Source organism: Lysinibacillus sp., from assembly GCF_032093475.1.
Taxonomy (GTDB): domain Bacteria; phylum Bacillota; class Bacilli; order Bacillales_A; family Planococcaceae; genus Lysinibacillus; species Lysinibacillus irui.
On the sequence record NZ_DAMDAY010000011.1, the window covers coordinates 1 to 50049 of the forward strand.

At 37.0% G+C, this 50049-nt stretch carries 47 protein-coding genes and 2 riboswitches; of the genes, 15 read left to right on the top strand and 32 right to left on the bottom strand.

Features of this window, described 5'->3' with window-relative positions:
• The 4 genes from RT445_RS04550 to RT445_RS04565 form a co-directional block, all read right to left on the bottom strand.
• A partial coding sequence (locus RT445_RS04550) for an AAA family ATPase (RefSeq protein WP_313469904.1) occupies nucleotides 1-453 on the bottom strand: 453 nt, incomplete at its 3' end.
• A 275-nt stretch (nucleotides 454-728) separates the two neighbouring features.
• Nucleotides 729-1049, bottom strand: a complete 321-nt coding sequence (locus tag RT445_RS04555) for an NAD synthetase (RefSeq protein WP_274794609.1) — start codon at nucleotides 1047-1049, stop codon at nucleotides 729-731.
• Between the two features lie 159 nt (nucleotides 1050-1208).
• On the bottom strand, nucleotides 1209-2033 hold the full coding sequence (nadE, locus tag RT445_RS04560) for an ammonia-dependent NAD(+) synthetase (protein WP_274794610.1): 825 nt from the start codon (nucleotides 2031-2033) through the stop codon (nucleotides 1209-1211).
• A gap of 20 nt (nucleotides 2034-2053) precedes the next feature.
• The gene (locus tag RT445_RS04565; protein WP_274794611.1) at nucleotides 2054-3514 is read right to left on the bottom strand and encodes a nicotinate phosphoribosyltransferase; all 1461 of its coding nucleotides are present in this window, start codon (nucleotides 3512-3514) and stop codon (nucleotides 2054-2056) included.
• Between the two features lie 311 nt (nucleotides 3515-3825).
• Between RT445_RS04565 and RT445_RS04570 the strand changes: the two genes are divergently transcribed.
• The gene (locus RT445_RS04570; protein ID WP_274794612.1) at nucleotides 3826-4167 is read left to right on the top strand and encodes a P-II family nitrogen regulator; all 342 of its coding nucleotides are present in this window, start codon (nucleotides 3826-3828) and stop codon (nucleotides 4165-4167) included.
• Nucleotides 4168-4181: 14 nt separating this feature from the next.
• Nucleotides 4182-5483: an ammonium transporter gene (locus RT445_RS04575; RefSeq protein WP_274794613.1), complete on the top strand. Its 1302-nt coding sequence runs from the start codon at nucleotides 4182-4184 to the stop codon at nucleotides 5481-5483.
• 209 nt (nucleotides 5484-5692) lie between these two features.
• On the opposite strand, the gene RT445_RS04580 is transcribed toward RT445_RS04575, so the two are convergent.
• Complete coding sequence (locus RT445_RS04580; protein ID WP_312507155.1) at nucleotides 5693-6193, bottom strand: methylated-DNA--[protein]-cysteine S-methyltransferase; 501 nt, start codon at nucleotides 6191-6193, stop codon at nucleotides 5693-5695.
• 93 nt (nucleotides 6194-6286) lie between these two features.
• Between RT445_RS04580 and RT445_RS04585 the strand changes: the two genes are divergently transcribed.
• The 3 genes from RT445_RS04585 to RT445_RS04595 all read left to right on the top strand — a co-directional run bounded on the left by RT445_RS04585 (nucleotide 6287) and on the right by RT445_RS04595 (nucleotide 8816).
• Entirely contained in the window at nucleotides 6287-7018 is a 732-nt protein-coding gene (locus RT445_RS04585; RefSeq protein WP_312507154.1) for an ABC transporter ATP-binding protein, read from the top strand.
• A complete protein-coding gene (locus RT445_RS04590) occupies nucleotides 7015-7767 on the top strand; it encodes an ABC transporter permease (protein WP_274794616.1) in 753 nt (250 codons plus the stop codon). Before RT445_RS04585 ends, RT445_RS04590 begins: the two co-directional genes overlap by 4 nt.
• Nucleotides 7768-7841: 74 nt before the next feature.
• Nucleotides 7842-8816, top strand: coding sequence for a proline dehydrogenase family protein (locus RT445_RS04595; protein ID WP_274794617.1), 975 nt, complete (start codon nucleotides 7842-7844; stop codon nucleotides 8814-8816).
• 44 nt (nucleotides 8817-8860) lie between these two features.
• On the opposite strand, the gene RT445_RS04600 is transcribed toward RT445_RS04595, so the two are convergent.
• The 10 genes from RT445_RS04600 to RT445_RS04645 form a co-directional block, all read right to left on the bottom strand.
• On the bottom strand, nucleotides 8861-9472 hold the full coding sequence (locus RT445_RS04600; RefSeq protein WP_274794618.1) for a response regulator transcription factor: 612 nt from the start codon (nucleotides 9470-9472) through the stop codon (nucleotides 8861-8863).
• Between the two features lie 16 nt (nucleotides 9473-9488).
• Nucleotides 9489-10637, bottom strand: coding sequence for a sensor histidine kinase (locus RT445_RS04605; RefSeq protein WP_429978485.1), 1149 nt, complete (start codon nucleotides 10635-10637; stop codon nucleotides 9489-9491).
• A 126-nt stretch (nucleotides 10638-10763) separates the two neighbouring features.
• Nucleotides 10764-11795, bottom strand: a complete 1032-nt coding sequence (desA, locus tag RT445_RS04610) for a Delta(5) desaturase DesA (protein WP_274794619.1) — start codon at nucleotides 11793-11795, stop codon at nucleotides 10764-10766.
• Between the two features lie 109 nt (nucleotides 11796-11904).
• Nucleotides 11905-12402 carry a GNAT family N-acetyltransferase gene (locus RT445_RS04615; RefSeq protein ID WP_312507153.1) on the bottom strand — a complete coding sequence of 166 codons (498 nt, stop codon included), beginning with the start codon at nucleotides 12400-12402 and terminating at the stop codon, nucleotides 11905-11907.
• Between the two features lie 81 nt (nucleotides 12403-12483).
• Complete coding sequence (gene metH / locus RT445_RS04620) at nucleotides 12484-15915, bottom strand: methionine synthase (protein ID WP_312507152.1); 3432 nt, start codon at nucleotides 15913-15915, stop codon at nucleotides 12484-12486.
• A complete protein-coding gene (locus RT445_RS04625) occupies nucleotides 15908-17755 on the bottom strand; it encodes a bifunctional homocysteine S-methyltransferase/methylenetetrahydrofolate reductase (protein ID WP_312507151.1) in 1848 nt (615 codons plus the stop codon). Before RT445_RS04625 ends, metH begins: the two co-directional genes overlap by 8 nt.
• 88 nt (nucleotides 17756-17843) lie before the next feature.
• Nucleotides 17844-17943, bottom strand: a riboswitch (SAM riboswitch).
• A gap of 99 nt (nucleotides 17944-18042) precedes the next feature.
• Nucleotides 18043-19437: a protoporphyrinogen oxidase gene (locus RT445_RS04630; RefSeq protein WP_312507150.1), complete on the bottom strand. Its 1395-nt coding sequence runs from the start codon at nucleotides 19435-19437 to the stop codon at nucleotides 18043-18045.
• Between the two features lie 285 nt (nucleotides 19438-19722).
• Nucleotides 19723-20916 (bottom strand): protoglobin domain-containing protein, encoded by a 1194-nt coding sequence (locus RT445_RS04635; RefSeq protein WP_313469909.1) that lies wholly within the window; start codon nucleotides 20914-20916, stop codon nucleotides 19723-19725.
• A 548-nt stretch (nucleotides 20917-21464) separates the two neighbouring features.
• A complete protein-coding gene (locus tag RT445_RS04640; protein ID WP_274794625.1) occupies nucleotides 21465-22754 on the bottom strand; it encodes an SEL1-like repeat protein in 1290 nt (429 codons plus the stop codon).
• A 162-nt stretch (nucleotides 22755-22916) separates the two neighbouring features.
• Complete coding sequence (locus tag RT445_RS04645) at nucleotides 22917-23843, bottom strand: YdcF family protein (protein ID WP_313469911.1); 927 nt, start codon at nucleotides 23841-23843, stop codon at nucleotides 22917-22919.
• Nucleotides 23844-24117: 274 nt separating this feature from the next.
• On the opposite strand from RT445_RS04645, the gene RT445_RS04650 reads away from it, so the two are divergent.
• A complete protein-coding gene (locus RT445_RS04650; protein ID WP_274794627.1) occupies nucleotides 24118-24582 on the top strand; it encodes a hypothetical protein in 465 nt (154 codons plus the stop codon).
• Nucleotides 24570-24857, top strand: coding sequence for a DUF2653 family protein (locus tag RT445_RS04655; protein ID WP_274794628.1), 288 nt, complete (start codon nucleotides 24570-24572; stop codon nucleotides 24855-24857). Before RT445_RS04650 ends, RT445_RS04655 begins: the two co-directional genes overlap by 13 nt.
• A gap of 50 nt (nucleotides 24858-24907) precedes the next feature.
• Here RT445_RS04655 and RT445_RS04660 read toward each other — a convergent pair whose 3' ends face one another.
• The 4 genes from RT445_RS04660 to RT445_RS04675 all read right to left on the bottom strand — a co-directional run bounded on the left by RT445_RS04660 (nucleotide 24908) and on the right by RT445_RS04675 (nucleotide 28517).
• Entirely contained in the window at nucleotides 24908-25276 is a 369-nt protein-coding gene (locus RT445_RS04660) for an ion channel (RefSeq protein WP_274794629.1), read from the bottom strand.
• A gap of 105 nt (nucleotides 25277-25381) precedes the next feature.
• The gene (locus RT445_RS04665; RefSeq protein WP_312507148.1) at nucleotides 25382-27004 is read right to left on the bottom strand and encodes an S-layer homology domain-containing protein; all 1623 of its coding nucleotides are present in this window, start codon (nucleotides 27002-27004) and stop codon (nucleotides 25382-25384) included.
• Nucleotides 27005-27113: 109 nt separating this feature from the next.
• Nucleotides 27114-28280 carry an endonuclease Q family protein gene (locus tag RT445_RS04670; RefSeq protein ID WP_274794631.1) on the bottom strand — a complete coding sequence of 389 codons (1167 nt, stop codon included), beginning with the start codon at nucleotides 28278-28280 and terminating at the stop codon, nucleotides 27114-27116.
• A 66-nt stretch (nucleotides 28281-28346) separates the two neighbouring features.
• Nucleotides 28347-28517 (bottom strand): hypothetical protein, encoded by a 171-nt coding sequence (locus tag RT445_RS04675; protein ID WP_274797398.1) that lies wholly within the window; start codon nucleotides 28515-28517, stop codon nucleotides 28347-28349.
• A gap of 298 nt (nucleotides 28518-28815) precedes the next feature.
• Here RT445_RS04675 and RT445_RS04680 point away from each other — a divergent pair, with 298 nt between their 5' ends.
• The 3 genes from RT445_RS04680 to RT445_RS04690 all read left to right on the top strand — a co-directional run bounded on the left by RT445_RS04680 (nucleotide 28816) and on the right by RT445_RS04690 (nucleotide 30133).
• The gene (locus tag RT445_RS04680) at nucleotides 28816-29394 is read left to right on the top strand and encodes a TetR/AcrR family transcriptional regulator (RefSeq protein ID WP_274794632.1); all 579 of its coding nucleotides are present in this window, start codon (nucleotides 28816-28818) and stop codon (nucleotides 29392-29394) included.
• 71 nt (nucleotides 29395-29465) lie between these two features.
• A complete protein-coding gene (locus RT445_RS04685; RefSeq protein WP_313469915.1) occupies nucleotides 29466-29819 on the top strand; it encodes a DMT family transporter in 354 nt (117 codons plus the stop codon).
• On the top strand, nucleotides 29819-30133 hold the full coding sequence (locus RT445_RS04690; RefSeq protein WP_274794634.1) for a DMT family transporter: 315 nt from the start codon (nucleotides 29819-29821) through the stop codon (nucleotides 30131-30133). The genes RT445_RS04685 and RT445_RS04690 overlap by 1 nt, the downstream gene beginning before the upstream one ends.
• 39 nt (nucleotides 30134-30172) lie before the next feature.
• On the opposite strand, the gene RT445_RS04695 is transcribed toward RT445_RS04690, so the two are convergent.
• The 4 genes from RT445_RS04695 to RT445_RS04710 all read right to left on the bottom strand — a co-directional run bounded on the left by RT445_RS04695 (nucleotide 30173) and on the right by RT445_RS04710 (nucleotide 34235).
• Nucleotides 30173-31396, bottom strand: a complete 1224-nt coding sequence (locus tag RT445_RS04695) for a dicarboxylate/amino acid:cation symporter (protein ID WP_274794635.1) — start codon at nucleotides 31394-31396, stop codon at nucleotides 30173-30175.
• 92 nt (nucleotides 31397-31488) lie between these two features.
• Nucleotides 31489-32343: a diaminopimelate epimerase gene (dapF, locus tag RT445_RS04700; RefSeq protein ID WP_274794636.1), complete on the bottom strand. Its 855-nt coding sequence runs from the start codon at nucleotides 32341-32343 to the stop codon at nucleotides 31489-31491.
• A gap of 48 nt (nucleotides 32344-32391) precedes the next feature.
• Complete coding sequence (locus RT445_RS04705; protein ID WP_312507146.1) at nucleotides 32392-33183, bottom strand: heme ABC transporter ATP-binding protein; 792 nt, start codon at nucleotides 33181-33183, stop codon at nucleotides 32392-32394.
• A gap of 5 nt (nucleotides 33184-33188) precedes the next feature.
• Nucleotides 33189-34235: a FecCD family ABC transporter permease gene (locus RT445_RS04710; RefSeq protein WP_312507145.1), complete on the bottom strand. Its 1047-nt coding sequence runs from the start codon at nucleotides 34233-34235 to the stop codon at nucleotides 33189-33191.
• Nucleotides 34236-34380: 145 nt separating this feature from the next.
• Nucleotides 34381-34569, bottom strand: a riboswitch (cobalamin riboswitch).
• A gap of 143 nt (nucleotides 34570-34712) precedes the next feature.
• Here RT445_RS04710 and RT445_RS04715 point away from each other — a divergent pair.
• On the top strand, nucleotides 34713-35309 hold the full coding sequence (locus RT445_RS04715; RefSeq protein WP_312507144.1) for a biotin transporter BioY: 597 nt from the start codon (nucleotides 34713-34715) through the stop codon (nucleotides 35307-35309).
• A gap of 122 nt (nucleotides 35310-35431) precedes the next feature.
• Nucleotides 35432-36001 carry a YdhK family protein gene (locus tag RT445_RS04720; RefSeq protein ID WP_312507143.1) on the top strand — a complete coding sequence of 190 codons (570 nt, stop codon included), beginning with the start codon at nucleotides 35432-35434 and terminating at the stop codon, nucleotides 35999-36001.
• A 41-nt stretch (nucleotides 36002-36042) separates the two neighbouring features.
• Here the strand turns inward: RT445_RS04720 and RT445_RS04725 are convergent, their stop codons facing one another.
• The 6 genes from RT445_RS04725 to RT445_RS04750 all read right to left on the bottom strand — a co-directional run bounded on the left by RT445_RS04725 (nucleotide 36043) and on the right by RT445_RS04750 (nucleotide 40981).
• Complete coding sequence (locus RT445_RS04725; RefSeq protein ID WP_313469920.1) at nucleotides 36043-36735, bottom strand: response regulator transcription factor; 693 nt, start codon at nucleotides 36733-36735, stop codon at nucleotides 36043-36045.
• On the bottom strand, nucleotides 36707-38107 hold the full coding sequence (locus RT445_RS04730; protein WP_274794642.1) for a HAMP domain-containing sensor histidine kinase: 1401 nt from the start codon (nucleotides 38105-38107) through the stop codon (nucleotides 36707-36709). Before RT445_RS04730 ends, RT445_RS04725 begins: the two co-directional genes overlap by 29 nt.
• A gap of 111 nt (nucleotides 38108-38218) precedes the next feature.
• Entirely contained in the window at nucleotides 38219-38761 is a 543-nt protein-coding gene (locus tag RT445_RS04735) for an NADPH-dependent FMN reductase (protein ID WP_274794643.1), read from the bottom strand.
• A gap of 63 nt (nucleotides 38762-38824) precedes the next feature.
• Nucleotides 38825-39442 carry a nitroreductase family protein gene (locus RT445_RS04740; protein ID WP_274794644.1) on the bottom strand — a complete coding sequence of 206 codons (618 nt, stop codon included), beginning with the start codon at nucleotides 39440-39442 and terminating at the stop codon, nucleotides 38825-38827.
• A gap of 68 nt (nucleotides 39443-39510) precedes the next feature.
• The gene (locus RT445_RS04745; RefSeq protein ID WP_274794645.1) at nucleotides 39511-40494 is read right to left on the bottom strand and encodes a ring-cleaving dioxygenase; all 984 of its coding nucleotides are present in this window, start codon (nucleotides 40492-40494) and stop codon (nucleotides 39511-39513) included.
• A 52-nt stretch (nucleotides 40495-40546) separates the two neighbouring features.
• A complete protein-coding gene (locus RT445_RS04750; protein ID WP_312507141.1) occupies nucleotides 40547-40981 on the bottom strand; it encodes a MarR family winged helix-turn-helix transcriptional regulator in 435 nt (144 codons plus the stop codon).
• A 151-nt stretch (nucleotides 40982-41132) separates the two neighbouring features.
• On the opposite strand from RT445_RS04750, the gene RT445_RS04755 reads away from it, so the two are divergent.
• Nucleotides 41133-43118: a catalase gene (locus RT445_RS04755; RefSeq protein ID WP_274794647.1), complete on the top strand. Its 1986-nt coding sequence runs from the start codon at nucleotides 41133-41135 to the stop codon at nucleotides 43116-43118.
• Between the two features lie 36 nt (nucleotides 43119-43154).
• Here RT445_RS04755 and RT445_RS04760 read toward each other — a convergent pair whose 3' ends face one another.
• The 3 genes from RT445_RS04760 to RT445_RS04770 form a co-directional block, all read right to left on the bottom strand.
• Nucleotides 43155-43619 carry a YusW family protein gene (locus RT445_RS04760; RefSeq protein ID WP_312507140.1) on the bottom strand — a complete coding sequence of 155 codons (465 nt, stop codon included), beginning with the start codon at nucleotides 43617-43619 and terminating at the stop codon, nucleotides 43155-43157.
• A 94-nt stretch (nucleotides 43620-43713) separates the two neighbouring features.
• Nucleotides 43714-45924, bottom strand: coding sequence for a YcdB/YcdC domain-containing protein (locus tag RT445_RS04765; RefSeq protein WP_313469921.1), 2211 nt, complete (start codon nucleotides 45922-45924; stop codon nucleotides 43714-43716).
• Nucleotides 45925-46041: 117 nt separating this feature from the next.
• Nucleotides 46042-47214 (bottom strand): glycosyl hydrolase family 18 protein, encoded by a 1173-nt coding sequence (locus tag RT445_RS04770; RefSeq protein ID WP_409264036.1) that lies wholly within the window; start codon nucleotides 47212-47214, stop codon nucleotides 46042-46044.
• A gap of 653 nt (nucleotides 47215-47867) precedes the next feature.
• Between RT445_RS04770 and RT445_RS04775 the strand changes: the two genes are divergently transcribed.
• Entirely contained in the window at nucleotides 47868-48287 is a 420-nt protein-coding gene (locus RT445_RS04775; RefSeq protein ID WP_274794651.1) for a hypothetical protein, read from the top strand.
• 13 nt (nucleotides 48288-48300) lie between these two features.
• Nucleotides 48301-50049: DUF5724 domain-containing protein (locus RT445_RS04780; RefSeq protein ID WP_483869410.1), on the top strand; the 1749-nt coding region annotated here is incomplete at its 3' end.

Below are 50049 nucleotides of genomic sequence, written 5' to 3' on the forward strand. Positions count from 1 at the left end.
ACCTTCATGTTCAATCGGATTTTGTGTGGCCATAACAAAAAACGGCTGATTTATCATCAATGTTGTTCCGTCAATTGTAACAGAGGCCTCCTCCATACCCTCTAACAAGGCGGACTGTGTTTTTGGCGACGTACGGTTTATTTCATCCGCTAAGACAACATCCCCCATAATTGGTCCAGGACGAAATTCAAACTCCATAGTCTTTGGATTATAAATAGAAACACCAACTACATCTGATGGCAATAAATCTGGCGTAAATTGAATTCGCTTAAATTGTGCATCAAAAGATTTTGCAAGTGCTCGCACCATCATTGTCTTTCCGACCCCAGGAACATCTTCCAATAATACATGGCCCCTCGCTAATAATGCGACAATACCGAGCTCAGCAACCTCTCTTTTACCAATCATTACTTTTTCTATATTTTCCAAAACATCTTGTATTTGAGAATTCATAAATCAAAAAACCTCCCATTCCGTCAGACAATTGCGAGAATTGTACGATAACTTATCTAAGCATATCGAAATTTGGCTAGTAAAACAATTATCTGAAACTTCTACCTATAGCTATTAAAGAAGGCTTGTTTGAATGTCATCAAACAAGCCTAGTTCTTATTATATAACGTTCTTCACAATTAGAATGTTACAATTTTAATCTTTTTAACCATATTTTTCACAATTAGATTACAAAAAAAAACTCCCCACATCAGAAAATGTAGGGAGAGCCATTTTTAAATAGATGAGCGGTAACTATTGAGTCTCTTCTTTTGCTTACTTAAACGACTTAGTTTTAAGGCTGTTTCATTTAATTCGTGACGTATTTGCAAATCACACGCACTATCCATATGAATAGGCGCAACATGTTGAAGTTGTCTCTGTTGAGTTGGTGTAGCCATTGTATTGTGCTTCTTCTCTTTATTTCTTTGCAAACTATGTCTAAATTGCTTTTGTGGATTCCCTCCAAAATTGTGGCTTAAATCACCAGCATGTAAATATTGAGTTTCCTGTCGAAAAACACTACTTGTCGTTGCACTTATTCTAGAAGTCCTCATAAAAAGTTACCCTCCTCTACATTTTATTATCCTTATAGGTAATTATATCGACATTATATGCTGTTAATGAACAGTATAGAACCAAATTAAATAAAAAAAGAGAGAAAAGAGCTATTTTTAAAAGTGATAAACACTTTTTCATAACCCTTTTCTCTCATCTTACTTCCAAAAATCATCAAATATCGTAATTGGCATATGACGTTTATGTTGAGAACGTAAATAATAGCCCTCTAATAGCTTGCGTGATTCTTCTGGAATTTCTTTACCCTCTAAATAATCATCAATTTGATCATACGTTACACCAAGCGCCACTTCATCTGGTAATGATGGTCGATTTTCCTCTAAATCTGCTGTTGGTACCTTTTTATAAAGATGCTCTGGACAATTTAGTTCTGCTAACAACTGTTTTCCTTGGCGTTTATTCAATCGAAAGATTGGCATTAAGTCTGCTCCGCCATCACCAAACTTTGTGTAAAAGCCTGTGATAGCTTCGGCAGCATGATCCGTCCCTAAGACAACTGCACCATTCATTGCAGCAATTGAATACTGCACCTTCATACGTTCACGAGCTTTTTCGTTCCCTTTTACAAAGTCATTTAGCTCAACACCTGCATTTGCTAGGGCGATCACACTTGCATCTACAGCCTCTTTTATATTCACTGTGTACGTTTTCGTTGGTTTTATATAATCAATGGCATCTTGGCAATCTTGTTCATCTGCTTGCACGCCATATGGTAAACGAACGGCAAAAAATGAATACTTCATTTCTCCTGCCTCTGCATTTAATTCATCAATCGCCAACTGCGCTAGCTTCCCAGTTAAAGTTGAGTCTTGACCGCCAGAAATACCAAGAACAAACCCTTTCACAAAGTTATAACGTTTTGCATATTCCTTTAAAAAATCAATGGATTTACGTATTTCCTCCTGAACATTAATAGTAGGTAATACACGCAGCTCCTCAATAATTTTTTGCTGTAAAGTCATCGTACCGTTCACTCCTTCTTTTACATTCGCTTTACCATATTGTGTACTTCTTCAATATTTCGCATCTTATTATCCCAACATTTTTGACTGAGATCGACTGGATATTCTTCAGGATTCATCGCACGTTTATATTCATCCCACAGCAATTCTAAATTTTCAGCAGCATAGTCACGCATTGCCTCTAAAGTAGGATTTTGATAGTGGATTGTCCCATTTTCAATGACATGCTGATGAAGATTTTTCGCTTCAAAATTTGTGACAAACTTTGATACAAATGTATGGATTGGATGGAACATTTTAATGCGTTCCTCTGCTTGAGGATTTTCATCTTGCATCGTGATGTAATCCCCTTCTGCCTTCCCATTCTTTTTATCAATAATTCGGTAAACATTTTTTAGTCCAGGCGTTGATACTTTTTCAGCATTGGCCGAGATTTTAATTGTATCCTCTAGCTGCCCTTCACTATTTTCAATAGCAACCATTTTATAAACCGCACCTAATGCAGGTTGATCGTAAGCTGTAATAAGTTTTGTACCTATTCCCCAAACATCTACTTTTGCACCTTGAGCTTTTAAATTTAAGATTGTATATTCATCTAAATCGTTTGAAACAATGATTTTAGCATCTTGGAAGCCAGCAGCATCCAACATCCGACGAGCTTCTTTTGATAAAAACGCAATATCTCCACTATCTAAACGTATGCCAATAAAATTAATTTTGTCTCCTAGTTCTTTCGCAACTTTTATAGCGGTTGGCACCCCAGATTTCAACGTATTGTAAGTATCTACCAAAAAGACACAATCTCGATGACGTTTAGCATACGCATGGAATGCATCATAGTCATTTTTATAAGCTTGTACTAATGCATGCGCATGTGTACCTGAGACAGGAATATTAAAAAGTTTACCCGCTCGAACATTACTAGTGGAAGCAAAACCTCCGATAAACGCTGCACGCGTTCCCCAAATGGCCGCATCCATTTCCTGTGCACGCCTTGTTCCAAATTCCATAGCCACTTCATTTTTGATAATTTGCTTAATTCGACTCGCCTTTGTTGCAATTAATGTTTGGTAGTTAACAATATTAAGCAATGCTGTTTCAATTAGTTGAGCTTCCACTAACGGAGCTTCAATTCGAACAATTGGTTCATTAGCAAAAACAAGCTCTCCTTCTACCATGGAATACATATCCCCTGTGAATCGAACATTCTTCAAATAGTCAATAAAGTCCTCTTTATAGCCTACTTCCTCACGTAAATACGCAATATCGGATTCACTAAAATGAAAATCACGAAGATAATCAAGCATTCGCTCTAATCCAGCAAATACGGCATAACCATTACCAAAAGGTAATTTCCTAAAATATAATTCAAAAACCGCTTTCTTATTATGTATGCCATCCGCCCAGTAGGATTCTGCCATATTTATTTGATATAAGTCTGTGTGTAGCGCTAAGCTATCATCTGCATAGTTTGATCTCACATAAACCCCTTCTTCCGCTTTGATAATTAGTCCTAGTATACACTATATACCCAAATTCTTGCGCCTTACATTTCTTCAACCCGATGTCAGCTTTCCTAACATAAATAGTCAGAAAATTTAGAACTGTACACATTTTAGACACAAATTTTAGTACCGCTTTCATTCCCTTTATAAAAACCTTTTTTGAAAAATAGTTCGATACCAGAAATATATCATGTTATATAACATTACATGTATTCTAAAAAAACAATTGCACTGTTTTTCATACCGTTTTAACATGTAAATTAAATTTACGCAAGGAGCTGGTAGACATGAAAAAAATTGAAGCAATCATTCGGCCTGAAGTTTTTGGGGCAGTTCGGGACGGACTTGCACAGGAAGGAATTGCTGGTTTAAGTGTTTCTGAAATCGCTGGCTGCGGTCGTCAGCTCGGTAGAACAGGGCTATTTCGCGGCAATACGTATGAAATAGAATTTTCACCTAAATTAAAGTTAGAAATGATTGTAGACGATGGAAAAGTTGATGCCATCGTAGAGATTTTGTTGCATGAGGCAGCAACTGGCAAGGTTGGTGATGGAAAAATATTCATTTATCCTGTAGAACAAGCAATTCGCATCCGAACAAAAGAAGTCGGTTCGGTTGCAGTAGAATAAAGGGGGCGATATAGATGGATGAAGTACTCTTATCTGTTAATTTAATTTGGGTGATGCTAGGCACAATTTTAGTATTCTTTATGCATGCAGGATTTGCCATGGTTGAGGCAGGATTTACTCGTTCTAAAAATGCAGTTAATATTATCATGAAGAATTTCCTTACTATTTCAATCGGCGGCATCGTCTATTTTTTATGTGGCTACGCCATAATGTTTGGCGACACATTAGGTGGTATTTTCGGCACTAGCGGCTTCGCCTTAAATGGGGTCGACGATCTTTCTTTCTTTATTTTCCAAACTATGTTTGCCGCAACAGGAGCAACTATATTATCTGGTGCTGTTGCAGAACGTACGAATATTTTCGCTTATATCGGAGTTATTATACTCATGTCTTTAGTTGTCTACCCTGTTGTAGGTCACTGGGTTTGGAGTGGTCAAGGCTGGTTAACAGATTTAGGCTTTATTGATTTTGCCGGATCTACGGTTGTTCACTTAACAGGGGCTGTCGCAGCATTTGTCGCAGCCGTTATGGTAGGACCACGACTTGGTAAATATGAAAATGGTCGGGTAAATGTTATTACAGGGCACAGTATTCCATTAGGCGCTTTAGGCGTATTTCTACTTTGGTTTGGTTGGTTTGGTTTTAATGGGGCATCTACTTTAGCCGCAGATCCTGAACTAGTTCCCAATGTCATTGCCAATACATTCTTTGCCGCAGCAGCTGGCGTAGCTGCTACCGCATTCTATACGAAATTTCGTTACGGACATATTGATGGTTCCCTTACATTAAACGGTGCATTAGCAGGTCTTGTAGGGATTACAGCTGGTGCTGCAAATGTTAGTATTATAGGTTCCCTTATTATTGGCCTTGTAGCAGCTCCATTCCTTGTTGAAGGTGTACGTTTCCTAGAGTGGAAGCTAAAAGTAGATGATCCCGTTGGAGCAATTGCTGTTCATGGGATATGTGGGATTTGGGGAACACTAGCCGTTGGATTATTTGACATCGGTGGTCAAGGCCTATTTTATGGTGGTGGATTTGGTCTGCTAGGTATCCAAGCAATCGGTATCATCGCAACCATTGCCTGGGTTAGCGTATCTGTGGCAGTTGGCCTTTTAATTATCAAAGCATTTATTCCATTACGCGTAACGGCTGAAGAAGAAATTGCTGGCTTAGATGTAATGGAACACGGTGCTCCAGCTTACGAATTCCAGGATATATTTAAAAGCTCCGCGGTTCGAGGGGAAACCTTCGCCCACCGTTTAACACACTTTGGTAAAACACAGCAAAACCATGTAAAAGAAGAACAACACGTATAACTAGGGAAATCTGCCGCCTTTTCTTAAAGTAATGGGGGCAGATTTATATATATATTTGTCTATCGAAAGTTATCTCTTTTTTTGCTCGAGGTAGAGAGATGTGATCATACTTTTGCCGAAAGTGCTCTTAACCACTGTTAAAGTGATCATTTCTTTGCCGAAAGCGCTCCTAACCTCGATCCAAGTGATCATTCCCACTATCGATTCACTTAAGCTTTCTCTAAATCAAGTAAAAACTTCTTCATCTCTAGGCCACTGCGAAAACCAGTTAATTGACCATTTTTGCCAATGACACGATGACACGGAATAATAGCTAGAATTGGATTTGCTCCAATTGCACTGCCTACAGCTCTCACCGCTTTCGGATTACCAATACGCTGTGCGATATTCCCATACGATGTCGTTGTTCCATAGGGTAATTCTTTAAGAGCATCCCAAACCGCTAATTGAAAAGGCGTTCCTTTTACATGAATGGGTAGGTCAAATTCAGTTAGTCCCTTGTTAAAAAAAGCTATTAGTTGTTCTTTATACGGTTGTAATTTTTCTTGGTTCTCTTCAAAATTGTATCCTTTAAATCGTTTTTTTGCCCACTCTTCAACCTCTTCAAATGAAGCATTGGGCGTTCCTATATAAACAATACCTATATCTGAAGCTACAATATACATTTCTCCTTGTGCATACGTCACTGTATCAAAATACAATATTCCCATTTCCTAATCTCCCCAACTTTCTTTATTTAAACTGCAACTTCAGTCATTTCATGCTACAGTTATTTTACTGACTATAGCAAAGGAGTTTAATTGATGAACACGCTATACGAGCCTGCCATTCATTTTCAACAAGTTCACTTTTCAGTAAATGACAAATTGATATTAAAGTCAATTACTGGGTCATTTCCTAAAGGCCAAATTACTACCCTTGTCGGTCCCTCTGGGGCGGGTAAAACAACTTTATTAAAATTATGTAATGGCCTTCTTTCTCCAACAAATGGACACATACTAATTGATAATCAGCACATCTCTACCTATGAGCCTACAACCTTAAGAAGACATGTAGGTATTGCTTTACAGGCAGCTCCTATGATAACGGGCACTGTACTAGAAAATCTTGCAATCCCACGAACATTGCAAGGACAAAAACTATCACAACAGGAGGCCATCCAATTTTTACAGGATGTCGGTTTAGATGAAAGCTTCCTCCACCAATCAGCCAGCGAATTATCGGGAGGCCAACGTCAAAAGGTCTCGATCGCAAGAACACTAATCAATCAGTCCTCTATTTTGTTATTAGATGAAATAACATCTGCACTGGATCGTCAATCAGTACAGGAAATTGAAAAGCTGATCGCTACAATAAATAAAAAATACAATGTTACGATGATTTGGATTACACATAATTTACAACAAGCATTAACAATTGGGCATTACACATGGGTCATGATGGATGGAGAATTAATCGAAACTGGTAAAAGCGCTTTACTCAAAGCCCCAACAAATCCACGCGTAGCAGAATTTGTACAGGGGGTAAGCAAATGACCTATACAGCTTTATTACTATCTTTGATTTTTGTATGTATCCCCCTTCTATTATCCAAAACATTAAAATTAGGACTTGAAAGAGATACACTTATCGCAACATTTCGCTCTATCGTTCAATTGCTTGCGGTCGGTTATATTTTAAAGTTTATCTTCGAGGCCAACAGCTATATCTATATTTTTCTCATGGTAGCTTTAATGATTATAGTCGCTACGTTAAATGCACGAAAAAAAGGAGCAGGCATTAAGGGGATCACCTGGAAAATAGCACTTACACTAGTGATGATCGAAATAGTGACACAAGGCGTTTTGCTTGGCTTTAAAATTGTTCCGGCAACTGCCCAATATATAATCCCTATTAGTGGCATGTTAATTGGTAATTCAATGGTGCTATCCATTTTATTTTTAAATCGATTCACTGCTGAAATTACTAGTCATAAGGATCAAATGGAATTGATTTTATCATTAGGAGGGTCACCAAAGCAGGCCATACATCGACAGCTGATCAATGCTATTAAGGCTAGTATGATTCCTACTATTGAAAGCCAAAAAACTATCGGTTTAGTACAGTTGCCAGGAATGATGAGCGGTCAAATTATAGGCGGAGCAGATCCAATCCAAGCCGTCCAATTTCAACTTTTAATTATTTTCGCTCTACTAACAACAGCTACATTATCCAGCATCATGATTGGCTTTTTAAGCTATCCTGCGTTATTTAATGAACGAATGCAATTACTTGAAATGAAATAATTGTTAGGCTGAATGTAATATAGTTTAAATAATTTATGTTATACTAAGAAGAAAATGCAGTTAGGAGAATGACCATGTTATTACGCGATTTTTTCATCCATTTATCTGAAAACCAACTATTAAATAGTGCTGCAAAGAAATATGGCCTAAAATTAGGAGCACAAAGTGTAGTAGCTGGTACAAATATTGAAGAAACCATTGCAAGCATCAAAGAACTAAATGCACATCATATTTCTTGTACAGTAGATAACCTAGGTGAATTTGTTGCAAATAAAGAAGAAGCTACTGCTGCAAAAGAAAAAATCCTTGCTGTAATCGAAGCTATTCACGAGAATGGTGTTGATGCACATATTTCATTAAAACCATCCCAATTAGGTTTAGATATTGATGTTGATTTTTGTTATGACAACCTGTATGAAATTGTAGAAAAAGCCGCTTCTTATGATATATTTGTTAACTTTGATATGGAAGACTATGGACGTCTGCAAACATCTTTTGATATGGTAGAAGAATTATCAAAAACATTTAATAATGTTGGAACAGTAATCCAGTCTTACTTTTACCGTGCAAAAGACGATATCGAAAAATTCAAAGACTACCGTTTACGCATTGTAAAAGGAGCTTATAAAGAGCCAGTAGAAGTAGCTTACCAAGATAAATTAGATATTGATTTAAACTTTATTGAGTTGATTGAATACCATTTACTTCATGGTAAATTTACATCTATTGCAACACATGATCATAATATCATTGCTCATGTTAAACGATTTGTTGCGGATCACAATATTCCGCTCGATAAATTTGAATTCCAAATGCTATACGGTTTCCGTACAGATATGCAAAAAGAGCTTGCAAAAGAAGGCTATAACTTCTGTGTATACGTTCCATTCGGCGAAGATTGGTACGGCTACTTTATGCGCCGTTTAGCTGAACGACCTCAAAACCTTAACCTTGTAACAAAGCAAGTGTTTACGAAAAAAACGAATACAGTTCTTGCTGTAGCAGCAGGTGCATTCGTTCTTGGTCGTTTAACAAAACGCAAAAAATAATATAGAAAAAGAACCTTGCCGCACCATGCGATAAGGTTCCTTTTTTATTTGTTCCATCCTTTTTCTTTAAAGCGTGCAATAGCCTCAATACGATTACCGACATTTAGTTTTTCTAGAATCGTTGAAATATAATTACGAACCGTACCAGCGGATAAAAACAGCTCTGCGGCAATTTCCTTAGTAGTCTTGCCCTCCGCCACAAGTGTCAGTACCTGGCTTTCCCGTTCTGTTAAAGGATTTTCACTATCATCCTCATAGACAAAATCAACAAGTTCTGGCGCATAAATGCGTTTGCCGTCCATGATGGTACGGATTGCAGTAACTAGTTCCTCAATAGGACTATCCTTTAATAAGTAGCCCCTTACGCCCGCCTTTCTAGCACGCTCAAAGTATCCTGGCCTTGCAAATGTAGTTAAAATAATGACTTTACAATTTGATCCAGTGCTATGCATTTCTTCTGCTGCGTCTAGTCCAGTTTTAACTGGCATTTCAATATCCATAATACAAATATCAGGCTGATGCTCTTCCACAAGCATCAATGCTTCCTCACCATTTTTTGCTAAGCCAACGACCTCCATATCCTCCTCCATACTAAGTAAAGAGCGAAGAGCGCCTAATAGCATCCCCTGATCTTCAGCAATTACAATTCGTATCATGTCACATGCCTCTTTTCTATATGTTCTTCAAATTTTCTTTGACATTTTGATGTGTAATCGTCACTGGAATCGTAACCGTTAATGTAGTACCTTCAACACTTTCAATTTTAAAGGACCCATTAATAAACTCTAAGCGTTCCCGCATCCCATTTAATCCATTACCAGTTTTCCATGCTTGTTTTTTCGTTATTCCTTGTCCATTATCTCGGACTACTAAGTAAACTTCCTTAAAGTTTTGATGAAAAGCAATTTCGCATTTGGTTGCTCCACTATGTTTGACAACATTATTGACTGCCTCTTTTAAGCACATAGATAAAACGTTTTCTACAAGCGGTGGAACTTGCAATGCATTTTTATCGCCCTCAAAGATAAACTCCATTTCTGCCGCCTTTAATATTTGGGAAATACGCATGAGCTCATCTTCAAATTTCGCCGTGCGCATGTCCGAAACCAATTCACGTACCTCTTTTAAGGCGATACTAGCCGTCTGGCGTATATCCTTAATCTCAACTAAAGCTTGCTGTGGGTCACGTTCTATCAGCCTAGAGGCAAGATCACTTTTTAAACCAATCATAGACAATTTTTGACCCAGCGTATCATGTAAATCACGAGCTATCCGTTGACGTTCTTCAAAAACAATTAACTCAGCAATACGTTCATTCGCAGTCTCTAATTGACCTTCCAAGTTTTCACGCTTATTTTTGGAATAAATCGTTAATGGCAATAAGACAACAGCTAAAATGGTCAACACTACAAAGGGTAGCTGTGATAAAAATAAGTGGAGCTCAACAAAAAAGCCTGCTCCTGTAGAAATAACTGTAAACCCTATATGTAGACCATACATAATATAAAAGCCGACCGGTCTTCTTATGTTACCAATAAAAAAGGCTGTGAAAATAGATAGATATACATAACCATATAGAATGGTCATGACTATATTAATGACCATCTCGAAGCTAATCCACATATAAACTAAGCCGCTTTTCGAATTCATGGAAAATCGATAGAAAATAAAATAGAGCATTAAAAATGTAATACCTATTGATATTTCAATGTATGATGATTTTCTAAAAATAAAGAAAAACGGTAGGAAACAAAAAATAATCCATAAATATACGCTGAGCATTGGACTATTCGGAATAATACTATGCCATTTCCTCAACATAATCTCACGCTCTTTCCTACTTTTCCCTTATTATAACAAGAAAATTAATTTTATGCCTGTGCTTTGGATAAGACTCTTCCCTTTACATAAAACAGCCATCTCCCTTGCAGAGATGGCTGTTATCAACTAAGCGGCAATGCTGCCTCTTTCTTTGCGTTTTATAATTTCATTTACTTCTTTAAACGTAACAAATTTACCTTGATCTTCATCATATAGCTTGTAACGTAATGATTCTAAGCTTGTAGCTAAAGTAATCGTTGTCGCCATATGTAATGGCGGTGTTTCATTATGTGCTTTTTCAAGATTATAGTTAGGTACACGAGGGGCTAAGTGATGGACATGATGGAATCCGATATTCCCTGTAACCCATTGTAAAATTTTCGGTAATTTATAATACGAGCTACCCTCAACTGCGGCTTTCACATAATCCCACTCTGAGTTATGTTCAAAGTATGAATCTTCATATGTGTGCTGGATATAAAATAACCAAATTCCTAATGATCCGGCAATAAATAATGTAACACCTTGGACTAATAGAAATGCTTGCCAGCCCATAAAGAAAATTAAAGAGGCACACAATCCGACAATGACAATATTCGTTAACACCGTGTTGAAACGTTCCTTTTTCTTTGCATCCTTACGATTAAAGCGATTTAAGACAAGTACCATATATAAAGGCCCTAACCCAAACATAACAAATGGGTTTCGATAAAAACGATACCATAATCGTTGACCTTTTGAAGCTTGTAAATATTCCTCCACTGTCATCATATCAATATCACCAATACCACGCTTGTCTAGATTCGAGCTTGTTGCATGGTGAATTGTATGTTCACGTTTCCACTTTTCATATGGGAATGATGTTAGTACTCCCGTAAAAAATCCAACCCAGTCGTTTGCCTTTTTACTTTTGAAAAATGAACCATGTGTGCAATCGTGAAAGATAATAAAAGTTCTTACGACGAACCCAGCTGAAATGACACTTAAACCGACAGTTAGCCAAGGTGAAACATCCACTAACAAGTAACCTGCTACCCACAATGCAATTAACGGTACAATTGTATTTATCATTTGAAAAACACTTTTACGCGTATCTGATTTAGCAAATGGCGCTACATCTTGGCGTAACTTTTTCGTTTTTTCTTTAATTGTTGCCATCTTTTACTCCCTCGTTTCCTTTTCCTTATGACCTCATCATAAAATAAGAGTACAAGTGAGAACAGATGCAATCATCATAAAAAGGATATGACATTTGTCATACCCTTTATCATTTCGGTCCAACCAAATGGAGTTGATAAAACACAAGGTCTAGCCATTGTTCAAACTTATAACCTGCATTTCTGATTGTTCCTGCATATTCAAAGCCTAATTTTTCATGTGCCTTTATACTACCAATATTTTCACCATCTATACCTGCTACAAGCGTTTTCACACCATTCTCTTGTGCAAATGCTATGAGCCTGTGCATAAGCTTTGTGGCAATCCCTTTTTGATAATGCTCTTTATGCACGTAAACAGAGTGCTCCATTGTATATTGGTAACCGGGATATGGACGGAATTGACTGTAGGTAGCAAAGCCAGCGATCATCCCATTTTCCTCGAAAACAAGCAAAGGATTTCCTAGTGCCTGCTGCTCCTTAAACCACTGTATTTTTTCATCCAAAGATTGTATTTCATATCGATAGACTGCCTTGCTTGTTAAAATAATATCATTATAGATGTCCAAAACTTCAGGTATATCTTGTTCTTCCATGAATCGAATCATGTTGCTCACTTCCTTAACGAAATTGGTCACACATTCAATGTTTAAAAATAATCATCAGCAGAATGTTATTATATTACACCCTTAAACATTAAAATAGCGAGCATCAGGATGAGCAAAAACAATCGCAGATACAGATGCTTCCGGCTCCATCATAAATCCTTCAGTTAAATGAACACCAATATCTTCAGGCTTTAATAAGCCAAACAGCTTCTCTTGATCTTCCAAGTTAGGGCAGGCAGGGTAACCGAAAGAAAAACGTTGCCCTTGATATTTTGCTGCAAACCGATCTCTCATCGTGAAATCTGTCGCGTCAGGGAAGCCCCATTGGTCACGAATTTCTTGATGCATACGTTCAGCAAAGCCCTCTGCTAATTCTAGTGCAGTCGATTGTAGTGCATGGCTTTCGAGGAATTTACCGTCCTCTTTTAACTGGCGTGCTGTAGCCATCACTCCTTTTCCTGCAGTTACTACCATGAGTGCAATATAGTCCATTTCACCGCTTTCTACTGTTTTTAAGAAGTCAGCAAGACATAAAAATGGTTCTACCTGCTGGCGCGGGAAAGTAAAACGTTCAATTTCTGTTTTACTATCAGCAGGATCATAAACAACGACATCATCCCCATCCGCTTGGGCAGGGAAAAATTGATACAAACCTGAAGGCTTTAATAAATCACCTTTCAAATAATTATCTACTAATTCTTTTAGCTCTGTAGCTCTAGAATCTCCCGCTTCAAGCAGTTGATGAACTTGACCTTTCAAGCCTAAATGATGTCCTAGCAATGTCCGCATATTAACATATGGATATAAATGTGATACAGCATATTCTTTTTTTACATGGCGACGTAAATCTGCTGGTAAATATACAGCTGCTTCTTTGACTGTTCGTGCAGGTTTTATCGTTACCTCTTTTACAGGACGAGCACCTCGTTTTTCATCTGCCTCTAAACGTTTTTGGCGAGATTCTGCGATTTCAGCTAAGAAATTGGCACGTGTCCCCTCTCCCATTAAAAGATTGGCCTGCTCTAGGCCTTGCATTGCATCTTTTGAATAAATTACAGGACCATCATATTCATCTGCTATTTTTGTTTCAGTAAAGCGTCGAGAAAGTGCCGCTCCACCCACTAAAATAGGTACATCAATACCTGCCTCTTTGAAATCTTGAGCAGTAATGACCATCTGTTGCGCTGATTTTACTAGCAAACCCGATAATCCGATAAAGTCTGGTTTTTCCTTGCGAATGGCTTCAATTAATTGGGCAGGGGTTACTTTAATGCCTAGATCTACAACCTTATAGCCATTATTACTTAATATAATATCCACAAGGTTCTTCCCAATATCGTGCACATCTCCTTTGACGGTAGCAAGTACCATTTTCCCTTTCCCAGCACTCTCTTCATTCTTCTCCATGAATTGCTCTAAATGGGCAACGGCAGCCTTCATCACACCCGCTGATTGTAAAACCTCTGCTACAATGAGTTGATTATCATTAAATAATCGACCTACCTCAGCCATACCTTCCATTAAAGGACCATTAATGATATCAAGAGGTGTCTCAAAGATTTCACGGGCTGCATCTAAATCCTCTATTAGTCCTTCCTTCGTACCCTCTAGAATATAGTAAGCTAAACGACCCTCAACCGTTTTTGGTATATCGGCTTCCGTTTTTTCCTTCTTTTTGTCACGATAGAAGTCTGTGAATACGGCTAAGGTTTCATCATTTGTATTAAACAGCAAGTCATTAGCTAGCTTTATTTCCTCTTCAGGAATGGAAGCATATCGCTCTAGCTTCTCTGTATTAACAATAGCGTAATCCAAACCAGCAATTGTACAATGATAGAGATACACAGCATTCAGTACTTCTCGGCCCACTGGCGGTAAGCCAAACGAGATATTACTTACACCTAGAACTGTTAATGTTTGCGGCATTTTTTCTTTGATTAGTCGAATCCCTTCAATGGTTTCGAGAGCAGATCCAATATACTGCTCATCTCCAGTTCCTACTGGGAACATCAATGGGTCAAAAATAATATCTTCTGGTGCAATACCCCATTTTTCAGTTAAAAGTTGATAGGAACGTTCAGCAATTTCAAGCTTACGATGACGATCAACCGCCATACCTTTTTCATCAATTGTACCAACAACTAATGACGCACCGTATTTTTTCACAAGTGGTAATACGGCATCAAATCGCTCCTCGCCATCTTCCAGATTAATAGAGTTAATGATGGCTTTCCCTTGCGAAAATTTTAGCGCCTCCTCGATGACTTTTTCATCTGTTGAGTCAATCACAAGAGGAACCTTCACTTTTTTCACAACCTCCTGCATAAAGCCACGCATATCTTCTAATTCATCACGATCTGGGTTTGCTAAACAAATATCAATAACATGGGCACCATTTTTAACTTGCGCACGTGCAATCTCTGCTGCTTCCTCAAACTTTCCATCAATGATTAAATTTTTAAATTTTCGGGAGCCGATAACATTCGTTCTTTCTCCAATAAATAATGGACGCATGGAATCGTCATACAATAATGGTTCGATACCAGATACCGCATGACCATGCGTTTTTTCTGGTAATTGTCGTGGTTTTTCACCTTTTAAAACTTCACGAATAGCTGCAATATGTGCTGGAGTTGTTCCACAGCAACCACCTACAATATTAAGCCAACCCTTTTCTGCAAAGCCTTTTAATTTTTGCGATAAAGATTCTGGCGATTCATGGTAACAGCCTTCTTCATCAGGTAAGCCAGCATTTGGATAACAACTTATATAGCCTGTTGAAAGCTCTGCTAATGAACGAATATGATCCGTCATAAACTCTGGTCCTGTCGCACAGTTTAAGCCAACTGATAATGGTTTAATATGCTCAATAGATATATAAAAGGCATCAATCGTTTGTCCTGCGAGTGTCGTACCCATCGGTTCAATTGTTCCTGAAATCATAACGGGAAGTTCCTTGCCAGTTGCCGCGAAAGCACGTGTTACCCCTAATGTGCCGGCTTTAACATTCAGCATATCCTGACTTGTTTCCAATAACAGCACATCTGCTCCTGCCTCAATTAAGGCCTTCGCTTGGATAAAGAAATTTTCCTCGAGCTCATCAAATGTAATACCGCCAGTTACGGATAATGTTTTTGTTGTTGGTCCCATAGCTCCAGCTACAAATCGCGGCCAATCCGATGTTGTAAATTTATCCACCGCTTGGCGAGCAATTTCAACTGCACGTTTATTAATCTCTTCCGCTTTTGCACCCAGATCGTATTCATTTAACACAAGAGGAGTTCCACCAAATGTATTCGTACAAATGATATCTGCGCCAGCCTCTAAATATTTAAGATGAATTTTCTCTATAACATCAGGTCTAGTAAGCACAAGATTTTCATTACACCCATCGAGCTCCTCTCCACCAAAATCATCTGCCGATAAGTTTTCATTTTGTAGCATTGTTCCCATTGCGCCATCAAGAATTAAAATACGTTTCTCTAATTGCTCTTCAATCAAGTGCTTAGCCATGTATACTTACTCCTTTTTTTTGTTCATCCAATTGCTCAATATATTTCATCAACTCTAGTGTCACATCATAGCGTAAAAAAGGTGTAATAAGGTAAATACCATTAAAATATTGCGCAGCCACCTCTACTAATTCCCTTGCAATGGCAATACCCTCAGCTGTTGCACGTTCTTTATCTTCACCACAAGCCTTCATTCTTGCTAAGGCATCTTCTGATAATTTGATGCCAGGCACCTCGTGGTGTAAAAACTCTGCACTTTTATAACTCGTAACGGGCATAATCCCAATATATATCGGTGCTTGTAGATGCTTTGTTGCCTCGTAAATTTCCACAATTTTTTCCTTCGTATACACGGGCTGTGAAATAAAATAATCTGCACCATGTTCGATTTTCTTTTCTAAACGTGCCACAGCACGGTCTAACACACGAACGTTTGGATTAAATGCAGCAGCCACTGAAAAATTTGCTTTTTTTCGAAGGGGTTTACCAGAGAAAGAGACCCCTTCATTTAACTGCTTAATTAATTGGATTAGCTCCATCGAGGATACATCATAAACGCTTGTCGCACCTGGGAAGTCCCCAACTTTTGTTGGATCACCCGTAACAGCTAAGACATCATGAATTCCTAAAGCATTTAATCCCATTAAATGTGATTGCAGACCGATTAAATTACGATCTCGACATGTAATATGTGTTAGAGGACGTACGCCATGTGTATTCTTCAACAATGCTCCCATTGCAATATTGCTAATACGAGGAGAGGCTAGAGAATTGTCTGCCATCATGACTACATCTGCGCCAGCATCATACAATTGTTTTGCTCCTACAAGGAATCCATCAATTTCTAAATGTCTAGGTGTATCCAGTTCTACAATGACAGATCGTTCACGTTTTACTTTTTCATGAAGAGGCTCATACTTAGGAGGCTCTGCTTCTCGAACGATCTCAATCTTTTCAGGTTTCGCATGCTTTTCATGAACGGGTGATAACTCCTCTAAATATTTTTTTGCTGCCGCTATATGCTTTGGTGTCGTACCACAGCAGCCCCCAATCAAGCGTACCCCTTGATCACGTAGTTCTACTGCTGCTCGACCAAAATAATCAGCCTCCGATTCATAAACGACACGCCCATCTTCTAAGTCAAGAAGTGAAGCGTTCGGATAAGCTGACATAAATGCCTTTTCAGGAAGTTCTACGCCTTCAAATGCTTGTATTGTATGATGTGGGCCTAGCCGGCAATTGACACCAACGATATCTGCACCAAGTGTTTCTAGCTCATGCAAAGCATTATTTAAAGACATTCCATTTTGTAAAACACCAGGCTCATGCATAGATACTTGTGCAATAAGTGGTAACATTGTTTTTGCACGTAACATTTTTAATGTTGCAGTTAATTCTTCAAAATCATAATAGGTTTCAAGTAAGAGGCCATCTGGATTTCCTGCAAGTAAAACACTTGCTTGTTCCTCTACAGTCGCTAATATTTCCTCTAGTGTTGCATCACTTTTTCGGATACCACGAATACCTCCTATTGTCCCTAAAACAAATTGACCTCCATCTGCAGCTGCTCGCTTAGCAATTGTAATAGCTGCTTCATTAAATTGTTGAACGCGTGATTCTAATCCATAGCGAGCTAATTTGATGGCATTTGCACCGTACGTATTCGTTTGAATGATGTCAGCACCAGCCGCAATATATTCTCTATGAATCTTTTCAATTAACTCTGGTCTCTGCACATTCATTTCCTCATGGCAATATTCCAATCCATAGCCATAAAGAACTGTGCCTATTGCACCATCCGCCGTCAATACATGCGTGTTTAACTTCTCAAGCAATCCCATAAAACTAGCCTCTCTTCCTATGTCTCTGTATAATAAAAAGCCTTCTTTCATAAAAAAGAAGGCTTTAACGATTCAGCATTGTTGTTCCTTCTCATCTTCGACTCAACGGTCTTCTGGATTTAGCACCTGACAATAAGTTGGTTGCTGAAGCTTCAATGGGCCAGTCCCTCTGCTTCTCTTGATAAGAATTAAGTATGAATTTTTTAAATAATTAAAAGAATCATATCGTTTACTGACGAATGAGTCAAGAGTATTTCACGTAACAAAGTAATTTTTAACTTAAAATCTTAGAAACTGGATAGTTCCTCTGCAAGCTCCTCACCAATTTTTTTCCCATTTTGAATGCAAGCTCCGATACCTACACCAAAATATGAACAGCCTGCTATAGCTAAATTTGGATAGTTTTTGTTCAGTTCCTGAAGCAACCCTTGTAACGCTTCTCTGTGAGCTAAGTCGTATTTAGGCATTTGATCAATCCATTTTGTTACATTTACTACGGTTGGATCCTCTTCTATTCCCAAGCTCTTTCGAACATCCTCTAAAGCAACGGTTACCAATTCTTCATCAGTCATGGTACGTAGTTGTTCATACGCTGGGTTAATACTCTTATAGAAGAGTCGTACAAGTAATTTATTGTCTCTCGATGTATGCTTCCATTTACGACTTGTCCAAGTTGCTGCATTACAAGTAACGTTAGAATTATGAGAGACAATATAGCCCGTTCCATCTGCTGGCAATTTCGCGTCTGGTACATCGAAGCCTAAGTATATGGTAATGGCTGACGCAGTAGTAAATTGATTAAAATAACGGTTTAATGATTCATCCTTCATGAGGCTTTGAACAGCTTCATTCGGTAGTGCAAGCACAACATAATCTGCTCCGATATTTTCACCATTTGCTAATGAAATTGTATAGCGGTCTTCCTGTTTTTGAACATGTAAAGTAGCGACACCCTTGATAATTTCAACATTGGTTAATGTTTGCTCAAGTCGATCGATTAAAGAAGTTAAACCATTTTTAAATGATATAAATTTTTTATTGGCAGCTTTAACAAATTGCTCACGGTTCGCATCAAAACCTTTAATGATACTTCCATAATCATTCTTATAATCAATTAAATACGGTAAAGTAGAAGCAATTGAAAGCTGATGTAAATCACCTGAATACACACCTGCTAGAACTGGTGCAATTTGGTTTTTTACTAGTTCCTCTCCTAAATAGTAGGTTAAGAACTCGCCAATTGAACTTTCCTTTGTAAAGCCTTTGTTTGGTAATGTCAAATCCTTTAATGCTTCCTGCTTTCCTTGCTCTGATATTAATGTGCTTTCCTCTAAGGATGCCAAGCTCATTGGAATACCAAATGTAGAATCAGCTGGAATAGCATGTAGTTCATTATTTGTGTAAATATAAGAAATGCCGGTTTCGTTATAAACTAGATTATCTTCAAAATCAAGCTCCTGCACTAGCTCCATAACACCTTTATGGCGAGCGACAATAGAATCAGCACCTGTTTCCATAATAAATCCTTCTTCATATGCCGAATGTAACTTACCACCTAGATATGTATTTTTCTCTACAAGTACTAGACGAACATCTAGATTATTCTCCTTCACTTGACGTTGTAAGTAATGCATTGTGCATAATCCTGTAATTCCGCCACCTAATACAACAACTGTTTTCATATAAACCGCCCCTATTATTAGTTCTTTCTACAGTATAAACCTATTTTCATTGAAAATTGCATTCAACCCTTTACAAATTTAGCAAAAATAGAACTATCCCTTTAGGAGATAGCTCTAGCCAACATATATATTAATAGGTACTATAGTGTTAATTACGCCTAATACATTGTAGTAAATACTAACCGTCTATACTTTTAAATTTTGCGCAAAGGTCGCTAATTTTTCTGCCGAATTCGTTACTTCTGTAAATGATGTCCCTAACTCACCTAATATACCTACGATTGCTTATATTTTTGTTGCCATGCAATCATTTTGTTCTTTTGCTTCAGTCATGGCATCTAGTATACTCGTAAACTGGCCTTCTGTTTGCAACATATTTTCCTCACCAGACGCTACTTCTCCTTGAATATTCGTCAAAGAATACTCTAATTTCTCAGTCCGTTCGCTTGTTTTTTTCAATAACAAAGCAACCGCTGTTACAGATTCTTTTGTTTGAATAGATAACTTTCGAACTTCGTCTGCTACTACACTAAATCCTTTTCCAGCCTCTCCAGCTCGAGCCGCTTCAATAGCTGCATTCAAAGCTAACAGATTAGTTTGATTCGCAATAGTAGTAACAACACTCATGATTGTCTCCATTTCTCTAGACATACCTGATAATTGTTCTATATTTTCTTCAATATCATGAAGTGAATGAATAATATTATGCATATTTTGTGATTGATTTTTTAAACGTTCCCGTCCTGCAAGTGCTTCATTTTCAGCTAAAGTCGATACATCAAGCGATTTTTTGGCCAATTTTTTAATCTCATCAGACTGCTTGCTGAGACAGCAAAAAGAATGATTGGTTTCCTGAGATATTGTGGCAAGCTCTTCAGAAGAACGTACAATTTGTTGTTCAATTGCGACTCTCTCATGCTCCATGCTTTCTTTCATTTCTTCAACAGTATTTTCAAAAGCTTCTAAGACGAGCTGTTGCTCAAAGTTACAAATTTTCGATATAGCTCTTATTGTATTGAACTGATCATAAGGATACTCTATATTTTTTTCAACTAAATCAATAAATGAAATAGATAAATCTTGGAATGCGCAAATATACCATTGTGTTCTTAGTCCAATGTGGACATGTACCTTCGCAATTTTTACACGCCTTAGATAGAACTCCTCATCAATTATTCCATTAAACATTTCGATAATATGCTTCCGTAACGTTACTTTAAGCTTTTCTACAGAACTATGTTGACTAATAATATCTACCAAATGATGCTCTGTTCCTATCATGTTATAAAAGCGGTTTACGATGTGATCTACATTGTCCATAACATATGGCTGGAAAGCCTTTAAATATTGTAAGTCTTGCTCCGTTAAGTTCAGCATTTCAATTTGCTTCGCCATTGATTGGCGATTAGACAAATCCATTTTCACTGTGTATTGCTGTAGATCCAATACCTTCGTCTTTCTCTGTTTTTGAAAAATCACACATCTTCCCTCTTTCATTCTGTTTACTTTCAGCAGGCCGAGAAACATCAAATACCTTTTAACATATTGATAGATTAATGAAAAAATACCTATCCATAACGTCTTGGCATAACCATATACATTTTTCCAAGTTTATTGAAAAAAACTTCCCTTTCAAACACTATGAATGACAAACAGTAGATTTTTGCATATGTACCTTTTCAAAATCACTCATATACCTTAATCATTTTATAATTTGCTGTCAATTTTTAACCACCCAATATTTTACATAAAATGTATAAAAAGTCCCTACAGTAAATTCACTTTAAAAAACAATTAAAAAGCTACCACACTATTAATTGGTAGCTTTTTTTACCCGATTTCTTGATTATTATGCTTATTTTTTTAAAATTTCTTCTGGCACCCTATAAATTTCACTATATTAATAATTTTTACCCTTATAACAACTAAAACTATATACTTACTAAAAGGTTTATTCATATACCAAAAGTTTCATGTTAATCAGATGTATAAATAATTCAAAGACACTATATTTTTTAACACAAAATTTACAAACTTTTAAGTTCCTGTAATATTTCCGAAGCTTCTTTAATGCCTGCATCTGCTGCAAGTCCATACCACTTGATGGCCTCTTTCAGATTTCTAGCTATCCCTTCACCTTTATTGTACATATGCCCTAGCTGTAACTTGGCCTCTGCATCCCCTTGAAGGGCAGCCTGTTTAAACCAATGAATGCCTTTTTCAATATTTCGTATACCTGCAAGCCCATTACTCCATATATACCCCAAATCATAAAAAGCATCTACATGATATTGTTCTGCAGCTCGTTCATACCAAAATAGTGCGCGGTTTACCTCCTTCGTTTGGCCTAGGCGTCCCTCTAAATAAATTCCACCAAGAAGATATTGTGCTTCTACATAACCGGCCTCTGCAGATTGTTTATAGGCATTGAATGCTGCCTCCATATCTACAGTCACGCCTAACCCCTGCTCATATATAATCCCTAGCGTAAACATGGCCTCTGGTACATTCTTTTTAGCAGCATAGTCAAACCATTTTTTTGCTAATGTATAATCCTTCGTTACTCCTTCACCATTAAAGTACATATCCGCTAAATTATTGGCAGCATCCGCATGTCCCTGCATTGACGCCTTTTCATAGTATAAAAAGGCCATCGAATGACTTTCTTCTACTCCAATTCCTTCAAAGTAAAAATTACCTAACATATATTGTGCATCGGCATTCCCTTGAGTCGCAGCTAACTCAAACCATTTCAATGATTTTTCGATCTGAAAATGATTACCTTCCCTAGCATTGTAATATTCACCTAGTTGATACTGTGCATCCGCGTCCTGTTCTTCAACCGCCTCTTTATATAGATCAATCATGACCTCATGATCCAAATCCTCTTCCTCTGAAATAGCAACTTGTTCATTATTTTGGTGGTGGAAGTACCATTCTATAATATCAAGCACGTCATCCACTACTTCTATACGATTTGCTAGCTTTTCTAGCGAGGAAATTTGCCAAACAAGTATATAGATTGACTGTGGTATGGCCTCACGCAACACATCGTCATACTCCGCTAACAATGTTAATACATTCTCCTGCACTGATTGGTATTGTTCTGATTGGACAATTTGTAAATGGCGTTGCTGCTGTTCTTTTAATAGCCTCCTCACTATTTGATACAATATTTTTTGCAAGGCTGCTAGGTTAACTTCAGCGAATGTAAGTAATTTTATATTTTGAGCAAACCATGAATTTTCTGTTTGTATCAGATTTTGTAGAGAATCAATTCGTTCTTTGTTTCGCTTAACTAACATTTGCTCGTACATTATTTTCCTCCCTTGCACGCTCTATCAATTACGTCCAAATTTTTTCGAACTTGCTCGAAAAGCTCACCTTCACAATTACCGCTTCACAATCAGAATAAAAATTGCTGAATCAAGCTAAAAAACTGCCTTACCACTATTATATGGAAGACAGTTGAATTTTGGTTACACATACGCTCTCAATAGCAAGCCTACGAATAGGGTGATGATTAAAAAGACTGTAATGTGTGCCCATTTATACATTTCTAATAAGCCAATAAATTCTCTTGTGAATGCGTTTGGAACATAGTAAAAGGCTGTCTTAGAACCAATTCCTTCCGCATCTAATTTTGCCTTTTTCGCATAAATACTTGCACGAAACACATGAAAATTATTCGTAACAAAAATAGAGCGATATTTTTCACCTTGTGCATGATGGTCCATTACCTTTTTCGAAAAGGACATATTTTGTTCTGTATTAGAGGATTGATCCTCTTTTAGAATCTTGTCAGGGGGAATTTGGTGAATATTAATTAAGTATTGTTTCATAGCAAATGCTTCCGATATCCTTTCATCATTCCCTTGCCCACCTGACACAATGATAAAAGGCCTTTCCCCATACTTTTTATATTGCTTCACCGCCTCATCTAAACGACTTGCTAAAAGAGGGGGCACTCTATCACCAATTAACCCTGAGCCCAGAGCAATTATATAGTTAGGTTCATAGCGTATCGGCGTATAATGATACAATATGGCATATGCTAGGACACTTGTGTATAAAAACATTGTATAGCCAAAAATCAAAAATGCATAGAAGAAAAGAATATGCCAAAGGACATTTTCAATTTCAATAAAAATGACGAAAACATACCATATCATCATCATAACAAAACTTAGCCCTAGAATGGCTAACATTAAATTACGTACTTTACGTCCTTCCTTTTCCAATAATACTTTACTATTGAAAAACATGGCGATTGATAAAATAAACATAATGCTAGGAAAGCTTGCTAATATAATAAATATCCCCATTTCTGAAATAATCCCCTGATCATTTGGCAGCAATAACGGATAATGGATCATAAGTAATCGAATAACATATACACCTATCAAACCAAGAGCTACCACATTGAGAAAGCGCCTTTTTTCTGTTAGGTACAACAGGAAAAATATTGAAATTAATATTATGAATGTTAGTAGCATCACTTCACCCCTTCCTATTACTTCATTTTTACAATCATTGTATCTGTCACTACTTGTTCAAATTTTTTGATAGAGCCCAATTATCTGAAGCGTTTGTTTTATTTTTTAATAAAGTTCATGTAATATTACTATATAAGAAATAGTTTATGACCAAACTCAAAATTATATTGGAGGAATGTAAGTAATGAAAAAAATTCTTGCCGCTCTTTTTGCAGCGACACTGATATTTTCAACGGTTGGTGCAACATTATTCATTTCAGATACACCAACGGCAGAAGCTAAATCCTATAAATCAGGTAAAAAAGGCTTCTCTAACAATAATAATAGCTCGAATATCCAGAAATCACAGGATACTTCTAAAGATCAAAACAATGCAACAACAAATAAATCTAATTCAACATCTACTAATAAAGTGGATACTACTAAAAAAGGTGGCTTTTTCTCAGGAGGTCTGATGAAAGGCTTAATGCTTGGGGGACTTGCTGGTTTATTATTCGGTAGTCTATTTAGTGGTATGGGGTTACTCGGAAATATTTTAGGTTTATTAATTAACGTAGCGGCAATTGTCGTTATTGTGATGCTTGTCATAAAAATTGTGAATATGTTTAAAGATAAAAAGCGTAAAGAGGAAGCACAATGGCACAAATAATTAATGAGCAAGATATTATTAATGCGATTTGTTTATCTCAGGCATATTATAAAAACATCCGCCCAGAAGATGTGCTAGTTGAATTAACATACGATGATGATACAGGCTTCGGTGCTGAGGTTGAAGTAAACGGTCAAATTGAGATGCTCAATACGGCAGCCATGATTGGCGCATTACGTGTTTGGATTAAAGACGTTCTACATGGTGACCCTTTCTCAACAGGAATTGAGCTAGTTTTAGACGATGAAGAAGGCATTATTGCCAAATTATCATAATAAAAATAGCAGTACAATGAATCCTTCATAAGATTCATCGTACTGCTATTTTACTTTTTCATCCGTTTCTTCACCTCTTCTTTTTCTTCTTCATTAAGAGAAAAATCGACTATTGAACGGCCAAGCATTAATAGCATGATAAACATGACTCCCGTACCAACAATTAAATAGATCATTGTGAAAACTTTAGAATATGCCGTAGTTGGATAGAGCCCTGTTTCTACGCCTGTTGGAATCAAACTGACAACTGCAAAATACATAGCGTCCAGCCAATACCATCCTTCAGTCCCCTTGTAAAACAATGTTCCTGAAAGAATGATTAAAAACAGTGTAGTAAATAATGAGATAAACTGTGGTCGCTTAAATGACCTCCACAATCCTTTCGCTAATCTTTTAGCAGATAATATAAATGAGAGCATCCCTAACCTCCTTTTTTCTAAACGTTCTATAACATAGTTAGACTATACGTTGTTTTTAACAAAAACGTCAAAAGGTAGAGGCAAATTACCTCTACCTTGTAAACTTTATTTAATCAATACATGACTAAGGTTTGTAAATATTTTCGCTGCTTGACCTCTCGTTGTGGCAGATTCCGGAGAGTATTTCCCCTGATTCCCTGTCACAATCCCTAATTCATATAACATAGAGACTGCACGTTTTGTTTCAGCATTATAGGAGGCTACATCTGAAAATGGCGATTCAGCTTTTGCAATATATGGCTGATTAAATTGTTGCTCATAGGCACGTTGAATCATTAATGCTAATTGGGCACGTGTAACAGACTGTCCAGGATTAAATTTCCCATCCGTTCCCTTTACGAGACCATGTACATATGCTGCTGCAATTTCAGACTGCATTGTAGCATCATAGTTTGCAATGTCCGTAAATGGTGCTTTTTCCGTTGTAGTTAAGCCCAAGCTTCTTACAAGAATAGCAGCAGCTTGAGCACGAGTTAGACTACTCTCAGGTCGAAATGTACCATCGGGATAACCATTCATAATACCGGTTTCTGCTACATTTTGAATATACTCTTTCGCCCAATGATTCTCTGTATCTGTGAAACTTATTGCTCCCCTTGTAGTAAACGTAACTGTAGGGTTTTGAACACTCTCATTTCCAGCTGCATCTATTGCTTTGATTGAAACACTGTAGGCAGTATTTTCTGTTAAATTTTCGAGCGTCATCTTAGTAGTATTCGCATTCAATGTACTGGCTAACTTACCATTCACATAAACATTGTAATTTGTCACACCTACATTATCCATTGCTTCTTGCCAGCTCACCTCTACCGTTGTCTTATCCTTCATATCTATTTGGATTGCCTTCGTTACATCCCATAGAGAACTTGTTTTAATGATTGGTAAAAATGCTTCATTGGCTACCGCAAAGTAACCCGCTTCGCTTAAATGAATGTTTTCTGGATTTGGTAGGTAGTTAGGAACATCCTTTGCCACAACATCATGTGTTGGTACAAAAATGGCCCCTGCTTTTTCAGCTGTTGTTTTGATTGTTGCATTTACTGTAGTCAATAACAGCTTAAATTGCTTTTGTAAGTTCTCACTATAGTAAGGGAAAGAATTATAATAGCCCATCACATATACTTCCGCATGTGGATTTAACTTTTTAATTTCAGCTAGAATCGAAGCTATATTAGATACAGCTTCTTTAGTTGCTTTTACGATAGCTACAGTATCAATCCCTGTAGTTTGCGACTCCTTTAAAAGAGGCAATAAATCATTTGCCCCAGCAGTTAATGTAATAATCTCTGCTTCTTTTATAGAAGCTCTTAATTTTACCTGCTCCTTTGTATAACCAAAACCTGTTACTGTCTTTTCTACATCGTTTTGTAGATCAGCTAAAACATTTTTGGTTGTGTAGCCAGACATAGCAAAGCCTTTATTATATGAAGCAAGAAAGCCATTTTGCTGTAGAGCCTGTGCAATAAAATCTGTGTAACCTAAACCTATTACACCTACCTCATTCATTCCATGTGCTAATGAGTCCCCCAGTGCTAAATAATCAGTCTGTATAACCCAACTCGGGGCTATGTAATCACTTTGTTCTTCTGCATTAGCTACTGCCGGTATGGTTAATTGCAAAGCTAGTATACTTGCGGCCACATAACGAAATTTTTTTGATAATCGCATATACGCTCTCCTCCATTTAGAAAATAGTCATTGTTTTCACTATTTTACTAGAGGAGGGTTAAAAAAAGGTTAAAATATAACAATCTTTTTAAATTTTTTCATCTTGTATCTAATCTGTCTGAATCTTTCCATAGACACCACCACCACCAACCTCTATTGCTAGTTGGCCTGTTCTTGCTAAATCAATTAAATGAGCAATTTTATGAGGTACTATTCGTTCAAGCTCTTCAATCGTTACATTATGCAGAATATCCATTTCTGTACCAAATGCTTCTATCAAACGTTCCATCATTTTCGGCCCAATACCTGGGATAAAATCAAGGGGAACCTGATGAATATAAGGTGGTCGATATCTTTCTTTCAAAAAATCCTCAGATAGCTCATGTATGCGTGTAGCGACCCCTTTTATGATTTGAGTACTTCCACAGACAGTACAAACCGTTACTTCGTTACTTAGCTGTTCACCACATTTGGCACAGACTGTCTGATGATATTTGCCAAGCAATGGGTTTAGGCCATAATTGGCAATTACTGCTCGACCTTGTTGTTCATGAAGGGCCATTTTTAGTTCTGTAAAATTAGCTTCCTCTAAGCGTAACTTTTGATACTCACGTGCCAATTTCCCAAGAGAATGAGCATCCGAATTACTAACAAACGTGTACGCCTGAAGTTCTTTAATGTGGCTCACCATGTCTGTATCTGAACTTAAGCCTAATTCAATCGCATCTATTAGTTGAGGATCAAAAACTTCCGTTAAACTGCGAAGAACCCCTTTGCCAAACAAACTTTTAAAAGGAGTAAATACATGTGCAGGTATAAAAAGCCCTCCCAATTCATGCACCCTTTGCTGCAAAGTTCGTCCATCACAATATATACGCTGTGAACTTAAGTGAATATTTTTCATATATTGGGACATCCATGTTGAAAAATGCTTCATGAGCTTAAGAGTAGGAAAGTAAGCAAGCACATGAATAGGACCATGGCAATATTGATCATAGATTTCTATTTCCGATCCCGGTATCAAAGTTGTGTCTTGAAAGCGTAATCCTCCTTCCTTCAGTTCCTTTAATTCACCTCGTTCGATCATGTCCATCATTTCTTCAATGACCTCAGGTGAATGACAATCAATAATACCAATCATATCTAATCCTTTTCTTGCACTCGCCATCTCTAAAATCCTAGCTAATGTTAGTGTTTTACTGCCAGTAATTTTCACAGCACGCCCCTTATAAGTACGCCCAATATGAATATGTAAATCTGCATAGAATTCTTTCATTTTCATGACTCCTTTAGCTTTTTTAAAACGAAAATACCTTACATCACTGCAAGGCATTTTCATTTATTATGATGGATGATTGTTGGTCGTGCTATTATTAGTCTCGTAAGCACCAGAACCAGGTGTTGGCATAGAAGAAGAATCATAAGCCACTAATGTCACACCAATCTTTTTTTCAAGTTCATTAATTTTTGCAAGTTGTTGTGGATCTAATTGAGCAAATTTTATATTATCCATTATCATCATCCTTTCAATCCTAAAGTTCCCTGAAATCATGATAACTATGCAAATAATAATACATCCACTTGATTGCCATAAATCTTCGCTTTCACGCTAATAAACAATCGTCCCAAACTAATCTTTTAAGCTGACGAGTAGGAATGTTAATCCAAAGACTCATGTCCTGCAACAACTGAAGTCGTATTGTCTTTTTTAAGGTCTAGAGGGAAATGACTGACTATCAGTCATTTTTTGTTGACATTCATTTTCTTCTCCTGTAACATACTAATCAAGTAAGGCAAAAGTGAGGGATTGCATGTCAAAGGAAGAAAAGATTATTCAAGCTGCTATTGAAGTTTTTCGTGAAAAAGGAATTGAAAAAACAAAGGTTTCGGATATCGTCAAAGCTGCAGGGATTGCCCAAGGAACTTTTTATCTCTATTTCCCGTCTCGCCTTTCTGTTATGCCTGCTATTGCAAAACATATGGTTGAAAGAATTATTGTAACCTTAGAAGAAGGTATTTCTATTGATAAACCTTTTGAGCAACAACTAGAAGAGGTTGTTGAGATGATTTTCTTAATTACGAAAGAATATGGCGATATCGTTGCACTCATTTATGCGGGTATTGCTCAAACAGAGCATTTAAAAGAATGGGAAAATATTTACGCCCCTTATTATGCTTGGATGGGTAATTTTTTATTATCTGCTCAGCAACAAGGAATGATTCGTGATTCTATCGATCCATCACGTTCAGCAAAGCTTATTATTGGTCTCATAGAATCTGCTGCAGAACAAATTTATTTGTTTGATGATAGCAAAGATGAAACGATGAAGCTACTAAAGCTTGAGCTTCTAGACTTTTTATATCATGCACTTGGCCTACGTCACACATAAGTGGCGTTCTTCTTTACCTCGAAAATGACTGAATGTCAGTCATTAATATACTATATGGAAGGAAATTTTTTATGCAAAAAGAATGGGTTTATGTTGGACTAACAAGTTTATTTGAGTTGTTTTGGATATTTGGTTTTAATGTAGCTAACTCTTGGTGGCATTGGGTTATTATTGTGTCTATGATTGCTCTTGATTTTCACTTTTTATCAAAAGCATGTGAAAACTTACCTACTGGCACAGTCTACGCTATTTTTGCTGGAGCAGGTGCAATCGGTACTACATTAATGGATATTTTTATTTTCGATGGAGAGTTTAATTCCATTAAAGGTATTTTTATGTTGATTTTAGTATCAGGCGTTATCGGGTTAAAACTTGCAGATAGCTCATCAGCAGAGCATGAAGAACAGAAAGAGGTGAATGCATAATGGGTTGGATATATATAGTATTAGCAGCAATGTCAGAAATTATAGGTGTTGTAGGTTTACGCTTTTATAGTCAAAATAAAACCGTACGAAATTTATTAATATATATCGGTGGCTTTGGATTATCATTCGCCCTTTTATATGCATCATTCAATTATTTACAGTTAAGCATTGCCTATGTTGTTTGGGTTGGTATTGGTACTGTTGGCGCTGTGCTTGTAAATATCATTTTCTTTGGAGAATCAAAAAACCTAACACGTATTATAAGTATTATTGCTATTATCATTGGTGTTGCAGGTTTAAAAGCAGTCTCTTAATCGGACAATATTACAGGACGCCCCTCAGAGGCGTCCTTTTTAATCCACTTCTTGCTGTATCCAATCTTTTCCTTCTATTGTTCTTGTTACAATCATACTTGCCACAGTATCACCTGTAGCATTTACCATTGTAGCAGGAGGGTCTACTACTACTCCTATAGCAGAGATCATCGGTAAAGCTTGAACTGGTAGACCGTACAATGTGACTATAAGCATTTCTCCAATGAAACCTCCACCTGGAATACCACTCATCACAATACCTGATAGTAAGGCGACGCCAATTGCGGTTACAAAAGTACTGAATCCTGTAAAATCCATATTAAACACACCGAAAACAAACGCTATTTTCAATATGGCGGACAAGCATGAGCCATCCATATGAATGGTGGCACCAAGCGGTAATACGGTTTCACGAATATCCTTTGGCACTCCAATCTGTTTGGCAGCTGTTAGATTAACAGGCAGTGTTGCAAAGCTACTTCCTGTACCTAATGCTGTCACAGCAGGCGTTAAAATATTTTGCCAGAACTTTATAACTCCTACTTTTCCACCTGCAATAAAAGCGTATAAAGTAAAGCCGATTAAAAAATAAAGGATAGCAACAGGATAGTAGAGAATGATGGCTTTAGCATAATCCCCAAGCAATGCCGCTCCAAAATCCCCTATTAATGTTGCAAAATAAGCCATTAATCCAATTGGTGCATAGTACATCACTAGCTTGATGACCTTCATAAATACTTCCGAACCACTTATTAAAAAACGCGCAAACGGCTTACCTGCTTCTCCTGTTAATCCTGTGCCAAGCCCGATTAAGACAGCAAATAAAATAAGTGCTAGCATATTACTTCTGGATAATAAATTCATAAAATCAGGCACAGTGAAGGTGTTAACTAATTGTTCAGCAAAGCTTAAATCCTCTGTTGTTTCAGGGGATACAATCTGAACGGATACCTCAGCCCCAGGGGGATAAATAGTAACAGCAATTAACATGATAATGGCGGCAATAATGCCTGTTGCTATAAATACGAGCATCATTGAGCCCATAATTTTACCTAAACGTTTGAGGCTTTCCATACTAGCAACGGAGGATGCAATGGAGAAAAACACTAATGGCACAACAATCATAAATAATAAATTAATAAAAATATCACCAAAAGGCTTTAACACCGTAGCCTTCTCACCAAAAAGCAAGCCAATAATAACACCTAGAAGAATGGCAATTAATAAAAACATAGAAAACCGATAAGCCCTCAGTTTTCCCATCTTCACATCCCTTCAAGGATCATTTACACTTCAGTGATATTGCTTGTAAATTTTTTAAGCATGCTCCGAAGAACAATGTGACTTGCTAGACGCTATAAAAATTCGTATATCCCCTCTGCAATAAACTCCGCTGGGCCTCGCATCCAAACATGGTCATCGTCAGCCCATCGTATGTTTAAGTCACCTCCACTCAGATGAACAGTTATCTCTTCTCCCCTCTGACAAAAACCATTTAAAATAGCAGCTACTACTGCAGCACAAGCACCTGTTCCACACGCCTCCGTAACACCAGAACCTCGCTCCCAAACTCTAAATTGTAAGGCTTTTGAATGGATGACCTGTACAAATTCAACATTAACACGATTAGGAAATCTCACATCATTTTCTATAATGCCTCCTAGTGTTCTTAACGGCGCTTTTTCTATATCATCGATAAAAAATACCGCGTTTGGATTTCCTAAAAACAACGCTGTTAGGAACAAATTATGTGGAGGTACTGTAAATAATTCATTGATGACGAGCTTATTAGGGGTACCTAACATCGGTATATCTTTACGATACAATAAAGGTTTACCCATATCGACAATCACATCTATGACTGTATTATCCTGAACCACTACCTCTACGTACATAATGCCTGCTTTTGTTTCAATTGTAAAAAACTTTTGTCGCACAATTTGGCGTTCAAAAATATATTTTGCAACACAGCGAAGTCCGTTTCCACAGTTAGATCCCTCTGTACCATCCTTATTAAAAATGCGCATACCACAGTCAGCAATTTTAGAAGGTTGAATAATAATTAATCCATCCGAGCCAATGCCTGTATGGACATTTGCTATCTTTTTAGCTAATTCACAAAAGATATTGTCATTATAATCATACCTGAAAAGATCAAGATAAATATAGCTGTTGCCAATACCATGCATTTTCGTAAAGGCTATTTTCATACATTCACTCCTTGTAAAGGATGGTAGAGGTATAGACTTTTAACTTTCTTATGATTGGTTAACCTTTTTGGCAAATTGGTCTGGAACATATGTAAGATAAGGTTTACCAGTTAGTGGATGTATTTGAATATCAGCAAAAACATGAAATACTTCCCGTAACAACGTTGGAGTAAGTACTTCTTCTGGCGTCCCATGACAAACTATTCGTCCATTCTGTAAAACGTAAATTTGATCACAGTACATTGCTGCGATATTTAAGTCATGTAAAGCCGCGACTACAGTTAAATGTAGAGTTTGAATTAAGTCCATAAGCTGGAGTTGATGCTGTATATCTAAATGATTCGTCGGCTCATCTAATATCAATACCTTAGCTTGTTGTGCCAGAGCACGTGCAACCATTACGCGCTTTTTCTCTCCACCGGAAAGAGAGCTAAAGCTTCGTTTCTCCAAATGTGAAATACCAGTTTGTAGAAGAGCATCTGCCACAATTCGGAAATCTTGTTCTTGATCAAGCTCCAATAGTTTTTTATGTGGCGTTCTTCCCATACTGACTAAATCATGTACGGTGAAGTCAAATAAAACAGGTGTTTCTTGACTAACAACGGCTAAATTTTTAGCAATCGATTTACTTGATTGCTTTAAAATATCTTGTTCGTTTAATAATACCGTACCACTTTCCGGTTTTAGCAGACGATACATATTTTTTAGCAATGTGGATTTGCCGCTACCATTAGGGCCAATGAGTCCAACAAGTTGTTTTTCTTTTATTTGAATACTTACTTCATGTAGTATACGCTCATCGTAAATGGAGAATGATAGCTGCTTCGCTTCTAATGTCATATAAGTTAGTCCCCTTCACCGAAAGAATAATTGTTACGACGGAGTAGCCAAATAAAAAATGGTCCTCCACAAAAGGCCGTTATAATACCAATTGGCATTTCTTGAGGTGCGATGATTATTCGGGCAAAAGCATCTGCCCACACTAAAAAGATTCCTCCAATTAAAGCACTAATAGGTATCACATATTTATAGTTTGACCCCACAATTAACCGAACGATATGTGGAATGATTAATCCCACAAATCCAATAGAGCCACTGACTGCGACAAGTACACCAGTTAACAACGAAACAAGTAAAATGAGCTGAATACGAAATTGCTGTAAATTAACCCCTAATGTTACAGCTGCCTCTTCCCCTAGTAATAATAAATTTAAATTTCGATAGTGTAGCCATAGTAGCCCAAATACGAGGAAGAATATGAAAGCCGGGATTACAATATTATTCCACTTGGCTCCAGCTAGACTCCCTAGCATCCAAAACATAACAGCCTTTAAAGCCCCTTCTTGTTTCGACATCATCAAAATGAAATTGGAAACGGCCGTTAAAATAAAGGACACAGCCATCCCAGCCAATAACAAGCGAAAAATTGAGACACGACCACCAACTCGTGATAAGAAAAATACGAGCGCAATGGCAAGTAATGACCCTAAAAATGCAGATACAGAAAGAGCATAGATTCCTAAAAATGAAAAGGCACCTAAAATAATTACTGAGGTCGCTCCAACAGCTGCACCTGACGAAATCCCTAATATATAAGGGTCAGCAATGGAATTTCTCACAAGTGCCTGAATTGCTGCCCCAGCAATAGCTAGACCAGCTCCAACAATAGCTGCGAGTAAAACACGTGGTGCTCTTATTTGCCAAATAATGATTTCCTGTGAGCGACTCCAGTCTTGCTCTATGCCATTTTGTATAATGGGGATTTTAGAAAGAATAACTTTCCATACATAGAAGGGTGTAACTGATACAGACCCAACCATAACGGCTATTGTCATAGAAACGATTAATACGAAGAAAAGTATTAAGGAAAAAAACATAAATTTTTTATTCATCCGTTTAAAGCTCCTACTAAGTATTGATGGATGAAGCAATAAAAAAAAGGTATTCCATACGAAAATACGCATAGAAATACCCTAGATTAAACAAAGTCAGAAAATATCCAGCTATTGTCCGTAATTGCTTGCATCCTCGTGGGCATTACAGGTATTACTAATGGCAGGTCTCCTGGCTTCGAATCAGCATCCTATAATGGCCTTCCCATACTAACACAGTGGCAAAAAATATTATAAGACTCCTCGTTACAGTTGCGGGACAGCGTCGGACTTCCACCGACTTCCCTTTTAAGTGACATTCAAAAAATATCACACCAATAGTACTTAAAGTTATAAAATTGTGACGATTCTATCATACATTTTTATAACTAGTTAGTCTACACTATAATTGAGTTAACTTAAAACTATAATAAGGTTGACACAATTATATTCGTTTTTTACACTAGCAGTAAGAAGGTTTATAACGAGGTGAAATTTATGGCTACTGCTACACAACAGAGTCATCATAAATTAAGAACTATTGACATTACCTATATTGGGTTATTCTCAACACTTATGATGATAGGGGCTAATATTACCTCCTTTGCCCCATTTATGATGGTGGGTGGTGTACCGATTACACTACAAACGTTTTTTGCTATTTTAGCAGGACTGGTTCTTGGTAGCAGAAAGGGTGCGCTCGCCTGTACAGTTTATATGTGCATAGGATTAGCAGGAGCGCCTGTTTTTGCTCGTTTTGGTGGGGGAGTTGGACAAATTTTAAGCCCTACCTTTGGGTTTATTATTACATTTATTGGAGCAGCATTTGTTGCAGGACTAATTGTAGAACGAAGTGCAACAAAGAAAAGCTATATTGCGGCAGCGTTAATCGCAACTGCGCTTAATTATTTCCTAGGGACAAATTGGATGTATTTTGCCTACAAACTATGGGCAAGTGCACCAGAGGTCTTTTCATATAAACTAGCTTGGCTCTGGATGATCCCCCCACTACCAAAAGATTTTATCTTAGCGATTTTCGCTGGCATCTTCGCCTATCGATTACAAAAAACATTGAAAATCATGCCCATTCAATAAATAATTCCTCACATCTTTCTTGTTAGATGAAAGATGTGATTTGATTTTTGGTAGTAGATCATGTCCATTATTTCTGCACATTTATTTGCTACAGTATTAGCAAATAGTGAGGAGGATATGACATGATATTCAAACAAAAATGGTCAATGGCACTACTATCAGTATTAGCTTTACTTACTTTATCTGCTTGTACGGAGGATCAAACGAAGCCTGCGTCTACATCTAATCATACGACTGAAGAAATGGATCATTCGACAATGAACCATTCAAGTTCAGGCGAAGTACCAGCTACATTAAAAATTGCTGAAAATCCGAAGTTTCCTGTAGGAAGTACAGCTATTATTACGAACGGGCATATGGACGGTATGAAAGGTGCAGAAGCAGAAATAGTCGGGGCCTATGATACGACTGCTTATGTTATTTCCTATGAACCAACTACAGGTGAAGAGCCTGTTAAAAATCATAAGTGGGTCATTCACGAAGAATTAATTGATCCCGAAGAAGCACCTCTGGCTCCTGGTACAGAAGTAAAAACGGATGCAGCGCATATGAAAGGTATGGAAAATGCGCTTGTCCATATTGAAGAGGCTGTACAAACAACTGTTTATATGGTGGATTACACTTCCACTTTAAATGGTGAGGCAGTAAAAAATCATAAATGGGTAACAGAAGAAGAGTTAACTTCAAAATAATTTAAACAACCTCTCCCAGTAGGTATGGTAGAGGTTGTTTTCTAGTTTTTATGTTCAAGTGCTGCGGACTTATGCCATTTATAACCGATACCCCATACTGTTTGTAAATAATCATCCGCAGGGAAGCCGCTTTTTCTTAATTTTTCTCGTAAATTACGCACATGTGAATCAATCGTACGATCTTCAATCATTACATTATATCCCCAAACTGTGTTGATAAGATGTTCTCTGGAAAATACTTTATTTTGATGATTTAAAAATAAGGCTAGCATGGAAAATTCCTTTGGTGTTAATGAGATTGCCTTTTGATGAAAATAAAGTTCAAACGCTTCCTTATCTAATCGTAGCCCCTCAAAGCATATAACTTTTTCATCTATTTTCGCCCTTCTTAATACCGCATGTATACGTGCTAATAACTCTTCCTCATCAAAAGGCTTTAAAATATAATCATCAGCACCCATGTTTAAGCCTTTTACAATATCAGCATGCTCTCCTTTTGCCGTAAGCATAATAATAAGCACATCCCAAAACTTCCTAATTTCCTGGCAAGCTTGCCACCCATCCATCTCCGGCATCATAATATCCAACAGAACTAAATCCACATGCTCTTCTTCTAAATAATCGAGTCCTTCTAGAACGGACGACATGGCTCTACAATGAAAAGTAGGCTCTAAGTAAAGGGTCAATAAATCTAACATTCTTGGCTCATCGTCTATGCATAAAATAGTCTTCATTCGCTTCTACTCCCTTAAACAATAATTCAAAAGTAGTCCCTTTATTGATTTCACTGCTAACCTTCACTTTCCCCCCATGTGCCTCTACCAATTCCTTAACAATAGCAAGTCCTAGACCAGAGCCACCTAGAGCACGACTACGGGATTTTTCCACTCGATAAAACCGTTCGAAAATATAAGGTACATCCTCCGCTGGAATCCCTTTTCCTGTATCTTTCACAATGATGCTTATCACATCTTTGTTTTTTTTAACAGTGACTGAGGTGGTTTCTCCAGGTGCACAGTAGATTAACGCGTTATTTAATAGATTAAGGAGGATTTGCTCTAGTCTTGCTTCATCTGCCCATAGAAGTAAGCCTTTTTCACAATGTACATCGAAATATATACCTTTCTCTTGAAAAGCAGGATGTAATTTTTCTTCCATGCTTGTAATAAATGAATGTAGCTGGATACATTGTTTTTCAATTACAAATGAGTTTTCATCCATTTTCGCTAAATCAAATAAATCCTTGATGAGTCGAGAAAGTCTATTGGTTTCTTCTATTATAATGGCTAAATACTTTTGACGATCTTGCTCTATCAAATCCCGTTTGGCAAGAATGTCGGTATAGCCTTTAATAAATGTTAGTGGGGTGCGGAGCTCATGTGCAATGCTTGACAAAAACTCCTTACGCTCTTGCCTTAAATGATTTAAGTCATTAGACAACAGTTGGATGGCATTCGCTAAATCACCAAGTTCGTCTTTTGAATTCGTAGAAAGGTCGACTGTAAAATCACCTTTACTCATGTTCAATGTAGCCTCTTTCATCTGGATTAATGGTTTTGCAAGCTTTTTAGATAGCACGATAATCACCGCTATAGTGACAAGACCAGAAACAATGCCAACTATAAGAAAATGCTTATTTAAACGTTTCATTAAGGCGTGGATGGAATCTGTATGTTGAAACATAAAAACGTAGCCAATCGTTGTTTGCTGTTCTTTAATAGGACTGATAGTGGCAATAGCCTTAGCCTCTTGCCAGTTAGCTTGCAATACTCTTCCCTTATAAGGTATTTCCCCGTCTATCTTACTGAACATATCTCTAATTTCTGGATGGGGTTGCGATGAAGCTAGTATTTCTCCCTGATGATTAGTAACCACTACATCCGTACTTTCATCCGATTCCATAAGTACTATATGGGCCAAGGTTTCGTTATTAAAGTTCTGTTCTAATATTGTACGATGGGAGTTTCCCCTTGCTTGTAAGCTTGCTAATTCCTCTTCAACACGAGAATTAGTCAAGGAGGCATGTAAAAAAAACATCATAAATGTTTCGATACAAAATAATGTGATGAAAAAAATGATACCTAACTTCAGTGATAACTTTCTCATCTATAACCACCATTTTTCTTTTTCTTAAAAGTATAACGTGTAAATGTGAAAAATCCATGCAGAAGTAAAAAAAGCCCATAAGTATATTGAATACCTATGGGTCAGAATAATTTAAATGTATTTTTTTGCCCAGTTTAAGAAGTTATCAATGACAACGTCAAGGAATTTCACAGTGCCTTCATCTGTTAAATTGCCTTCTGCATCGAATTTAGTGTGAACAGCACCAATATAAACATCATTGCCACTTAGTAATGGTGAGTTAATACCAGGAGAGAATAAAATATCACGTAAATGTAATTGAGCTTTTACAGTACCTAAGTTCCCCATAGATGCGCCCATAATGATAGATGGCTTACCAATCATTACTTTATCTACACGAGACAACCAGTCAATGGCATTAACCATCACACCTGGAACTGTACCATTATATTCTGGTGTAACCCATAGCACAGCATCTGCTGCTTTTACTTTTGCTTTAAAATCAAGAACTTCTTGTGGTGCTTCATTTTCGATATCTTGATTGTACATTGGTAAATCCTTTAAGCTTAAAACTTCAAGCTCTAATTTTTCTGTATAACGCTTTTGAATAAAGTGAGCTAATTGCATGTTATAAGATTCTTTACGAATACTACCAACGATGGCTACTACTTTCATGATGTTTCCTCCTAAATGTACATTAAACTTAGTATTTGTATAGCTATTGTATTTTATACCACTTTAATAGTAAGTGGCAAATTCTTCAACTGGCTTTCGATAACCACGAAGACGACGACTACTTTCTTTTTCTTTCCCAATTGTGATCATTAGAGCTATTTCATGTGTTTCTGGTACATTAAATAGTTCACGCATTTTTTGATCATCAAAACCAATCATTGGACAAGTGTCCCAGCCGCGATTTTTTGCAGCTAGCATAAATAACATGGCAGACAAAGATGCATTACGAATTGCTTCATCTTTCATAAATGCATCCCCACGTTCTTCATAAAAGTTTGTATTTTCAGCTACTAGCTCATCTAATTCACAAGCTGTAATAATACCTAAATCAACCATACCTTGACTTAATTCAGCAGTATTTTTATACGCCTCTTTATCACCTAATACAAGTATTACCGCTGAAGCTGAATGTACTTTATATTGTCCATAGGCTGCTTCTCGAACCTTTTCTTTCATATCTTCATCCAACACCACTATATAATTAGCATGTTGTAAGTTAAATGCTGATGGAGCGAGCTTAACATCCTCCAAAATAGGACGTATGTCTTCCACAGTCATTTTGACGTCCTTGAGAAAATTATTAGCAGAGCGACGCTTATCAATCAGCTTGGAAAATTCCATTTTTAAACCCCCAATACAGTTATGTATTCATTCAGTAAAGAAACATCTCTCTACTGAATGGAATAGTATTACTCATATTCTTTATCGAACGTAATAGAGCTTCTTACAGTGTCAATTGGACGTACAAGTCCTTCAATCTGTGCGCGTTTAGGTTCTAAAAATGGTGGTAATGATAATTTTTCTCCTAGTGTTTCATATGGCTCGTCTCCCATAAATCCAGGACCGTCAGTAGCTAATTCAAATAAAATTTGCGGTGCAACTCGTGCGTACAATGATTCAAAGAAATGACGATTTACATAGCCAGATGTGTGGAAACCAAAGCTTTCAAAGCGTGCAGTCCATTCATCTAATACCGCACGATCTTCTACACGGAAGGCTGCATGGTGAACTGTGCCAAAACCTTGACGAGCAACTGGTAACACAGTGTTATGCTCAACAATTATTTGAGCGCCATTCCCTCCCTCACCTACTTCAAATAGGTGGAAGTCGCCTTCTTCAGCAATTTCTTTAAAGAGCATTACTTTTTCTAACATATCTTTAAAGTATTTAAAATTGGCCACACGGACGAATACTGGACCTAGTCCTGTAATCGCATATTCAAGTGGAATAGGACCATCTTGCCAAGGCGTACCAGAAGCAACACCTGTATTATGTTCATCAGAAATAAGCTGATAGTGCTGATCGTCAAAATCAACGAACGACAGAGTTTTCGCACCAAATTGTTCCTTAATACCAGTATGTTTTACATTTAAACGATCAAAGCGTTTAACCCAATAATCTAAAGCTGCATCCGTTGGTACACGGAAAGAAGTTTTTGAAATTTCATTTGTACCATGCACTCCTTTTGGAATGTTCGGGAAATCAAAGAATGTCATATCAGTTCCTGCACTACCTTTATCATCCGCAAAGAATAGATGATATGTTTGAATATCATCCTGATTCACTGTTTTCTTCACTAAACGCATTCCTAAAACAAATGTAAAGAATTTGTAATTCTCTTCAGCACTACTTGTGATAGCCGTTACATGGTGTACACCTTTTAAATGATTCATTTTCTATTCCTCCTATTTATCTCGATATCGAGATATATGTGTAAAAATTTTTTTATTGTTTTAAAGCATTTTTGCCAACCTTTTTAAGAGACAAAATCATTGTGTCCAGCTCTTGAGATTCCAATACTTCAAAAATCTCATTTATTTTTTGTTCATGCTTAGGGAAAATCTCTTCCATCAATGTCTGTCCCTCATACGTTAATAATACGTAAGTAACACGACGATCTTTTGGACACGCCTTTCGATATACAAAGCCTTTTTGTTCGAGCTTATCAATCACATAGGTAATACTACTACTTGCAATTAATATTTTTTTACCAATTACTTGAATAGGTTGTTCTCCGCGATGGTACAAAAATTCAAGAACCGAAAACTCGGTTTGATTTAAATCATATTGAAGTAAATCTCTTTTAGTTGCATCCTGAATCGTTTGATATGCTCGGAACAAGACCGTAAATGCTTTTAAGTTACGATTGTTATCCTTCATACGACTCCCTCTTTTACTTCGAATTCAATTATCTTTAATTCGAGATAATAATAACACATTCATTTTTAATCGGCAACTATTTTCTTTCTTCATGTTTGTTATCTTCTTGTACGGGTAGAAGGTAGTTGTAACTTATAAAGGAGGATTCTAAATGAAAAAAGATGTAAATCAAAAACAACAGCAGCTAGAAGCATTCCGAGTAAGTGATAAAGGTCAACCTCTCACAACCAATCAAGGCTTGAAAATATCAGAAGATGAACATTCATTAAAAGCAGGTGAACGAGGACCTACTTTAATGGAAGATTTTCATTTTCGTGAAAAGATGACGCATTTTGATCATGAACGAATTCCTGAAAGAGTAGTACACGCACGTGGATCTGCAGCACACGGAATTTTTGAAACATATGAATGTGCAAGTGACATTACAAAGGCACAATTTTTAAACGGAAAAGGAACCAAAACACCTGTCTTTGTTCGTTTTTCTACTGTTGCAGGCTCAAGAGGCTCAGCAGATACTGTCCGTGATGCACGTGGCTTCGCTACAAAATTTTATACACAGGAAGGTAATTACGATTTAGTCGGCAATAATATTCCTGTATTTTTTATTCAGGACGCTATTAAATTCCCCGATTTTGTACACGCAGTAAAACCTGAACCGAATAACGAAATTCCTCAAGCTCAAAGTGCCCATGATACATTTTGGGATTTCATTGCAAACAATCAGGAATCTGCTCATATGGTGATGTGGCATATGTCGGATAGATCCATTCCACGAAGTTACCGAATGATGGAGGGCTTTGGTGTGAATACCTACCGCTTCGTCAATAAAGAAGGAAAAGCGCATTTTGTTAAATTTCATTGGAAACCTAAACTTGGCGTTAAATCACTTGTCTGGGATGAGGCACAAATCATTGCCGGAAAAGATCCCGATTTCCATCGTAGAGATTTATGGGAATCAATAGAGCGTGGTCATTTTCCAGAGTGGGAGTTGGGTGTGCAGCTAATTCCTGTTGAAGATGAGTTTAAATTTAGTTTTGATATTCTCGATGCCACAAAAATATGGCCAGAAGAGGAAGTTCCAGTACGCATTCTTGGTAAGATGACATTAAATAAAAACGTTGATAATTTCTTTGCTGAAACAGAGCAAGCTGCATTCCATGTCGGACATGTTGTACCTGGTATTGATTTTTCAAACGACCCTTTATTACAAGGTCGCTTATTCTCTTATACAGATACGCAGTTAATAAGACTTGGAGGACCAAACTTCCATGAAATCCCTATTAATAAACCGATCTGTCCTTTCCATAATAATCAGCGTGATGGCTATGGCCGACAAACAATCAATGTTGGGCAAGTTAGCTATCATAAAAATTCCTTAGCTAGTAATACACCAAGCCCTGTCTCTGAAGCAGATGGAGGATACACACATTATCAGGAAAAAGTGGAAGGCCATAAAGTACGTGCACGTAGCGATAGTTTTAAAGACCATTTTTCACAAGCGAGATTATTCTGGCTTAGTATGACAGAAATTGAGAAAAAGCATATCATCAATGCCTTTAGCTTTGAATTAGGAAAAGTAAAGAATAAATCGATTCGAAAACAGGTTGTAGATATGTTTGCTCATGTCAGTTATACACTCGCAGCGTCTATCGCAGATAATATTGGTATTATTCCGCCAGTACAAAAAGAGGTACCCCCTATTACACAAACTTCACCTGCTGTTAGCCAGATCATCAATGCTGTTGAAAGTGCCCAAACTTCTAAAGTAGCGGTAATCGTTTCAGAAAACACGAATGAAAAATTAAATGATCTGATTGCTACTCTATTAAGTGAAAATATAGTAGTTGAACTTGTGAGTACTAAACAGGGCATAATAAATGGTTATGAAGTTCACGAAACATTTTCTACTACTTCTTCAGTGCTCTATGATGGTGTTTATGTTACGGGGACATTCCAAGATTCCTCACTACAAGTAAAATCAGAACAGTTCATTGAAGAGGCCTATCAACATTGTAAAACGATAGGCTTTACAGAAAATATTTCGTTTTTACAGCATATTGCCAATCAAAATGGTGTGACAAACAATCTAAACTCTTTTATTCATTTACTTGCAAAACATCGACATTGGGTACGCTAATCAAAAAGCCAGCTAACGTTTGTTAGCTGGCTCATATTATTTAATTCGTTTAAATTCCTTTTCATTGCCGTCAACAAACTCTACATCCACCTCAATGGATTGAAAGCTATCATCAATATTAAATACTTTGATTACTTGATCAATCACTTTATCATTAGGCGTTGTCGAATCAAAATTCAACTGCTTAAATAACGGCTCTAATTTTGTATAAGCCTCATCACCCTGCAGTTTTTCATTTTTTCGATCATCTTGTAACTTTGCCTCTATCCCTGTTTTCTTATCCTCATACTCTACCTCATAAGACTCCGTTGCAGAGTAATCAACATCTAATGAAAACTCAATAAAATTAAATGTCATTTGGTCTGTAGGTGTTTCACCAGTTTGTTGACTAGCATTCTGATCTGCTGGTGCATTAGCAGGTACATCCTTAACTTCATCCTTATTACAACCATAAAGAATGACAGTTACTAAAGAAACTGCTAATAAAAGTTTACATTTCATATAGACACTCCTTTCTTACATATTCTTCCCCGTCTCCTTTCAAACTAACCTAAAAAAGACATCCCCTTCAATTGAGGAGATGTCTTTGGATTTATTAATAGTAGAAGTTGCGATCACTTGTATTTTCTTGAATTGCTTTTGCTAAACGGACAGTTGAAACAGCAAGGTCTGCATAAGACACATTCTTAGTGGCATTAAAGTTATTTTGCTGTAAATCAATTAGTCCCATACCATTTGCTATGGCAATATGACCTGCATACGCTGGATCAATAGATGCCGCATCAGCAAAGTTTAGTTTGTAAATCTCCTTTAATTTCGCAACATTTTCTAATTGTAAAATTTTAACCGACCAAACTGCTAGCTCTTGGCGTGTTAATGTTTCATCAATTGCGAATTGATTTGCTGGTTGTAAAATTCCCATTCTTACTGCTTGTTCAACAGTTCCATATAATGGATGATTTTTATCGATATTGTTGAACGATTGCTTCTCTCCATCTCCGCCACCGTAATAACCATATGTTAACGATTTCAGTAAAATCTTTAATGCCTCACCCTTTGTTATAGCAGCATCCGCGTTAAAGTTTGCTAAATCTTTAACTTCTAACACATTTTGATTTAAAAGATAATTTAATTCATTGGCTGCTGTAGGGTGTGAAATCGTAGGCTTCTCTTTTGAGCTATCTACCTGATATAACCACTCACCAGTAATTGCATCAATTTGATTAACTACACTACCATTGAAGATAGGAGCATACACTAAATCATACTGTTGTTTATCTTCTGTATTTTGTTTTACATATTGTAGCTGTAATGTAAGTGCATTACTATATGCCTCTTTTGCTTTTTCATTTGGTATTGCTTGGCTAATAGACGGCCAGTTATTTATCTTTTGTTTATTAACATTCAATGAAAGTAGTGAACCATCAGAGTCAATACCTACACTTATTTCATCTCCAACAACTGCAATACCATTCACTATGCGTGGGAAGGAGAAGTAATATGTTTTACTATATTCATCAATTGCGGGCTCATCGATCGGCATTGAATACTCATGTAAATAAGAAGGAGACCATTGCTTTAAGTATTCAATCGCCTTCGATAATGCAGCATCCTTAGAAATGACATTTGTTTTATCAGAATTTGTAAAGTCTCTCTTTAGATCGTGATACTGTACAATGTCGCCTGTGGCCTTATTAATTTCAAAAGTGGTACCAGAACCACCATTACTGTACATATACATATAATTTATTGAATAAATTGTCTCACCATTTTCATTTTCTCTTTCATCAACCATTTCAATATTGAGCTTCGCCTTGTCATCGTCAACTTTTAAGAAAGTTTTAGCAAATTCTTCAGCGTCTGCTACTGTCATACCACTTTTTCTTGGTGGCAACTGCTGTGTAGAAATTTTTATGGCACTCTTCGTTTTGGGAACTTGTGTAGAAAAGCCATTCGTTGTTTGCCATTGCCCCGTTAAAGCATGTACACCATTAAATCCTGAAGCTGGCATATAGACAAGCTTCACATTACGTGTATCTGAAGAATAATCAATATAATAACGAAGTTCAACCGCTAAATTATCACGTACTTGTGAAACCATTTCTTCCTCATTCTTTTTCTCACTTACATTATCAAAGGATGCTTTATTTATAGATTCTGTATTACGATACATTCCTGTTATTTCTCCATTAGCAAGAACATCAATAGTAATACTTTGATCACCAATCAGCACATCGTTATAAGTTGGTGAATAAGAGAATGAATACGTAATTGGTTGGGATAATGGTCGATTGAATCCCATGTTAATATAGTTTAATCCATCATTACGGAGTTTATAGTTCTCTGTATTTGCAAATTTTTTCAGGAAATCTTCTGCAATTTTTTTTGCTTCATTCTCTGAATATTTTGCGGGATACATTGCTTCTGTAATATTAGCTGGCTGGTAATAGAAATGCTCTAACTCTAAATCTTCTCCTTTAAATGTAAAGCCACCATAAATATCTTTACCATTCACTGTTTTCTGGAAGTTTAAATCATAACGGACAGTTGTATCATCTCTAAAGAAATGACCTCCCCCAGAATTAAAGTCATTATCTGTTACAAAACTGAACTCATTAGGGAATAGTGCTCGTAATTTTTTAATCAGCATGCTTTTTGTAACCTTTGTCTCTGATGCTGCAAGCTGAATTTCAATGCGCTCTGATGGTTCCTTCACATTTGCAGATGCTTGGGAAATTGGCGCAAGAACACCAACCGAAAATGCCGTAGCTGTTAAAATAATACCTAACTTTTTAAATTTACCCAAAATATCCCTCCTAAAATACTATTTACCATAATTATAATATACTTTACTATAATTAGAAATGCATTTGACAGTAAATTTCCACAAAGGAAACATATATTGGGTAATCCTTTGACTGTATCATTTCTTCACCACGTCAAAATTAGCACCTATTAATACCCAATTTTGTGGGAATGGTAATCCCAATTTCCAATAGCCAATACCACGAAGATTATACTGTTTGACAAGATTAAATTTAGCTTGAATAGATCTAGCATCCTCAAACCACACCACATGAGCTCTGCCTTGTTCATCATAGTATTCAAAAAATGGTGCTTGGGCACGCCAATCATACTGAATCGCAGCATTGTAACGTTTGGCAATTTCAATAGCTCTTTGCGGACTAAGCGCCTCTGCATTTGGTCCTCCCTGGACAAATGGTAATGTCCAGTCATAGCCATATAAATTTTGCCCTAGCATAATTTTATTTGCAGGCATTTCACTAATTGCATATTTTACAACTTCTTCTACTTCTGGGAGAGGTGAAACAGCCATTGGTGGGCCTGCCGAATATCCCCATTCATAGGTCATTAGTAAAACAAAGTCCACGATTTCTCCATGTGCCTTATAATCATGCGCCTCCGTCCATGGATTGCGCTCACCTGCACTTATTTTTGGTGCTAAGGCTGTAGATACTGTATATCCTTGTGCATGGAATTTTTCTACTGCCCTTCTTAAAAAATCGTTATAGGCTTGTCGTTGGTCACCTGGTAAATTTTCGAAATCAAAGTGAATGTCTTTAACGTCTCCAAGTTGTCTAGCTTCCGCAAGAATATTCTCAAAGAGTAAATCCTGAACAGCAGTACTTTGAAAAATATCTCTTGCTAATTCTCCGCTAAAACTAAAATTTTCCAGATTCGAAACAACCATAGCAAGAGATGCCCCAGTATCATTTGCAATTTTTGTCACACCTTGACTTGGTGGACTTTGTAGAGTACCGTCCCGTCTTGCCTCATAACTAAATAAAGCTAAATATGTTAAATAGGGACCCGCTTCTCTAGCTTGATTCAAGAGTGTTTCACTAACAGACGTTCCTCTTGGCTCTAAGTACGCTAATGTTTCTGCCCTTGTTTTTGGAGGTTGTGGAATATACAATCTCATTCCAACAGTTAATGGCTGATTCGGATTAATACCATTTACTTGAGCTAGTGTTACATAATTAATACCGAAGCGTTGTCCGATTGACCACAAACTATCCCCGGGCTGTACATAATAAAAGCTCCCGATAATCGGTATTACAAGAGCTTGCCCCACAACTAAACGATTTGGCTCTGGAATTTGATTGGCATCTACAATACTCTGTACCGTTGTCCCATATGCTTGCGCTATACCCCATATAGACTCACCAGCTCGTACAACATGTATTTGAATGGTTTTGCCTCCTTCTAGCTTGATAAAATCATACCTATAAAGCTTATGAATTCCGAAAAGAAAAGATGCCTTTCAACGATTTCACAAAAAACCATTGCTTCTTCTTATACAAATGATTTTTAGGAAAATACATTTTGAATGTATATAACTTTAATGACTTTGCTTTATGTATTTCTGATAGTGTATTGGTAAGCTATCGATCAGTTCGTATTTTATTTCATCATTCATTTTTTAAATTAGCCCATTGTTTCATATATTGAAGATTTCTTTTATGTCATATCTTCTACTTTTTCTTTGTTATTTTTATAATAAAGCGCAAAATGCTACACTCCACCATGTCATTAATCGTACAAATGTTCTATTTTCGATACTTCTTTGACAAAACTTCACCCCACTTTCTACCTTATCAGTACGTCTCTCCCTACTACTTTTCGTTACACTTTTCCCAAAATAATTTATACAACTAGCATCATATGCCTTATTCTTTTCAAGGTTATCACTCTTGTATAATGAAATTATTGTAAGGAGGTGTTAGATTGCGCTTATTTTACCAACAAAAAGTAATCGGTAAGAAATCTCGTAAGCTTCAAAAAATCCCATTCTCCATTGAGGAACCTGTTACAACTTTACAAGAATTACTCGTCCAGCTTGTGACACAGCAGGTACAACAGTATAACGATAAAAAGGTAGATACGCCGCTTCATCTTTATTTAACAGATCAACAAATAGAAGACGCAGCCCAGCATGGAAAAGTACATTTTGGAGAGAAAAAAAATGACACCTTACAGTCAGTTGACCAAGCTATCTCTACAATGCTTCAAGCCTTTCAAGATGAGCTTTTCTTAGTCCTTCATAATGAGGACTCACTCGATTCACTTACAACACCATTAACCTTACAGGAAGATGATGTTTTTACATTTATTAAACTAACAATGCTTGCAGGACGCATTTGGTAAGGAGAGGTTTTCCATGACACTTTCACATGAACAAAAAATGCATTTTCAAAATTTAATCGATTCCGCACCTGCCAGTTTACAGCCACTAGCAGCAGCATTACTAAATTATATGGATAATAGAGATTATGACATTGAACAGCTTATCGCTACTCAGCAAAATCATACACTTGAAGAGCTATTTAGTGGACCTTTTTTTGAGGTGCTTTCGCTATTATCTTCACCGGAACGTGCACTGAAAATGAAGCAATTAGCTTTACGTTTTGATACTACGATGTTCCAAACTGGTATTTTACGTCGATCTTTCCGTTCTGCTCAACCAGTCCAAGATCATCTTTTTCAATGTTTACAATTAATAGAAGAAATGCTGACATTCGAGGAAATAAGTCTACAGGAGTTATTGGCAAACCATAGTCAATATGAGCATGGTTCCTATCCGAACTATAGCTCCTATGTCTTGAAAAATGACAATGTAAAAGTAATGGGCTTTCTTGTATTTGAGCAATTGCTTGCTGAAGAACTGTCATTAAATAATCCTTTGATTGAAGAGGCAGTCGAGAGTATTTTATTCGATGAGCATCATAGTACCTTTTTTGGCCATCCATTAATCCGTGGCATTTTCAAATCAAGCAATTGTCGTATGCATGAAGCAGTCGGTAAATTATTAGTAGCAGCTGCGCGTCAGGAAGGGCTACGACAAGTGATTGTGGAAAACATAGATCACGGAAACTTGGAAGCACAAGTAGCGATGATGAAACTTATTCAGGAACATCAATTAACTCGTTTCTCCTCAGTAATACGAGCAATCGATACATGGATGGGTCTTGGCTATAATAGCTTTGAAAATCAAAAAATAACAGAGGAAGTTTTGGCCTTAGCCATCCAAGCAATGGAAGAGGACAATTTCGTCGAGCAACTACTAAAAAGTGAACGAACAATCGATATTTATGTCGGGCTATGGGCCATCTCCACAAAGGATTATACAAAGCTAGATAGTATACTAACAGAACTTTTAAAACGCGATAAACATATCCAACTGACAACACTTGCATTCTTGAAAAACTTATCTAAAATCTCCTTTACTGCACCGTATGTTAAGGATTTAATGTTAACAACAAAGGATATTGAGTTATTTGCCTTTGCATGGGGTAATTTCCTTTATGCCAACCATTATATTAATAGCGAGTATGCAAGCGATAATGAATGGGATCAAATCCTTCAAGACTTTATGAATGAAAATACTCAACTACAAGGCATTGAATATCCCTTATTTGAGCAACTTGAATGGGCTAAAAATGAGATCACGAGAGATGGACTAACTATTACAGGTAAACCTTTATCCTTTGTGCAAGTCCATCTGTCCTTAGAGGATTTAATTTCAACACAAATTATTTTAGCCTATCATATCCAAGACGAGGCATTATTCCAGCGAATTATTGCACAAGCAGATTCGTACTCGCCATCAAGTAGAATTGGCTTACTGAATATTTATTGCCTTGACCCTATCACACTAGGTCAACGTGAATTTTTATTTAACTCTTTACGAGATCGAAGCTCCATCAATCGTTCCCTTGCGTTAAAGAAAATACATGCTTTAACACCAACTGAAGATGAAATTATCAGAATCGAAGATCTTTTAGCTAATAAATCAGGGGCTCTTCGCAAAGAGGCTATCTCTCTCTTGAAAGTTCAGCCACAGGACCATTTACTGCAAAGTGCTGAAAGACTAATAAAAGACAGCAAACAATTGAAAAGACTTGGAGGA

Coding starts and splice junctions, on each gene's coding strand:
- RT445_RS04555 (WP_274794609.1), bottom strand. CDS start 1,049: ATGAGGACTTCTAGAATAAGTGCAACGACAAGTAGTGTTTTTCGACAG.
- nadE (WP_274794610.1), bottom strand. CDS start 2,033: ATGACTTTACAGCAAAAAATTATTGAGGAGCTGCGTGTATTACCTACT.
- RT445_RS04570 (WP_274794612.1), top strand. CDS start 3,826: ATGAAAAAAATTGAAGCAATCATTCGGCCTGAAGTTTTTGGGGCAGTT.
- RT445_RS04575 (WP_274794613.1), top strand. CDS start 4,182: ATGGATGAAGTACTCTTATCTGTTAATTTAATTTGGGTGATGCTAGGC.
- RT445_RS04580 (WP_312507155.1), bottom strand. CDS start 6,193: ATGGGAATATTGTATTTTGATACAGTGACGTATGCACAAGGAGAAATG.
- RT445_RS04585 (WP_312507154.1), top strand. CDS start 6,287: ATGAACACGCTATACGAGCCTGCCATTCATTTTCAACAAGTTCACTTT.
- RT445_RS04590 (WP_274794616.1), top strand. CDS start 7,015: ATGACCTATACAGCTTTATTACTATCTTTGATTTTTGTATGTATCCCC.
- RT445_RS04595 (WP_274794617.1), top strand. CDS start 7,842: ATGTTATTACGCGATTTTTTCATCCATTTATCTGAAAACCAACTATTA.
- RT445_RS04600 (WP_274794618.1), bottom strand. CDS start 9,472: ATGATACGAATTGTAATTGCTGAAGATCAGGGGATGCTATTAGGCGCT.
- RT445_RS04605 (WP_429978485.1), bottom strand. CDS start 10,637: ATGTTGAGGAAATGGCATAGTATTATTCCGAATAGTCCAATGCTCAGC.
- desA (WP_274794619.1), bottom strand. CDS start 11,795: ATGGCAACAATTAAAGAAAAAACGAAAAAGTTACGCCAAGATGTAGCG.
- RT445_RS04615 (WP_312507153.1), bottom strand. CDS start 12,402: ATGATTCGATTCATGGAAGAACAAGATATACCTGAAGTTTTGGACATC.
- metH (WP_312507152.1), bottom strand. CDS start 15,915: ATGGCTAAGCACTTGATTGAAGAGCAATTAGAGAAACGTATTTTAATT.
- RT445_RS04625 (WP_312507151.1), bottom strand. CDS start 17,755: ATGGGATTGCTTGAGAAGTTAAACACGCATGTATTGACGGCGGATGGT.
- RT445_RS04630 (WP_312507150.1), bottom strand. CDS start 19,437: ATGAAAACAGTTGTTGTATTAGGTGGCGGAATTACAGGATTATGCACA.
- RT445_RS04640 (WP_274794625.1), bottom strand. CDS start 22,754: ATGTACGAGCAAATGTTAGTTAAGCGAAACAAAGAACGAATTGATTCT.
- RT445_RS04650 (WP_274794627.1), top strand. CDS start 24,118: ATGAAAAAAATTCTTGCCGCTCTTTTTGCAGCGACACTGATATTTTCA.
- RT445_RS04655 (WP_274794628.1), top strand. CDS start 24,570: ATGGCACAAATAATTAATGAGCAAGATATTATTAATGCGATTTGTTTA.
- RT445_RS04660 (WP_274794629.1), bottom strand. CDS start 25,276: ATGCTCTCATTTATATTATCTGCTAAAAGATTAGCGAAAGGATTGTGG.
- RT445_RS04665 (WP_312507148.1), bottom strand. CDS start 27,004: ATGCGATTATCAAAAAAATTTCGTTATGTGGCCGCAAGTATACTAGCT.
- RT445_RS04670 (WP_274794631.1), bottom strand. CDS start 28,280: ATGAAAGAATTCTATGCAGATTTACATATTCATATTGGGCGTACTTAT.
- RT445_RS04675 (WP_274797398.1), bottom strand. CDS start 28,517: ATGGATAATATAAAATTTGCTCAATTAGATCCACAACAACTTGCAAAA.
- RT445_RS04680 (WP_274794632.1), top strand. CDS start 28,816: ATGTCAAAGGAAGAAAAGATTATTCAAGCTGCTATTGAAGTTTTTCGT.
- RT445_RS04685 (WP_313469915.1), top strand. CDS start 29,466: ATGCAAAAAGAATGGGTTTATGTTGGACTAACAAGTTTATTTGAGTTG.
- RT445_RS04690 (WP_274794634.1), top strand. CDS start 29,819: ATGGGTTGGATATATATAGTATTAGCAGCAATGTCAGAAATTATAGGT.
- RT445_RS04695 (WP_274794635.1), bottom strand. CDS start 31,396: ATGGGAAAACTGAGGGCTTATCGGTTTTCTATGTTTTTATTAATTGCC.
- dapF (WP_274794636.1), bottom strand. CDS start 32,343: ATGAAAATAGCCTTTACGAAAATGCATGGTATTGGCAACAGCTATATT.
- RT445_RS04705 (WP_312507146.1), bottom strand. CDS start 33,183: ATGACATTAGAAGCGAAGCAGCTATCATTCTCCATTTACGATGAGCGT.
- RT445_RS04710 (WP_312507145.1), bottom strand. CDS start 34,235: ATGAATAAAAAATTTATGTTTTTTTCCTTAATACTTTTCTTCGTATTA.
- RT445_RS04715 (WP_312507144.1), top strand. CDS start 34,713: ATGGCTACTGCTACACAACAGAGTCATCATAAATTAAGAACTATTGAC.
- RT445_RS04720 (WP_312507143.1), top strand. CDS start 35,432: ATGATATTCAAACAAAAATGGTCAATGGCACTACTATCAGTATTAGCT.
- RT445_RS04725 (WP_313469920.1), bottom strand. CDS start 36,735: ATGAAGACTATTTTATGCATAGACGATGAGCCAAGAATGTTAGATTTA.
- RT445_RS04730 (WP_274794642.1), bottom strand. CDS start 38,107: ATGAGAAAGTTATCACTGAAGTTAGGTATCATTTTTTTCATCACATTA.
- RT445_RS04735 (WP_274794643.1), bottom strand. CDS start 38,761: ATGAAAGTAGTAGCCATCGTTGGTAGTATTCGTAAAGAATCTTATAAC.
- RT445_RS04740 (WP_274794644.1), bottom strand. CDS start 39,442: ATGGAATTTTCCAAGCTGATTGATAAGCGTCGCTCTGCTAATAATTTT.
- RT445_RS04745 (WP_274794645.1), bottom strand. CDS start 40,494: ATGAATCATTTAAAAGGTGTACACCATGTAACGGCTATCACAAGTAGT.
- RT445_RS04750 (WP_312507141.1), bottom strand. CDS start 40,981: ATGAAGGATAACAATCGTAACTTAAAAGCATTTACGGTCTTGTTCCGA.
- RT445_RS04755 (WP_274794647.1), top strand. CDS start 41,133: ATGAAAAAAGATGTAAATCAAAAACAACAGCAGCTAGAAGCATTCCGA.
- RT445_RS04760 (WP_312507140.1), bottom strand. CDS start 43,619: ATGAAATGTAAACTTTTATTAGCAGTTTCTTTAGTAACTGTCATTCTT.